The 55,921-nt window shown below is 70.4% G+C and carries 59 protein-coding genes and 3 pseudogenes (1 of these 62 only partly in view); 21 read left to right on the top strand and 41 right to left on the bottom strand.

Annotated elements, in window-relative coordinates:
- Positions 1 to 451: 451 nt before the first annotated feature.
- Positions 452 to 913 carry a TerD family protein gene (locus BGP03_RS16550; protein WP_298800500.1) on the bottom strand — a complete coding sequence of 154 codons (462 nt, stop codon included), beginning with the start codon at positions 911 to 913 and terminating at the stop codon, positions 452 to 454.
- Between the two features lie 96 nt (positions 914 to 1,009).
- Here BGP03_RS16550 and BGP03_RS16545 point away from each other — a divergent pair, with 96 nt between their 5' ends.
- Positions 1,010 to 2,314, top strand: coding sequence for an RNA-binding domain-containing protein (locus BGP03_RS16545; RefSeq protein WP_299736663.1), 1,305 nt, complete (start codon positions 1,010 to 1,012; stop codon positions 2,312 to 2,314).
- A 22-nt stretch (positions 2,315 to 2,336) separates the two neighbouring features.
- Here BGP03_RS16545 and BGP03_RS16540 read toward each other — a convergent pair whose 3' ends face one another.
- Positions 2,337 to 2,669, bottom strand: coding sequence for a hypothetical protein (locus tag BGP03_RS16540; RefSeq protein WP_298800962.1), 333 nt, complete (start codon positions 2,667 to 2,669; stop codon positions 2,337 to 2,339).
- A gap of 1,302 nt (positions 2,670 to 3,971) precedes the next feature.
- Between BGP03_RS16540 and BGP03_RS16535 the strand changes: the two genes are divergently transcribed.
- From BGP03_RS16535 to BGP03_RS16525, 3 genes are all read left to right on the top strand, one after another.
- A complete protein-coding gene (locus BGP03_RS16535) occupies positions 3,972 to 5,333 on the top strand; it encodes a CBS domain-containing protein (protein WP_298800961.1) in 1,362 nt (453 codons plus the stop codon).
- Positions 5,330 to 6,694, top strand: a complete 1,365-nt coding sequence (locus BGP03_RS16530; RefSeq protein WP_298800960.1) for a divalent metal cation transporter — start codon at positions 5,330 to 5,332, stop codon at positions 6,692 to 6,694. Before BGP03_RS16535 ends, BGP03_RS16530 begins: the two co-directional genes overlap by 4 nt.
- A gap of 620 nt (positions 6,695 to 7,314) precedes the next feature.
- Positions 7,315 to 7,668, top strand: coding sequence for a hypothetical protein (locus BGP03_RS16525; RefSeq protein ID WP_298800959.1), 354 nt, complete (start codon positions 7,315 to 7,317; stop codon positions 7,666 to 7,668).
- A 404-nt stretch (positions 7,669 to 8,072) separates the two neighbouring features.
- On the opposite strand, the gene BGP03_RS16520 is transcribed toward BGP03_RS16525, so the two are convergent.
- A complete protein-coding gene (locus tag BGP03_RS16520) occupies positions 8,073 to 8,447 on the bottom strand; it encodes a hypothetical protein (RefSeq protein ID WP_298800958.1) in 375 nt (124 codons plus the stop codon).
- 101 nt (positions 8,448 to 8,548) lie between these two features.
- Positions 8,549 to 8,947: a metalloregulator ArsR/SmtB family transcription factor gene (locus BGP03_RS16515; protein ID WP_298800957.1), complete on the bottom strand. Its 399-nt coding sequence runs from the start codon at positions 8,945 to 8,947 to the stop codon at positions 8,549 to 8,551.
- Between the two features lie 195 nt (positions 8,948 to 9,142).
- Between BGP03_RS16515 and merA the strand changes: the two genes are divergently transcribed.
- Entirely contained in the window at positions 9,143 to 10,531 is a 1,389-nt protein-coding gene (gene merA / locus BGP03_RS16510; RefSeq protein ID WP_298800956.1) for a mercury(II) reductase, read from the top strand.
- Positions 10,532 to 10,558: 27 nt separating this feature from the next.
- Here the strand turns inward: merA and BGP03_RS16505 are convergent, their stop codons facing one another.
- The gene (locus BGP03_RS16505; protein WP_299736671.1) at positions 10,559 to 11,251 is read right to left on the bottom strand and encodes a haloacid dehalogenase type II; all 693 of its coding nucleotides are present in this window, start codon (positions 11,249 to 11,251) and stop codon (positions 10,559 to 10,561) included.
- A gap of 445 nt (positions 11,252 to 11,696) precedes the next feature.
- Here BGP03_RS16505 and BGP03_RS16500 point away from each other — a divergent pair, with 445 nt between their 5' ends.
- On the top strand, positions 11,697 to 12,932 hold the full coding sequence (locus BGP03_RS16500; RefSeq protein ID WP_298800952.1) for an MFS transporter: 1,236 nt from the start codon (positions 11,697 to 11,699) through the stop codon (positions 12,930 to 12,932).
- A gap of 161 nt (positions 12,933 to 13,093) precedes the next feature.
- Here BGP03_RS16500 and BGP03_RS16495 read toward each other — a convergent pair whose 3' ends face one another.
- The 6 genes from BGP03_RS16495 to BGP03_RS16470 form a co-directional block, all read right to left on the bottom strand.
- The gene (locus BGP03_RS16495) at positions 13,094 to 13,555 is read right to left on the bottom strand and encodes a CBS domain-containing protein (protein ID WP_298800951.1); all 462 of its coding nucleotides are present in this window, start codon (positions 13,553 to 13,555) and stop codon (positions 13,094 to 13,096) included.
- 3 nt (positions 13,556 to 13,558) lie between these two features.
- Positions 13,559 to 13,759, bottom strand: coding sequence for a rhodanese-like domain-containing protein (locus BGP03_RS16490; protein ID WP_298800950.1), 201 nt, complete (start codon positions 13,757 to 13,759; stop codon positions 13,559 to 13,561).
- Positions 13,760 to 13,819: 60 nt separating this feature from the next.
- Positions 13,820 to 14,215 (bottom strand): SRPBCC family protein, encoded by a 396-nt coding sequence (locus tag BGP03_RS16485; RefSeq protein WP_298800949.1) that lies wholly within the window; start codon positions 14,213 to 14,215, stop codon positions 13,820 to 13,822.
- Positions 14,216 to 14,385: 170 nt separating this feature from the next.
- Positions 14,386 to 14,769, bottom strand: coding sequence for a zf-HC2 domain-containing protein (locus BGP03_RS16480; protein ID WP_298800948.1), 384 nt, complete (start codon positions 14,767 to 14,769; stop codon positions 14,386 to 14,388).
- Positions 14,766 to 15,341: an RNA polymerase sigma factor gene (locus BGP03_RS16475; RefSeq protein WP_298800947.1), complete on the bottom strand. Its 576-nt coding sequence runs from the start codon at positions 15,339 to 15,341 to the stop codon at positions 14,766 to 14,768. Before BGP03_RS16475 ends, BGP03_RS16480 begins: the two co-directional genes overlap by 4 nt.
- Before the next feature lie 183 nt (positions 15,342 to 15,524).
- Complete coding sequence (locus BGP03_RS16470) at positions 15,525 to 15,932, bottom strand: hypothetical protein (protein ID WP_298800946.1); 408 nt, start codon at positions 15,930 to 15,932, stop codon at positions 15,525 to 15,527.
- A 487-nt stretch (positions 15,933 to 16,419) separates the two neighbouring features.
- On the opposite strand from BGP03_RS16470, the gene BGP03_RS16465 reads away from it, so the two are divergent.
- Both BGP03_RS16465 and BGP03_RS16460 read left to right on the top strand, forming a co-directional pair.
- A complete protein-coding gene (locus BGP03_RS16465) occupies positions 16,420 to 16,680 on the top strand; it encodes a metal-sensitive transcriptional regulator (RefSeq protein ID WP_299736657.1) in 261 nt (86 codons plus the stop codon).
- Between the two features lie 230 nt (positions 16,681 to 16,910).
- Positions 16,911 to 18,350, top strand: a complete 1,440-nt coding sequence (locus BGP03_RS16460; RefSeq protein ID WP_298800944.1) for a permease — start codon at positions 16,911 to 16,913, stop codon at positions 18,348 to 18,350.
- 112 nt (positions 18,351 to 18,462) lie between these two features.
- Here BGP03_RS16460 and BGP03_RS16455 read toward each other — a convergent pair whose 3' ends face one another.
- From BGP03_RS16455 to BGP03_RS16430, 6 genes are all read right to left on the bottom strand, one after another.
- The gene (locus BGP03_RS16455; RefSeq protein WP_298800943.1) at positions 18,463 to 18,843 is read right to left on the bottom strand and encodes a peroxiredoxin-like family protein; all 381 of its coding nucleotides are present in this window, start codon (positions 18,841 to 18,843) and stop codon (positions 18,463 to 18,465) included.
- Positions 18,844 to 18,870: 27 nt separating this feature from the next.
- Positions 18,871 to 18,999, bottom strand: coding sequence for a hypothetical protein (locus BGP03_RS16450; RefSeq protein ID WP_298800942.1), 129 nt, complete (start codon positions 18,997 to 18,999; stop codon positions 18,871 to 18,873).
- A gap of 49 nt (positions 19,000 to 19,048) precedes the next feature.
- Positions 19,049 to 20,182 (bottom strand): methyltransferase domain-containing protein, encoded by a 1,134-nt coding sequence (locus tag BGP03_RS16445; protein WP_298800941.1) that lies wholly within the window; start codon positions 20,180 to 20,182, stop codon positions 19,049 to 19,051.
- Between the two features lie 89 nt (positions 20,183 to 20,271).
- A complete protein-coding gene (locus tag BGP03_RS16440; protein WP_298800940.1) occupies positions 20,272 to 21,483 on the bottom strand; it encodes a hypothetical protein in 1,212 nt (403 codons plus the stop codon).
- 11 nt (positions 21,484 to 21,494) lie between these two features.
- Positions 21,495 to 22,220, bottom strand: coding sequence for a TVP38/TMEM64 family protein (locus BGP03_RS16435; RefSeq protein WP_298800939.1), 726 nt, complete (start codon positions 22,218 to 22,220; stop codon positions 21,495 to 21,497).
- The gene (locus BGP03_RS16430; RefSeq protein ID WP_298800938.1) at positions 22,210 to 23,913 is read right to left on the bottom strand and encodes a radical SAM protein; all 1,704 of its coding nucleotides are present in this window, start codon (positions 23,911 to 23,913) and stop codon (positions 22,210 to 22,212) included. The genes BGP03_RS16435 and BGP03_RS16430 overlap by 11 nt, the downstream gene beginning before the upstream one ends.
- A 151-nt stretch (positions 23,914 to 24,064) precedes the next feature.
- Here BGP03_RS16430 and BGP03_RS16425 point away from each other — a divergent pair, with 151 nt between their 5' ends.
- The 4 genes and pseudogenes from BGP03_RS16425 to BGP03_RS16410 form a co-directional block, all read left to right on the top strand.
- The gene (locus BGP03_RS16425; RefSeq protein ID WP_298800937.1) at positions 24,065 to 24,958 is read left to right on the top strand and encodes a TIGR04283 family arsenosugar biosynthesis glycosyltransferase; all 894 of its coding nucleotides are present in this window, start codon (positions 24,065 to 24,067) and stop codon (positions 24,956 to 24,958) included.
- A complete protein-coding gene (locus tag BGP03_RS16420; protein ID WP_298800936.1) occupies positions 24,955 to 26,364 on the top strand; it encodes an MFS transporter in 1,410 nt (469 codons plus the stop codon). Before BGP03_RS16425 ends, BGP03_RS16420 begins: the two co-directional genes overlap by 4 nt.
- A 98-nt stretch (positions 26,365 to 26,462) precedes the next feature.
- The gene (locus BGP03_RS16415; RefSeq protein WP_298800935.1) at positions 26,463 to 27,104 is read left to right on the top strand and encodes a TIGR04282 family arsenosugar biosynthesis glycosyltransferase; all 642 of its coding nucleotides are present in this window, start codon (positions 26,463 to 26,465) and stop codon (positions 27,102 to 27,104) included.
- A gap of 70 nt (positions 27,105 to 27,174) precedes the next feature.
- Positions 27,175 to 27,532: pseudogene (locus tag BGP03_RS16410) on the top strand (transposase); the annotation flags it as partial.
- Between the two features lie 1,226 nt (positions 27,533 to 28,758).
- Here the strand turns inward: BGP03_RS16410 and BGP03_RS16405 are convergent.
- Positions 28,759 to 29,232 carry a BlaI/MecI/CopY family transcriptional regulator gene (locus tag BGP03_RS16405; RefSeq protein ID WP_296366591.1) on the bottom strand — a complete coding sequence of 158 codons (474 nt, stop codon included), beginning with the start codon at positions 29,230 to 29,232 and terminating at the stop codon, positions 28,759 to 28,761.
- A 436-nt stretch (positions 29,233 to 29,668) separates the two neighbouring features.
- Here BGP03_RS16405 and BGP03_RS16400 point away from each other — a divergent pair, with 436 nt between their 5' ends.
- From BGP03_RS16400 to BGP03_RS16390, 4 genes are all read left to right on the top strand, one after another.
- Complete coding sequence (locus BGP03_RS16400) at positions 29,669 to 29,824, top strand: DUF308 domain-containing protein (RefSeq protein ID WP_296366583.1); 156 nt, start codon at positions 29,669 to 29,671, stop codon at positions 29,822 to 29,824.
- Positions 29,825 to 29,895: 71 nt separating this feature from the next.
- Positions 29,896 to 30,078 carry a DUF1206 domain-containing protein gene (locus tag BGP03_RS35955; protein WP_363093922.1) on the top strand — a complete coding sequence of 61 codons (183 nt, stop codon included), beginning with the start codon at positions 29,896 to 29,898 and terminating at the stop codon, positions 30,076 to 30,078.
- A 220-nt stretch (positions 30,079 to 30,298) separates the two neighbouring features.
- Complete coding sequence (locus tag BGP03_RS16395) at positions 30,299 to 31,408, top strand: AI-2E family transporter (RefSeq protein WP_298800934.1); 1,110 nt, start codon at positions 30,299 to 30,301, stop codon at positions 31,406 to 31,408.
- A 73-nt stretch (positions 31,409 to 31,481) separates the two neighbouring features.
- Positions 31,482 to 31,766: a hypothetical protein gene (locus BGP03_RS16390; RefSeq protein WP_298800933.1), complete on the top strand. Its 285-nt coding sequence runs from the start codon at positions 31,482 to 31,484 to the stop codon at positions 31,764 to 31,766.
- Here BGP03_RS16390 and BGP03_RS16385 read toward each other — a convergent pair.
- The 3 genes from BGP03_RS16385 to BGP03_RS16375 form a co-directional block, all read right to left on the bottom strand.
- Entirely contained in the window at positions 31,727 to 32,020 is a 294-nt protein-coding gene (locus BGP03_RS16385; protein WP_296366580.1) for a YggT family protein, read from the bottom strand. The genes BGP03_RS16390 and BGP03_RS16385 overlap by 40 nt on opposite strands.
- A gap of 215 nt (positions 32,021 to 32,235) precedes the next feature.
- Positions 32,236 to 32,487: a hypothetical protein gene (locus BGP03_RS16380; RefSeq protein ID WP_296366577.1), complete on the bottom strand. Its 252-nt coding sequence runs from the start codon at positions 32,485 to 32,487 to the stop codon at positions 32,236 to 32,238.
- A gap of 3 nt (positions 32,488 to 32,490) precedes the next feature.
- On the bottom strand, positions 32,491 to 32,826 hold the full coding sequence (locus tag BGP03_RS16375; protein WP_296366575.1) for a DUF6247 family protein: 336 nt from the start codon (positions 32,824 to 32,826) through the stop codon (positions 32,491 to 32,493).
- Between the two features lie 726 nt (positions 32,827 to 33,552).
- On the opposite strand from BGP03_RS16375, the gene BGP03_RS16370 reads away from it, so the two are divergent.
- Both BGP03_RS16370 and BGP03_RS16365 read left to right on the top strand, forming a co-directional pair.
- Entirely contained in the window at positions 33,553 to 35,283 is a 1,731-nt protein-coding gene (locus BGP03_RS16370; protein ID WP_298800931.1) for an IS1634 family transposase, read from the top strand.
- A gap of 131 nt (positions 35,284 to 35,414) precedes the next feature.
- Positions 35,415 to 35,696 carry an adhesin gene (locus BGP03_RS16365; RefSeq protein ID WP_296366562.1) on the top strand — a complete coding sequence of 94 codons (282 nt, stop codon included), beginning with the start codon at positions 35,415 to 35,417 and terminating at the stop codon, positions 35,694 to 35,696.
- 91 nt (positions 35,697 to 35,787) lie between these two features.
- Here BGP03_RS16365 and BGP03_RS35950 read toward each other — a convergent pair whose 3' ends face one another.
- The 4 genes from BGP03_RS35950 to BGP03_RS16355 are packed head-to-tail and all read right to left on the bottom strand — an operon-like array spanning position 35,788 to position 36,747.
- The gene (locus BGP03_RS35950; protein ID WP_363093904.1) at positions 35,788 to 35,949 is read right to left on the bottom strand and encodes a hypothetical protein; all 162 of its coding nucleotides are present in this window, start codon (positions 35,947 to 35,949) and stop codon (positions 35,788 to 35,790) included.
- Positions 35,892 to 36,272: a GAF domain-containing protein gene (locus tag BGP03_RS35945; RefSeq protein WP_363093902.1), complete on the bottom strand. Its 381-nt coding sequence runs from the start codon at positions 36,270 to 36,272 to the stop codon at positions 35,892 to 35,894. The genes BGP03_RS35950 and BGP03_RS35945 overlap by 58 nt, the downstream gene beginning before the upstream one ends.
- Positions 36,273 to 36,277: 5 nt before the next feature.
- Entirely contained in the window at positions 36,278 to 36,424 is a 147-nt protein-coding gene (locus tag BGP03_RS35940) for a hypothetical protein (protein WP_363093899.1), read from the bottom strand.
- 20 nt (positions 36,425 to 36,444) lie between these two features.
- Positions 36,445 to 36,747, bottom strand: a complete 303-nt coding sequence (locus BGP03_RS16355) for a hypothetical protein (RefSeq protein ID WP_296366559.1) — start codon at positions 36,745 to 36,747, stop codon at positions 36,445 to 36,447.
- A 437-nt stretch (positions 36,748 to 37,184) separates the two neighbouring features.
- Between BGP03_RS16355 and BGP03_RS16350 the strand changes: the two genes are divergently transcribed.
- Positions 37,185 to 37,751, top strand: coding sequence for an STAS domain-containing protein (locus tag BGP03_RS16350; protein WP_296366556.1), 567 nt, complete (start codon positions 37,185 to 37,187; stop codon positions 37,749 to 37,751).
- 859 nt (positions 37,752 to 38,610) lie between these two features.
- Here BGP03_RS16350 and BGP03_RS16345 read toward each other — a convergent pair.
- The 12 genes and pseudogenes from BGP03_RS16345 to BGP03_RS16290 form a co-directional block, all read right to left on the bottom strand.
- Positions 38,611 to 38,880 (bottom strand): annotated as a pseudogene (locus BGP03_RS16345) (IS21 family transposase); the annotation flags it as partial.
- Between the two features lie 432 nt (positions 38,881 to 39,312).
- On the bottom strand, positions 39,313 to 40,014 hold the full coding sequence (locus tag BGP03_RS16340; protein ID WP_363093897.1) for an SDR family NAD(P)-dependent oxidoreductase: 702 nt from the start codon (positions 40,012 to 40,014) through the stop codon (positions 39,313 to 39,315).
- A gap of 209 nt (positions 40,015 to 40,223) precedes the next feature.
- On the bottom strand, positions 40,224 to 40,868 hold the full coding sequence (locus BGP03_RS16335) for a TetR/AcrR family transcriptional regulator (RefSeq protein WP_296368571.1): 645 nt from the start codon (positions 40,866 to 40,868) through the stop codon (positions 40,224 to 40,226).
- Positions 40,869 to 40,987: 119 nt separating this feature from the next.
- Positions 40,988 to 41,755: an FCD domain-containing protein gene (locus BGP03_RS16330; protein ID WP_296368573.1), complete on the bottom strand. Its 768-nt coding sequence runs from the start codon at positions 41,753 to 41,755 to the stop codon at positions 40,988 to 40,990.
- Between the two features lie 117 nt (positions 41,756 to 41,872).
- Positions 41,873 to 43,291, bottom strand: a complete 1,419-nt coding sequence (locus BGP03_RS16325) for a helix-turn-helix domain-containing protein (protein ID WP_363093894.1) — start codon at positions 43,289 to 43,291, stop codon at positions 41,873 to 41,875.
- A 435-nt stretch (positions 43,292 to 43,726) separates the two neighbouring features.
- Positions 43,727 to 44,515, bottom strand: a complete 789-nt coding sequence (locus BGP03_RS16320; RefSeq protein ID WP_296368576.1) for an N-acyl homoserine lactonase family protein — start codon at positions 44,513 to 44,515, stop codon at positions 43,727 to 43,729.
- 18 nt (positions 44,516 to 44,533) lie between these two features.
- The gene (locus tag BGP03_RS16315; protein WP_296368578.1) at positions 44,534 to 45,931 is read right to left on the bottom strand and encodes an LLM class flavin-dependent oxidoreductase; all 1,398 of its coding nucleotides are present in this window, start codon (positions 45,929 to 45,931) and stop codon (positions 44,534 to 44,536) included.
- A gap of 66 nt (positions 45,932 to 45,997) precedes the next feature.
- Entirely contained in the window at positions 45,998 to 46,750 is a 753-nt protein-coding gene (locus BGP03_RS16310) for a glucose 1-dehydrogenase (protein ID WP_298800930.1), read from the bottom strand.
- A 42-nt stretch (positions 46,751 to 46,792) separates the two neighbouring features.
- The gene (locus BGP03_RS16305; RefSeq protein WP_296368582.1) at positions 46,793 to 47,221 is read right to left on the bottom strand and encodes an FmdB family zinc ribbon protein; all 429 of its coding nucleotides are present in this window, start codon (positions 47,219 to 47,221) and stop codon (positions 46,793 to 46,795) included.
- A complete protein-coding gene (locus BGP03_RS16300; RefSeq protein WP_296368584.1) occupies positions 47,218 to 48,864 on the bottom strand; it encodes a long-chain fatty acid--CoA ligase in 1,647 nt (548 codons plus the stop codon). The genes BGP03_RS16305 and BGP03_RS16300 overlap by 4 nt, the downstream gene beginning before the upstream one ends.
- A gap of 477 nt (positions 48,865 to 49,341) precedes the next feature.
- Complete coding sequence (locus BGP03_RS16295) at positions 49,342 to 49,845, bottom strand: flavin reductase family protein (RefSeq protein ID WP_296368586.1); 504 nt, start codon at positions 49,843 to 49,845, stop codon at positions 49,342 to 49,344.
- Positions 49,842 to 51,095, bottom strand: coding sequence for a bifunctional 3,4-dihydroxy-2-butanone-4-phosphate synthase/GTP cyclohydrolase II (locus tag BGP03_RS16290; protein WP_296368587.1), 1,254 nt, complete (start codon positions 51,093 to 51,095; stop codon positions 49,842 to 49,844). The genes BGP03_RS16295 and BGP03_RS16290 overlap by 4 nt, the downstream gene beginning before the upstream one ends.
- 111 nt (positions 51,096 to 51,206) lie before the next feature.
- On the opposite strand from BGP03_RS16290, the gene bioB reads away from it, so the two are divergent.
- Positions 51,207 to 52,232, top strand: coding sequence for a biotin synthase BioB (gene bioB / locus BGP03_RS16285; protein WP_296368589.1), 1,026 nt, complete (start codon positions 51,207 to 51,209; stop codon positions 52,230 to 52,232).
- 10 nt (positions 52,233 to 52,242) lie between these two features.
- Here the strand turns inward: bioB and BGP03_RS16280 are convergent, their stop codons facing one another.
- Positions 52,243 to 53,070, bottom strand: a complete 828-nt coding sequence (locus tag BGP03_RS16280; protein WP_296368591.1) for a citrate/2-methylcitrate synthase — start codon at positions 53,068 to 53,070, stop codon at positions 52,243 to 52,245.
- A gap of 42 nt (positions 53,071 to 53,112) precedes the next feature.
- Entirely contained in the window at positions 53,113 to 53,943 is an 831-nt protein-coding gene (locus BGP03_RS16275; RefSeq protein WP_296368593.1) for an alpha/beta hydrolase, read from the bottom strand.
- A gap of 187 nt (positions 53,944 to 54,130) precedes the next feature.
- Here BGP03_RS16275 and BGP03_RS35935 point away from each other — a divergent pair.
- A pseudogene (locus BGP03_RS35935) lies at positions 54,131 to 54,514 on the top strand (LLM class flavin-dependent oxidoreductase); the annotation flags it as partial.
- Between the two features lie 124 nt (positions 54,515 to 54,638).
- Here BGP03_RS35935 and BGP03_RS16265 read toward each other — a convergent pair.
- Together BGP03_RS16265 and BGP03_RS16260 are read right to left on the bottom strand one after the other, a co-directional pair.
- Positions 54,639 to 55,280, bottom strand: a complete 642-nt coding sequence (locus BGP03_RS16265; protein ID WP_296368597.1) for a TetR/AcrR family transcriptional regulator — start codon at positions 55,278 to 55,280, stop codon at positions 54,639 to 54,641.
- Between the two features lie 108 nt (positions 55,281 to 55,388).
- A protein-coding gene (locus tag BGP03_RS16260; protein WP_296368599.1) for an enoyl-CoA hydratase-related protein crosses the window boundary here: on the bottom strand, positions 55,389 to 55,921 show its 3' portion. It continues 271 nt past the right edge of the window; 533 of the gene's 804 nt are visible here — the last part of the coding sequence; the start codon falls outside the window, past its right edge; it ends in the stop codon at positions 55,389 to 55,391.

Genomic DNA, 55,921 nt, shown 5'->3' with positions numbered 1-55,921 from the left:
CCGCCTATCGACATCCCATGACGGCCCCCGCTGACGCACAGATCGGGGGTGGCCGCGACGGGAGCCCTTGTCGCCGTGAGGCCGGCAGCGCGCAAGACGCGCGCGGGTCGGCCTGGGCCGGAGCGCGGCCGACAGCCGTCTTGGCTACAGATCCGGCTACCACTGGCGACTTCGATCATGGGATGAAGCCCGCTGAGAACGACGAAGGCCCCTGACCTTGCAGGTCAGGGGCCTATCGGCTTGGTGGGCGATACTGGGATCGAACCAGTGACCTCTTCGGTGTGAACGCTGAAATGAAGCACGAACGCGTGCCCTCGATACACATTGATGCCGGTCAGCAAAGTTAGTGGTCCCGGCCAGAACCGGTCGTACCGGTCGAGCGCTGAGGGTCCTGCTGACTCTTTGCTGACGACGATCACGCAGCGGCCTGCTGCATGGCGCCTGGCAGCGTTCAGCTCACGTTGACGCCGTAGTCCCGGGCGAGTCCGGCGAGGCCGTCGCCGTATCCCTGGCCGACAGCTCTCAACCGCCAGGAACCCTGCCGGCGGTAGATCTCCGCGTAAATGAGCGCGGGCAACACCGGCGAGTCGACCGGTCGGATCGTCAGCTGACTGTTCTCGGCAGCGGGGTCCAGGATCAGCAGAGCTGTCCGAGCGACGTCACCGGTTGAGTCTGTGCCGCTCGCCACGAGAACCAGGCGTTTGCAGTGCTCGGGCAACAGCGACAGCTCGATCGTGGCCCCGTCGGGGTTGTCCCCTCCGCGAAGGCTGATAGCGCCGTCGGCTGCGGTCGGGTCGGTGAAGAAGATCCCTTCGCCGGATCCGGACCAGGTCAGCCCCGGCCACGGGCAAACGCCGGAGCTGGCGACGGCTCCGGTCTGCCGCGTGTGCGGCGCAGCCGACGCACACCCCACAACCGGCCGGCCCCGCCACTACTGCACACGGGCCTGCCAGTTGCCTGCGTGCCGATCCCGCCGGCGCGGCGGCCCCAAGGCCTACGCTTTCCCGTCATGATGACTGCCGCCGAGCTCGAAGCAGTACTGCGGCGCGACTACGAACGCCGCGACGTGGAACTCAAAGGCGCCGGCCCCCGCGGCACCAAGCACCTGTTTGCGAAGATCGCCAAAGCGGCGCTCAGCATGGGCAACCTCCGCGACGGCGGATACGTGGTCATCGGCATCAATGACGACCAGCAAGCGCAGATGCTGCCGGGACTCAACGACGCCGAGCTCGCCTCGTGGATGAGTTACGACGAGGTGGCCGCCGCGTTGGCCGAGTATTGCGACCCGCCGCTACGCATGGAGATCAGCAAGCTGGCTCTGTCATCCGGTGCGACCGTGGCGATCCTGCGTGTTGAGGAATTCGAGGACGTTCCGCACCTGTGCATTCGTGACTTCGGTGACATGAAGAACGCGGTGACGAAAAAGGGTGCGCTCTACGTGCGGAGTCGGAAGTCTCCCGCGACAACCGAGATCGCCTTGTCGAGCGAGCTTCGCGACATCATCACCCTCGCGACGGAGAAGGCCCTGCGAGCCTATGTCCGCACAGCGGAACGGGCCGGATTCTCACTGGCTGACCTCCAGGCTGACGCCGACCGCTACAAAGAGCGCCTCGCATCGGCATGGAGCCGAAGCACCCTCGCGGACATGATCCAGACCAAGGGCCACTGGTCGATCCACATTCGCCCGGAGCTCTTCGCCCTCGACCGCGTCCCCTACCGCCAGCTCGAGCCGATCTTGCAGAACGCGACCGTCCGACTCCTCGGCTGGCCGATGCCCTTCATCGAGACCGGCACCAAACTCCTGCGCGGCAACGATTGGATCGGCACCGATATCAACGACGAGCCGGTCAACTGTTATGAGACCTGGCGATTCCTCACCACTGGCGAGTTCGCCCAACTCGAATCCATCACGACAGACTGGGGACGCACGTTCGTCGGCAGTGAAATACCCGATGGGTTCACCTCGATCATCACCGTGTGGCAAGTCGTTGCCCTAATGACGGAGACGCACGAACTCGCCGCTCGCCTGGCGCTGAGCGCGGCCGGCGCAGACCCCATGCGGGTTGAGATCCGACTTAACGCTCTCGACGGGCGAGCACTGGTACCGGGCCTGCCCGGCCGAGCGTTCATGCTTCCGTTCCGGGCCCCCGAGGGGGAGTCGGTCAACTACGTCGCTACGTATTCACGCGACGATCTGGTGGCGGCTCCTCAGGTGTTGGCGGTGTCGGCATGCGAGGAGTTCTTCGCCCGATTTGGTTGGCAACCGCAGCGCTGGGAAATCGAAGCACAACAGAATCAAATTCAGCGCGGCTGACCGCGGACGAACCGCACCGGGCTCATCGGTGGCCCCGCTCCGTGCGCGGGTCGCGCTTGCGGCCGGTGAGCAGCCGCGCCATGACGGTGTCGATCCCCAGCCGGTGCCACAGCGCGTCGAGGACCAGCGTGCCCCCGACCGGGCGCGAGGAGGTGAACGCCAGCTCCGCCGGGCCGCCACCGGGCGAGGTGCGCAGGGCGGTGGCTGGGTCCAGCAGCCGGGTCAGCGACGCGACCAGCCGGGCGATGGCGTCGCGGTCGAGCTGGTCCTCCCGGCCGAAGCTGTGCAGCACCTTCGGTCGCGAGGTCTTCGTGGCCGGGTCCCACTCGTTGTGCGTCAACTGCAGGTATCGCACGGCCGAGCCGTCCTTGTTTCGCCGTGTCGACACCCGTACGTGCACGTGTCCAGACGTTACACGAGTTCGACCAGCTCAACGATTCGAACATCGATCGAACGTGTGTCCAGTACTTTCACCGGTTTCGGGCCTACCCCAACATCCTGACCTGGGACGATACCGCGGCGTGTGTCCAGATCAGTCCATCAGCTGCGGAACGCGGGGCAGACCCTCGCCGCCGGCAACCACTACTGGTCACCGGGGAGATACCTGGCCGCCAGCGGGGAGAACACTGGCCGTCACCGGGGCGGTAAATGGCCGCCTACGGGGAGTCTGGACTGGCCGCTGTCACTTGTTGATCCTGGGGGTGACATGCAGCCGCTGCTCCAACCGCCCCACTGCTGCCCTTCACCACCCTGGCCGCGGTTGGCACCGGGCCCAGCGGGCGTTCACGATCCTGGGCCCGACAACCCCGCCACCCCCGCCCCGCTGCGCGAAACGGGCCGGCTGGAACCCGCGGACGCTCCCGGTGAACAGCCCGAAGATCAGCCCGCGACGACCGATCCGACGATTCCGAGCCCCCGGCCCATCTTCATCGGTCAGCACTGCTGGCCCCGGTCGTAACAACCCCGCTGCTGGTCGTAGCCGCCCTGCTGCTGGCCCTGGTCGTACTCGCGAACCGTACCTTCCAGGTCGGTCGGGTTGGCCGGCGGCGACGGAGCTCGAGGCAGGATCGCGATGGAGGAGCAGGTCGTGCGGTCGCGTTTCTGGCACACGCAGCGACGGGGCGACGACGGTGTGACCCAGTGGGGAGATCCGCACGGTGACGCCGAGGCGGACCTCCTCGCGAGGGTGCCGACCGGGTTGGCCGCGGCGCTTCCGGCGGTGTCGCCGGCGGTGTTGTTCGTCGCGGTCGTGCAGGTCCGAGCGGGCCGCTCCAATGGGACCTGATGCGCCAGTTCGGGCTCAGCGTCCATGATGCGAAGGCGATCTTGGCCTTCTGCCCAGAGCGAGATCCGTCCGGCAGGTGAACGCGTGCTGACACCCACCGGCGACGAGCGCCGCGCACCGCGTGGGCATCGTACGTATGGGTACAGTCGCTCCGGTTCTAAGGGAACGGATGGGACCTGCGTGAGGGTCACGAGGGGATGGGAGGTGAGGCATCGTGGACGATGAACCTCCCGGTCAACGGGGTGAGGGGCGTGACCGTCATGCGCCGCACGCCCACACCCGCCCTGTCGCCTTGATGTCCATCCCCCGCCCTGCCATGGATCCCTGCCGGTTGTAGCGGCTCGGGTGCGGGGCGCACTCGAGGAGGTCCTCGTGCCCGCTCGCCCCTCGCTTCGCACCACCCAGGTGCTGCGCGCCCGCACCCAGGTCCGCGTCGAGCGGGCCACCACGACCCGCGCGGTCCGGCACGCGATCGTGTCGCTGGCCGGGCTGATCGGCACCCCGGTCCGTAACCAGACCGGCCAGGAGGTCGGGCGGCTGGTCGATGTGGTGGCCCGCCTCTACGGCGAGGAGCGCTACCCGCCCGTCACCGGGCTGGTGATCCGGATCGGACGCCGCCGGGCGTTCATGGACGCCACCGCCATCCACGCCGTCGAGCGGCGCAGCGTCGCGCTGCGCACCGCCCGGTTCGACCTGCGCGACTATCAGCGCCGCCCCGGCGAGGTGCTGCTGGCCCGTGATGTGCTGGATCACCAGCTGGTCGACGTCGACGGCGTGCAGGTCATTCGGGCCGCCGACCTGTACCTGGCCCCGGTCGGGGAGTACACGGTGCTGGTCGGGGTCGATGTCAGCGTGCAGTCGTTGCTGCGGCGGCTGGGCCCCAAGCGGCTGCGCTGGCACCCCACCCCCGACCGAGTCATCGACTGGGACGCCGTCGCCCCGTTCGGGGAGGAGTCCACCGACGGCCCGGCCACGGTCCGGCTGCGACGCAGCCAGGAAGCGTTGCACCGGCTGCGCCCTGGGGAGCTCGCCGACCTGTTGGAGGACCTCGGCCGCCCCGCCCGCCAAGAGCTGCTGGCGTCGTTGCGGCCGGGCGCGGCGGCGGACGCCCTGGAGGAGATGGACCCCGATGAGCTGGAAAGTCTGCTGCGCGAATCCACCCCCGATCAGGCCGCCGCGCTGGTCGCGACGATGGAGTCCGACGAGGCCGTCGACGCCCTGCGCGACCTAAGCGGACAGGAACGCCACGAGTTGCTCGACCGGATGCCAGCCGCCTCCCGCGAGCACCTATTGCGACAGCTGGGTTATCCGGAGCACGAGGCCGGCGGGTTCATGACCACAAGACTCTTGACCGCCAGAGAACACGACACCATCGCCGAGCTGCGGGCGCGACTGGCTGAGTGGACCGAACACCGCAACGAGATCGACGCTGTCGTGATCTGCGATGCCGAGGACCGCGTGGTGGCCGACGTGCCGCTGTTCGACCTGGTCATCGCCCCGCCCGGGCAGACTCTGATCGAGCTGCTGCGCGGCAGCAACCACGTCGACCCGGTCACGGTGGGCCCGCACGCCGACGTCGGTGAGGTCGCCGCCGCGCTGGTGGAGTCCCGGCGGTCCTCGCTGCTGGTCCTCGACGCCGACCGCCGACCGCTGGGACGGATCCTCGCCGACGACGTCGTCGACGCGCTGACCCCCGAGACCGGACGTCGACACTTCCCGAGGCTGCTGCGATGACCACCCGCGACGACAACGCCGGCGACCGAGCCCCGGTCACCGCCGGCACATCCACAACGGAGACACCTTCCCTGGCGCCCCACGATCCGTCGCCTGCGCCGCGACCAGGCGCGACGCTGTGGCAGCGGCTGCGCCGCGGCCGGATCTTCGCCTACCTCGCGATCGCCGGTCCGGGCTTGATCGCCGCGAACGCCGGCAACGACGCCGCCGGCATCGCTACCTACTCCTCGGCCGGATCCCAGTTCGTGTACCGCACCCTGTTCTTCATGGTGCTGGTCACCGTCGCCCTGGTCCTCGTGCAGGAGATGTCGGTCCGGCTGGGCACCTACACCGGTAAAGGACTGGCCGCGCTGATCCGCGAACAGTTCAGCCTGCGCTGGACCGCGCTGGCCCTGTTCTGCGTGCTGCTGGCCAACACCGGGCTGGTGGTCAGCGAGTTCGCCGGTATCGGTGCCGCGTTCGAACTCATCGGCCTCAGCCGGTACGTGGTGGTGCCGATCTTCGCCGTGCTGATCTGGGCTTTGGTGCTGTTCGGGTCCTACCGCTACGCCGAGCGGATCTTCCTGGTGTTCTCGCTGGCATTCCTGGCCTACCCGATCGCCGCGATCCTCGGACACCCCGACTGGTCGGCAGTCGGCGCGAACCTGGTGCTGCCGCACTTCGTCGCCGATAAGGCGTTCGTGCTGCTGGGTGTCGCCCTGATCGGCACCACCGTCAGCCCTTACATGCAGCTTTACGCCGCCGCCGGCGTCGTTGACCGCGGAGCCGGGCCCGGCGACTATCCTTTGGTGCGCGCCGACGCGATCAGTGGCGCCCTGTTCGCCTGCATCATCTCCATCACCATCATCATCGCCACCGGAGCCACCATCGGAGGCCAAGGCCCCCTCGACTCCGCCGACCAAGCCGCCCAAGCACTGCGCCCGGTTGCCGGATCCGGAGCCGAGCTGCTTTTCGCGTTCGGGCTGCTCGGGGCGAGCGCGCTCGCCGGCGCGGTCGTCCCGTTGTCGAGCTCGTACGCGATCAGCGAGGCCATCGGTGTCGAGCGCTCCGTCTCGCGGCGGTTCCGGGAGGCCCCGCTGTTCCTGGGCTTGTTCACCTTTCAGGTGTTCCTCGGCGCCGCGGTCGCGCTCACCCCGGTCAACCTGATCAGCCTGCTGATCGGCACCCAGGTCCTGCAAGGTGTGGTCGCGCCGATCGTGCTCAGTTACATCCTGATCCTGGCCAACCGACGCAGCGTCCTGGGCGACGCGGTCAACGGGCGAGTGTTCCGGGTCGCTGCCACCGTCGCGGTCACCGCGGTTGCGGTCATGTCCCTGCTCCTGGTCGGCCAAACCCTCCTCGGGCTGGTCGGCCTGGCCTGACGGCTGTCCGCGGACGGACAGCTGTCGCGCGCTCACCCCGGGCGCCGTCGTAGACGGCCGAGATCCGCGCACGTCCTGGCGGCCGCATCGATGGCGGCCGGCGGCGGGTTGGAGCAGCGCCACCTCAGCTACGCCATCGTCACCGGCCCGGAAGGGCGGCGGTTGGGTACCGTCCACCCAGCGACCCGCCCTGACGCCACGAGGCCGCATCCAGCGCGGAGGTGTCCGATGAGCACCCAAGCCCAACACGAACCGGCCGCCGTCCCGACCTGATGGTGCTGCGGACGGCCCTACCCCGAGACCGAGCTGACCCGCCTCGGGCAACACCCCGAGGTCGGGTCTGCCTGGGCTGCGCGGTGTTCCTCAAACGGCGCGCCACCGCCCGCCGCGACACTGGAAACCGAAGCCCGGCGACCCGGGCGCGCGGCGCCATCAACACGGCCCGCGATGCCGTAATCAGCCGCGGCTGGCACGAACATGGGCCGTTGGGACGGTTGCTGCGTCGTATCGACCGCTACTTCCCATAGTGGCCTCGATATGCCCCCACATGGCAGCACACCGCGGACACCTTCTCCGGAGCTCCCCGGCCCCGGTCGCCGCCAGCTCGGTACGCTCGGTCCGTGTCCAACCCTTCCGACGTCGAGGCCCGGCTGTCCGCGCTGGAGGCCCGCATAGAGGAGGTCGCCGCCGACGCCGCGGCCGCGCGGCACCTCGCGGCCGCCCGGGATCGTGACCTGGCCGACCTCGGGGTCAAGGTCGACGCCAACCGCTCCGCGATCAACGCCCTCGGCGTGCAGACCGCCGCCGGGGTCGCCGAGACCCGGGCCGCGCTGACCGAGCTACGCACCGAGATGCGCGCAAAGTTCGACCAGGTCGACAACGGCTTCACCGAGATGCGCGGCCGGTTCGACCAGACCGCCGCCGGCATGGCCCAGATCGTCGAGCTGCTCACCGCCCGCGACGACAACCAGTAGTAGTAGTAGCAGCAGCAGGCGGACTCGGGCCTGCGTTCCGCAGTTAACGGTGGGTTCTGGGGCACGTCTTGGCTTTGTGTGCAGGTCAGCGGCTCGCAACGTGTCCGAGATGGCGGCGCTGCTACCGCTGCGACCAGGGCAGAGTGTCCTGGAGATCGGCTTCGGACCCTGCTGATTAACCCGGCTGGCGCCGGGCTGGCCGTCGGCGGTCTGGTCGGTCGAGACCCGCGCGTTCCGGATCCTCATGCTGGGGATCGACTCGGAAACGTCCGACAGTCGTCCGCGACCCGCCCAGTTCCAGACACGGGTTTCGGACGATGCTGGCCGGGCGTGTCGCCCTTCGCCGTGAGACGCCCACATGCGACCGTTATCCGACGGATCGGCGCTCGTCTACGAGCTACGAGCTACGAGAGCGGTTCTGCTTCCAGGAGTGCGGGGTGGCCGTCCGCGCCGGCGGGCAGCGGATAGAAGCTGTGGTGGGTGAGCTCGTCGACGGCGACCACGTGCGCGCCGTCGGCCAGATGATCCGAGCCGACCACGCTCAGGCGGCGATCATGCAGCTCGAGCAGGCTGACCCAGCCGCTCTCGGCGGCGACGTAGAGCCGACGCCAGAACAGGTAACCGCCTCGCCGCCACTCGGCGGCCGCCTCCCACTCAACCGCCTGGCCACCGCGCCGAGGGCGAGCAGGATCGCGGTACCGATCAGTCAGGGGTTGAGCAGCCCGGACCCGAGTACGCCCAGCGCGCCGGCGGCGAGCAAAGCGGGCCAGACGCAGCACAGCACCGGCACCGCGACCAGCGCGGCCATACCGAGCCCGTCGCACAGCAGGTGGCGGGAGGGATCAGCAGACAGGACGGGTGGGTGTTCAATCTCGCTCGTTTAGGTGCGGGGTTTCTCAGGTAACGGGGCGATGCGCTCGCAGGCGTTGAGTGCGGTGCAGTTGTCCGCGGCCAGCGACCGGGCCAGTACGACCAGATCGGCCACCCGCGGGTCGACGACCCGGTAGTGACTGAATCGGCCCTTACGCCGGGCGGCGACGTAGCCGCACTCGGCCAGATACGCCAGGTGCACCGACACCCGTCCCTGGGACAGCCCGGCGTGGGTGACGCACTCGCTGACGGTGTGTTCGCCGGCGAGCAGCAACTCCAGCAGCCGTAGCCGGGTCGGGTCGCCCAACGCGCGGAAGAACTTCGCCACCACTCCCGCCTGCTCACCACCGCCGAGCAGCGGAATCGTCGCCGGTGCGGCCGGTGCGGTGGTGCCCGGGTTGTCGGCCATCCGTGTCCAGTTCCTTCCACGATCGACGCTCCGCCTGCACGAGTGCCAGGAAGCTAGCATACATTCGGCAAAGCAGATTGAACGATTCGGTGACGGGTACCCCGCGATCAGCATCCCGGGGAACCTCCGCCGGGGACCGGGGGTTCCACCGCCCGGCCTGACCGCCTGACCGCACGACTTCCTGGAGGTTGCTCAGTGAATGACACCGATGTGTTCGACCTGGCCGTGATCGGTTCCGGGGGCGCGGCGATGGCGGCGGCGATCGCGGCGCGGCAGGCCGGGAAGACCGTGGGGCTCATCGAGCAGGCCACCCTGGGCGGGACGTGTGTCAACGTCGGCTGTGTGCCGTCCAAGACGTTGCTGGCCGCGGCCGGGGCCCGGCATTCGGCGGTGGGCAACCCGTTCCCGGGCGCACCGACCTCGGCCGGACCGGTGGATCTGGGCGCATTGGTCGGGCAGAAGGACGAGCTGGTCGGGCGGCTGCGCCAGGCCAAGTACGCCGACGTGGCCACCGCCCACGGGTTCGAGATCCGCCCCGGGCATGCCCGGTTCACCAGCGAGGACACCCTGGTCGTGAACGGGCAACCGGTGGCGGCGCGGGCGTATCTGATCGCGACCGGCGCCGACCCCGCGGATCCCGGGCTGCCGGGCCTCGAGGAGGTCGACTGGCTCAGCTCGACCACCGCGATGGAGCTCACGGCGCTGCCGGAGTCGCTGGTCGTCATCGGCGGCGGCTACGTGGGGATGGAGCAGGCGCAGCTGTTCGCCCACCTCGGCGCCCGGGTCACCCTGGTCGGCCGGCTGGCCCCGGCCGCCGAACCGGAGGTCGCTGACGCGCTACGCGGGGTGTTCGCCGATGACGGGATCACGGTCGTCGAGGATCGGGCGGTCGCGGTCGAGACTGTCGACGGGCAGGTCGTGGTGGTGACCCGGTCCGGGCAGCGCGTGAGCGGCGCCAGGCTGCTGGTGGCGACCGGGCGCAGCCCGCGTACCGCGACCCTGGGCCTGGATGTGGCCGGGGTGAAGACCGACGGGCGGGGTTTCGTCGTGGTCGACGAGCGGCAGGCCAGCTCCAACCCGCGGATCTTCGCCGCCGGGGATGTGGCCGGGGGCCCGCAGTACGTCTACGTGGCCGCCGCCACCGGGCGCGCGGCCGCGCTGAACGCCACCGCCGCCGCCGGGGCGCGGCCGGCGGTTGTGGACTACACCGGGATGCCCGGGGTGGTGTTCACCCGCCCGCAGCTTGGCTCGGCCGGGCTCACCGAAGCCCAGGCGCTCGAGGCCGGGTACCGGTGCGTGTGCCGGGTGCTGCACCTGGTCGACGTGCCCCGTGCGCTGGCCAACGGCGACACCCGCGGGGTGGTGAAGCTGGTCGCCGACGCTGAGACCGGGCGGGTCCTGGGTGTGCACGCCGCCGCGGACGCGGCCGGGGAACTGATGCTGGCCGCGACCTACGCGATAAAGGCAGCGATGACCGTGGACGAGGTCGCCGACACCTGGGCGCCGTATCTGACCATGGCCGAGAGCCTGCGCATCGCGGCCGGGTTGTTCCGCACCGACATGCCCACCTCCTGCTGCGCCTGACCCGCGAGGGGCCGCCCCCGGACGGTGTCACGCCGTCTTTAGCTCGGCCACCAGCAGGTCCAGGCCGGTGACGGTGTAGTCGGGTCGGCTGAAGTGGTCGGGGTAGGGCGCGGCGGCCCGGTTGATCCACGCAGTGCGCAGGCCGGCGCGCGCGGCACCGTCGATATCCCAGGGATGGACAGCAACCAGCAGCATCTCCTCGGCCGCGACGCCACAGGTGGATGCGGCGTACCGGTAGCTGCCGGGTGCCGGCTTCCAGGTGCCGGCCTGTTCCACCGACAGCAACCGGTCGAACTCCGCTGCCAGCCCGGCGCGGTCGAGCAGCTTCTGCGCGACGTCGGCAGAACCGTTGCTCAACGTCACCAGGTGGTAGCCATCAGCGCGCAGCGCCCGGACACCATCGGGAACGTCAGGATGGACTGGCAGGTGCGCGAACCCGTCCAGGACGTGGTCGATCGCGGAATCGAGGTCACGATCGAGATCGACCCCGTGTAGGACCGTGCGCAGCGACGCGGCGGCGAGCACGCTGAACCGCTCCGACGCACCGGCCGCGGTGCGCGCGAATCCGTCGCGCAGCAGTCCGGCGAACCAGAGCTTGGCCAGCTGGGCCGGGGCACCGACATCAGTGAACCGCCCAGCCAGCGGCGTCATGTCCGAGAGTGTCTCGTTGACGTCGAACACGATCAGTGGCAGGACCGTTGCGGGTCGGCTGGCAGTCATGGGGTCGTAGTTCCCCGCGGCGACACCGATCAACCGTGACGTCGCCGCCGCATCCCGATCGGGGCCCAGACCGTCGGGCGCCCACGACCAGTGACCCTCGGTGAGCGGCCGGTCTCCTCCAGCAGCACCGTGGCGAGCTGCCCGAAGGTTGCCAACGCGTCGCCGAGGCGGGAGGTCTCGGACCCCGGCGGCCCGGCGCAGCGCGGGTCCCGCTCCGTTGCCCGCATCCGGTCCGCGCCCTGCCCCGGACCTGCTGCGCTGTCGTGTCCTGGTCTCTGTCACGTTCATCGCTTCCGGGTAACAAGCGTTGCTGTTCAGCGCGGTTGCCGCGGCCGTGGAACCTTGACCTCGGGTACGGTCAATCGATGGGGCGCGACGGACGCGAGGCTGTGCTCGGCCACATCATCGTGCACGCACCCGCCGCCCCGGCCGACCCGGTCCGCACGTGACCCGCATCCCGCCCTCGCGGGTCGGGCTGCGCGCGGTGTTCGCCCACCCCGGCTATCGCCGGCTGTGGACCGCGCGCACGGTGTCCCAGGCCGGGGACGTGTTCGCCACCGTGGCCCTGGCGTTGTTGGTGTTCGACCTGACCGGGACGGCGCTGGGGGTCAGCGCGGTGGTGTTCGCCGAGATCATCCCGGTGTTGCTGCTGGCCCCGCTGGCCGGCACGCTGGTCGACCGGCTGCCCCGGGTGGCGGTGATGGTCGCCGCCGATGTGTGGCGCGCCGTTCTGGCCGCCGCACTGATCTTTGTCGGGCCCAACGTGGTCGCGGTGTACGCGATCGCGTTCGGGCTCTCGGTCGGCGCGGTGCTGTTCAACCCGGCCGCGGGCAGTGCCCTCCCCACGCTGGTGGGAGACACCGAGCTGGTCGCGGCGAACTCCGGTATCTGGACCGCGGCGGTGCTGTCGCAGATCGCGCTGGCCCCGCTGGCCGGGATCTTCTACACCGCGCTGGGCTCCGGGCCGGCGTTCGGGATCAACGCCGCCAGCTTCGCGCTGAGCGCGATCGTGCTGCTCGGGCTGCGACTGCCCGCCCCGCCGGCACGCACCGAGCGGCGCGGGTTCTTCGCCGACGCCGCCGCCGGGATCCGGTTGCTGGCCACCGACCGGCTGCTGCGGGCGCTGGGCGCCGGGCAACTGCTGGCCGCGCTGTCGGCGGGCGCGACCAGCGCGCTGCTCGTGGTGCTGGCCCGCGACCACCTGGCGCTCCCACCGGGCGGGTATGGGCTGCTACTCGGTGCGATCGGGATCGGCGCCGCGCTCGGCCCGTTCCTGCTGACCCGGCTGGTCGCCGACCCGCGCCGGCCGGTGTTCGTGTTCGGGCCCTACGTGTTGCGCGGCCTGGTGGATGTCGCCCTCGCCACGTTCACCGCGCTCCCGCTCGCGCTGGTCGCGCTCGCGGTCTACGGGATGGGCACCTCCAGCGGCGCGGTCACCTTCACCTCGCTTCTGCAAACCCACACCCCCGAACGCGCCCGCGGCCGGATCTTCGCTGCCTTCGACGTGTTCTGGCAGCTCGGCCGCCTGGTCTCCCTGCTCGCCGGCGGGCTGCTCGCCGCCGCGCTCGGCATCGCGGCCGTCTACTACCTCGGCGGCGCGCTGCTGCTGCTCGCCGCCGCCATCGGATGGCGCGCCACACCGAGCGCGGCCGGTCACGGGCAGCAGCGCTCCCACCGGTAGCGCCTCTGCCGTGCCGAACGGCAGGCCACACGTAACCCCTGCGGTCCCGGGTCCGTCACGTGCAGGACGTGTTCACCGAGTGCAGCGAGTCGACGACGGCCGTTCGCCATTTCACTGAGGACCGCGGGCGACCGGAGGCCCCCGCTGGGCGCGCCCGCCGGTCACAGGTCCGCGGGATGGACGGTGCCCAGCAGGCGCCCGTCGGGATCGGCGACGATCGCGTAGGTCAAGCCTTTCTCGACCAGCCGAGCCTTGATCGCGGCGGCCGGTTCGTGCGGGCGCAGCGTGGACGGCCCGGGCTCCATCACCTCGCTCACCGCCCGGTCGGGATCGCCATCGTCGAGGGCGGCGGCGCGCAACCGCCCGAGCAGGGTGCCCTCGGCGGTGGTGACCAGCGCGAAGCGGTGCGCGGACGTGGCGACCCGGGCCCGCAGCACCGCGACCGGTTCGTCGGGGCGCGCGGTGCTCACCTCGTGACGCAGGTGCTGCCCGATCGTCGGGGTGTCGGCGTCGGTCCCCGCGACCGGCTGGTTGCGGGCGAGCCAGTCCACCTTCCCCAGCACGTAGTCATGGACCTGGGTGAAGCCGAGCGTGGCGAGCCGGCACGCGGCTCGTGGGCTCATATCTCAAAGGGCGTCCCAGCAGTACACGATGACCGGCCGGGTCCGTTCCAGACCGGCGGTCGTGGCGGCGTCGAGGGTCTTGAGCGGAATGTTGACCGCGCCGGGCAGGTGCATCTCGCCGTACTCGCCCGCCGGGAGCACCTCGACGAGCTGTGCGCCGTCGTCGAGCAGCCGACGCAGCTGGGGGTAGTCGATGGCCGTCATCTGTCTCTCCTCGGGTGGGGGCCTGGCGGCACTGTGCCGGTGCCTGAGCTACCGCACCGGTCAGGCGTGCGACTCGCAGTAGGTCTTCAGGCCGCGGAGCCCGTCCTCGATCGCCGGGCCGAGCGTGTCGGCGACCTCGTCGGGGGTGACCTCGGTGCTGTAGACGACCAGGCTGGACCCGGCCTGGTCGAGCACGTCCACGGTGCCCAGGTGCGAGGTGACCGGGACCCCGCCGCCGACGATGCGGTATTGGAACCGGCGCAGCTGCGGGTCGTTGGTGACGATCTCCTCGTCCAGCGGGACATCGCCGTCGAGCGTGCAGTGCCGCTGCTCGCCGCTCGCCTCGGAGGTCTTCACCGTCGGGAACCAGGCCGAGATGTTCCCGGCGTCACTGACGACCGACCAGACCTCGGCGGGAGGCCGGTCGATGGTGAGATGGGTACGCAGGGTGGCCATCAAGAACTCCTCCTCGTGGGTGCACTGGCCGCTCGGCCGGCTGAGGTCGGGATGCCCTCGGTGAGGGGCCGCGAACCTGGACTGTCAGGGAGATGACACGATCGCGGTGGTCGAGCCCAGCGGCGGACGACGAGCCGGACGCGCGGATCAGCGCCGCCGCCGTGGCGGTGTCAGGCCCGTGGGTGGCGGCGCGTGGGATCGGCTCCGCGATCGTGAGCATCCGGGTCCGGGCCATCGTCGGGGCGTCTGTCCCGGTTCGCCGGATGGCTGGGCCTGTTGTGGTCGAGGAGGCGGTCCGCGAATTCCTCCAGCCGCCGCACGGCCGCGGGCGGCGCAGGGTGCCCCTGGGCCAGGGCGTCACGAAGCCGGAGGTAGGCCTCGGCCTCGAGCCCGCAGGGCCGGCAGCAGGCGAGGTGCGTGCGCAGCAGGTCGGTGGCGGCGCTGTCGAGGTGCCCGTCGAGGTAGTCCTGCAACAGCGCGTTGGCCTGTCGGCAGCGGGTGCGCAGCAGCGGGGAGCAGCGCAGCGTGTAGCGCAGCCGGGAGAACGCGCTCATCGGGCGGCTCGTCTCGGCACGTCGCCGGGTCTGGGTGCGACGCCGACGGCGCCGAGTCGGTGGCGCATCCGGGTCCGTGCGGCGTGCAGCCGGCTCATGACGGTGCCTTCCGGGAGGTCGAGTCGGTGGGCGGCCTGGGCGACCGACAGTCCTTGTACGTCGACGAGGATGACGACGGCGCGCTGGCGGTCGGTGAGATCATCGACCGCCTGTTTCACCGCGGTGTCGAACTCGCGGCCCAGCGCGATCCGTTCGGCCGAATCGTGGGGTGGGGCCAGGGGTAGCTCGTCCAGGTCGATGCCGGGGTCGCGCAGCAGGTTCGGGCTCTGCCTTCGGCGGTTGTTGGATGCGGTGTGGCGCAGGATGGTCAGCAGCCAGGCCCGGGGGTGGGTTCCGTCGAACTGGTGCAGGGCCCGGTAGGCGCGGATCAGTGTGTCCTGAACGAGGTCCTCGGCGTCGCTGAGCTGCCCGGTCAGCGCGCGCGCCGCCCGCAGCAGGGTCGGGATGTGCGGGACGACGTGGCGTCTGAACAGCTCGTCGCGTCCAAGCGGGGACCACACTTCGGTGTCCATACCGGCGATAGCCCTCGCAAAGTGTGGAAGGGAAGCTGACCGTGCGGTGAGGCTGTTGTGGGCGGCGGTCCGGGGCCCGGGCACGGGGAGGTCGACACCCGTGCCCGGCCCCGGGCCTGGTCGGGCCCCAGCGGGATGGCCCGTCCCGCGTCGTGCCCGTCCCTCGCGTGCCCGGGCGCGAACTCAGCCCAGCAGCCCACCCAGCCCGTAGCTGCCGTAGCCGTAGCTGCTGTAGCCGTAGCCGTCGGTGTTGTCGCCGTTGTCGGTGTTGTAGCCGTTGTCGTAGTAGCCGCCGCCGAACAGGCCGTCGACCAGGTCACCCACGACGCCATCGCCGTAGCCGTTGTTGCCGTAGCCGTTGTTGTCGTAGCCGTTGTTGTCGTAGCCGTTGTTGTCGTGACGGTGGCGGTCGTTGGTGGTGCTGTTGTCGGTGGCGGTCCAGTCCTGGGTGTAGGCGGTGTTGACCACTGCGGCGCTGGTCGTGGCGGCGGGGCTGGTGGTGGCGGTCGAGGCGAATGCGGCGCCGGCGCCGGCGACCATCAGCGGGACGGCGAGGGCGCCGACGACCAGGGAGCGCTTGAACTGACGCATGGGAATGATGTCCCTTCATGGGGGTGGTGGGCGTGGTGTCTCGCCGACGGTTCTCGGCGGGAGCGTCACGTCGCGGGATCTCGTGTGGCCCGCATCAGGAGGAACCCCTGTTCGGTGCGTCGGCCTTCGGTGTCGGCCGCGGCTGTACACGATCGGCGGGACAGCACGGCCGGAGCGAATGCCGACGACCCGAAATGGGGTTGCGCAGCGAGCGAGGTCGGTGACGCGGCGCGGCGGAGTCGCTCTACCGGCGGCACGCACGTCCGTGGCCATCCGTGACACTGCCCGCCGATGCCGCAGCTTCTCGCGGGGGCCGGCTGCCCCAGACCCGCGGAATAGGGCAGCCCGCGCTCGGGTTCCCCAGGCGTGATACCCCCCAGGGGCACATCACAGAGAGTGAACAGTGGGTGGGGATCGGGGAGGTCGGAGCGTGGAGCAGGAACCGGGACCGGTCGCGGCATGCGCGGTGCCGAGCAGGGGCGCCTACATGGATGAGGAGCTGAAGGCGGATCTGCGCCGGCGGTTGTCGAAGGCCTCGGGGCAGGTGCTGGGGGTCAACCGCATGATCGACGAGGACCGCTACTGCGTCGATGTCCTCGATCAGATCGCGGCCGCGCAGAAGGCCCTCGACGGGGTCGCGAAGAAGGTCATGCGCAACTACCTGCAGAGCTGCGTCACCGACGCGATCTCCGGCGGCGACCCGTTGATCTACGACGAGCTGATGGGCGTGATCTTCCGCCATCGCTGACCGCACGACGAAGAAGGGACTCCGCGGATGCCGCAGACGCCACGACCCACCAATGACGAGCCGCGCCTGCCGGCGTGCCCGGTCGACGGACAGACCGGTGAGACGGTGCCCGACTGCTCGACCTCGCCGGCGCGGCGGCTGGGCTTCGTGGCCGGGGAACTGCGCGGGATCTGGCGCGGGATCTGGCGCGGACACCGCGCCCGGAAGCGGAATCGGAAGGAGTGACCCGAATGGACACCGCATGGCACATCGTCAGTGACGGCGTCGCGATGGCGTTCTACATGTTGTGGGACACCTTGTGGGCGCTGGTGGTGGGGTTCGCACTGTCCGGGATGGTGCAGGCCTTCGCCTCGCGTCGGGCGATGCACCGGGTGCTGGGCCGGCTCACGGCCGGCTCTGTGACCCGGGCGTCGCTGCTGGGGGCGGCGAGTTCGTCGTGTTCGTATGCGGCGAGCGCGCTGGCGCGGTCGTTGTTCGCCCGCTCGGCGAACTTCACCGCGGCGATGATCTTCATGTTGGCCTCCACCAACCTCAACATCGCGATCGGGCTGGTGATCTGGCTGCTGATCGGCTGGCAGTTCGCGCTCGCCCAGTTCGTCGGCGGCGCCATCATGATCGCGTTGCTGGCGGTGGTGCTGCCCCGGGTGTTGCCCGCCGACCTGCTGGCGCGGGTGCAGCAGCGGCTCGCCGCGACCAGCGGAACCGACGAGGACACCGAGGTTGTGGCGCTGCGCGAGCGGCTGCGCAGCCCCGGGGCGTGGGCCGACGCCGCCGGCTACACGGTGTCGGACCTGACGATGCTGCGCAAGGAACTCCTCGGTGGCTTGCTGATCGCAGGCTTCCTCGCCGGTGTCCCGAGCGCGGTGTGGCAGGTGCTGTTCGTGCCCGGGCACGGGGCGTGGTCGAGCATCGAGAACGCGGTGCTGGGCCCGTTCATCGCGCTGGTCAGCTTCGTGTGCTCGGTGGGCAACGTGCCGTTGGCGGCGGCGCTGTGGCACGGCGGGATCAGCTTCGGCGGCACGATCGCGTTCATCTTCGCCGACCTGATCGCGCTGCCGCTGGTACTGATCTACCGCAAGTTCTACGGCACGAAGGTCGCGTTGCGGCTGTTGGGGGCGTTCTGGCTGGTGATGAGCGTGGCCGGGCTGGCCACGGAGTACCTGTTCACCGCCGTGCATCTGGTGCCGGCCACGCGTCCGGTCACCGTGGTGCCGACCGGGGTGCACTGGGACTACACCACGATCCTCAACATCATCGCGCTGGTGGTGTTCGCGGGGATCTACTGGCTGTACCGCAGCCGGGACCGATTCGGCGGTGGTGGCGGGTACGCGACCGATGTGGTGTGCGGGATGCAGGTGGAGAAGGCCAACGCTCCGGCCACGGCCGAGCACCAGGGGCAGCTGTTGTACTTCTGCTCCGACCGGTGCCGGGAGCGGTTCACCACCGATCCCGCCAAGTTCGCTACCGGCGCGCAGCGCAACCCGGCGGGCGGCGCAGGCTCCGCCGACGCCGCGGTCGATCCGGTATGCGGGATGGACGTGGACCCGCAGCACGCGGCCGGGACCGCCGAACACGCCGGGCACAGCTACCACTTCTGCTCGACCGGGTGCCGCGACAGCTTCCGCTCCGACCCGGTGCGCTACGCGCCCGCCGACACCGGAGCCCGGTAGCAGACGGTCAACCCGGCGCCGCCCGGGACTCCACCCGGCATGTCAGCGCCCGCCGTTCCGATACCCGGCATGGCCGGCGCTGGACCCGCCGGGTGAGGCGGACCGGGCCGTCTCAGCAGCCGGCGGCCGAGCGTGCGGCGCAGACCAGACGCTCGGGGGCGACCCGGTCGTCGGGGCTGCGGGGCCGCCACCGGCGGGTGATGACGCCGTCGGTGACGATCGCGTCCCCGCCGAGCTGACGGGTGTCCTCGACGGGGCGCTGCAACTGCCGGCCGCGCAGGCGGGCCCGCGCGTAGAAGGCGAGGGTGCCCGGCGAGTAGACCCGCCACACCGGGGCCCGGCGCAGCCCGAGCAGCCGGTAGACGGTGCGCTGCTCGTCAGCGAGCATCGGGCCGCTCAAGTGCAGGTGTTCGGCCAGCTCGCGCAGGGGTTGCGGCGGGCTGAACCCGATGGTGACCAGGCCGATGCCGGTTCCGTGGAGAAGGTGCTGCACCTGGACCAGGTGCTCCTGGCAGGGCAGTCAATAGCGGTGCCGGATCAGGGTCAGCACCCACACCCCGGCCAGAGCGCCCAGATGCACCGGGTCGCCGGTGTCGACGTCGGGAAGCTCGATACCGGCCAGCGACAGCTGGACGGGCTGATCACGCATGGCGTACTCACTCTCGATCTCGGGTTGGACGCGGTGCTCCGACGGCCGGTCAGCAGCACCCGGCGGCCGGGTCGCCGCCGGGGCGGGTGAGCCCGGCGACGTCGCGCCGGGTCGGCGGCTGCGGGTCGGCGGTGGTGAGGGCGGCGGGGGTGGTGCACGCGAACGCAGGCGCCGTGTGCGGGTCGATGGGCTCGACCGGTTCGAGCAGCTCGAACAACCCGGTGTAGGGGGCCCGGGTGTAGAGCTGGAAGGTCTTCGCGCAGACCGCGCTCGGCACGCCCCGGTGCAGGACGTGCCCGTCGTCGTCGAGGACCGCCTTGAACGGGCCCGGGTAGATCACAGCCTGGCCATGATCGCGGCACTCGCCGTGCTTGCCCTTGTAGGCCACAACGGTGACGGCGCGGAACTCGATGCCCTCCACCACCCGCCAAGGCTGCACATCCCGCTTGACGAGGTGGATGCCGTGGAACCCGGCCTGCTCGAACGCCGCGAGGAACGCTCTCTCCTGCAGCGCCCCGGAGATGCAGCCGCTCCACAGCTCCGCGTCCGCGCGCAGCCGCGCGGGTACCTCGGTGGAGGCGACGATGTCGGAGATCACCGCCCGCCCGCCCCGGCGCAGGACCCGGAAGATCTCGGCGAACAGTGCGGTCTTCTGTTCGGTGGCGACCAGGTTGAGCACGCAGTTGCTCATCACCACATCAACCGCGTCGTCGGCGATCAGCGGCTCCTCGACGCGCAACCGTCGCTGCTCGGTCTCCAGCGCGGCCAGCGCGTCGAGGTCGGTGACGGGACGAACACTGAGCCAGTGCTGCAGCGCGTCGAGGTCCAGGGCCAGGTCCTGGATGCGGGCTTTGCGGAACTCCACGCCGCCGTGCCCGACCCGCTCGGCGACCACCGGCGCCGCGGCGCGCGCCACGGAGAGCATGTCGTCGTTGACATCGACACCGATCACCCGCCCGCCCGGGCCGACGACCTGGGAGGCGATGAAACAGATCTTCCCGGTGCCCGAGCCCAGATCCAACACCGTCTCACCGGCGGAGAGGTAGCGGCTGGGGTCCCCGCATCCGTAGTCACGCTCCAGCACGGCCGCGGGGATCGCGGCCAGGAAGCGCGGGTCGTAGTCGACCGGGCAGCACAGCGCCGCCTCGACCTGCTGCGCGCTCGCGCTGTAGCGTCGTGCCACCGCCTGCTCCTGATCGGCGACTGGTGGGTGTGGGGCGGCAGCGGTGGTACCCGCTGTGGTGGATATCTGGCTCATCGAACCTCCGGGATTCATCGGGGTGGCACCGGTTGCGCGGTGGACACGTTCTGCGGGGTGTAGCTGCCGATGATCTGGTCGACCTGCTCGTAGCCCACACGCAGCAAGAACGTGCTCAGCCGGCCGTAGGACTTCGCGCCCAGAACGAAGAACCCGGGCTCGGGGGTGCGCAGCGCGTCGACGCCGACGGCGGGTTGGGCCAGGCAGTCCGAGACTGCGGTGTCGAGCAGGGTCGCGGAGAGGTTCATCGGTGCGGCGGTGGCGTAGCACTCGTGGACCTGCAGCTGCCGGTAGAGCCCGGCGTCCCCGACGTACCCGGTGAGGCTCAGCAGGTGGTCGACGAGCAGTTCCCGCGGGCCGTGCGGTGACCCCAGCAGCGCCCGGACCCGTCCGTGGTCGGCATGAAGCGATTGGATCGTGGCACCGGTGTGCACGGTGACGCGGGCGTTGTCACCGGCGGCGAGGCGGCGGGCGGTGTCGACGAGGTCCTGGCGGCCGGGCAGGGCGTCGCCGCGGATCTCGCCCCAGCCCGGGTCCGGATCGCGGATCACCCAGTGCAGGCGGGTGCCGGGGAGCGCGGCGAGGCTGCGCGCGGCGGTCTGCGCGGACTTCCCGGCGCCGACGAGCAGGACCGTGCCCCGCCAGCGGGCCCGGTCCCGGTCGGTGTCTAGCGGGGGCAGGGTGCGCACGATCCGCTCGCCCAGCCCGGTCTCGCCCGGCGCGGCGATACCGCCCTCGCCCGTCGGGTTGGGCTGGCCGTAGGTGCCGGTGCAGTCCAGAACCAGGTCGGCGGAGTGCACCTGCTCGCCGCCGGGCCCGTCGATCAGCAGCCGCAACGGTGCCGCAGCGCGGGCTGCGGTGGAGATCTCCTCGTGTTTGAGCAGACCGGTGCGTCCCACCGCCATGACGCGGTGCGCCAGCCGGATCCGCCCGGCAAGCGCCGGGCCGGCTGCGAGCGGGCGCAGCACCGAGTCCCAGAGCTCGGTCCCGGTCGGGCAGATCGCGCCCTCGGGCGGGTCGGGCAGGTGGGTGCGCATCCGCGGGGACAGGTTCATGCTCCACGGGGTGAACAGCCGCACGTGGCCCCAGGCCGCGACGTGTGCTCCCACGGTGGCCCCGGCTTCGTAGACGGTGAACGGCAGCTCGGCGTCCGCGCAGGCCAGGGCGGCGTCGAGCCCGACGGGCCCGGCGCCGAGGATCGCGACCTGCCGTGGTGGTGTCGTCATCGGGTGTCTCCTCACCGGCCGGGCGCCGGCTCGGCGGGCGGGGCGGTCACGTCACGGCCGAGCTGGTGACGGCGGCGGGCGGTCACGATCCCGGTGACGGCCAGGACGGCCAGGCCGCCGAGCGCGAGCAGGACCGGGGCGGAGCCCGGGGTGGCCCCGAAGGCGCCGATCGTGACGTAGGCGAGCGTGCCGGGCACGATCCCGAGCGCGGTGCCGAGCAGGTAGTCGCGGGCCCGGACCGCGGTGAGACCGCAGGCGTAGTTGAGCGTCGTGAACGGCAGCAGCGGGACCAGCCGTACCGCGATAACCGCGAGCACACCGCGGCGGCGCAGCAGCCCGTCCAGCCGCGCCAGCCGGTCGCCGCCGAGCTGCCTGACCGTGGCCCGGCCCAGCCCCCGGGCGAGCCCGAACCCGATCGCCGCCCCGCCCAGGGCCCCCACCAGCACCGATCCGGCTGCGACGGGCAGTCCGAACAGCACCCCGGCGCCGATGCTGAGCACGACCACCGGCGCGGGGGTCAGGCTCAGCCCGGCATACAGCGCCGCGAACAGCACCGGCCCCGCCCACCCGGCCTGCCGCGCCCAGCTGCGGATCTCCTCGACCGGTGGCACACCCGCCGCCGCGACGAGCGCCGCGCCCCCGGCGAGGAGCAGCACCAGTACGAGCGCACGGCGCCACGGGACGCCGGGCGGCCGGCTCGTGCCGCTCCCGCCCGCCACGCTGTTGTCAGACCGCACAGTTGTAGACCAGTGGCAGCGATCCGTCGGCCTGACGCATCCGCAGAAACGTCTCCACGATCCGGCGTTTGGCCTCGCTCATCGAGACGTCCGCTCCGGCGAGGAGCATGTCGGGAGAGGTGTCGACGTCGGCGCCGGCGGGGTGCCAGTGCCAGCCCTGGGCGGTGACGGTCAGCTCGGGCACCGTGCTGTCGGCCCCGATCGGGATCCCGTCGTCGGAGTGGCCGCGTTTGACCAGCGGGCGGACGGCGAAGTCGCGGCCGCGGACACCCTTGGCGGCGAGCAGGTCCCGCAGCGGCTCGACGTGGTCGGCGTTCTGCAGGGTCTCGGTCATCCCGACCCGCACCGGCAACCCCAACCCCAGCGCGATGTCGAGCCCTTCCATCGCCGCGGCCCAGGACCCGCGGCCGCGGTGCACGTCGTGCAGGTGCGGCTGCGCACCGTCGAGGGAGGTCTGCAATGTCAGCCGCGTCCGCCCGGCCAGGCGCCGCAACTGCTCGCGGCGATACCCCTGATACAGCATCCCGTTGGTCAAGCACACCACATCGAGGTGATCGGTGGCGTACAACAGCTTGTCGACGATGTCGGGCTGCAGGAACGGCTCGCCGCCGGTGACATACAGCTCGGTGAACCCCTCCTCGACGGCCTCGTCGACTAGGGCGCGGAACCGTTCCATGCCGATCTCGCGGCGCGGCGCCTGCGGCGAGGAGGCGACCGAGCAGTAGTCGCAGGCGAGGTTGCAGTGGAAGTTGGTGTAGAGCCACAGCCGCGGCGGGAACATTGCCGAGCCGAACAGCGGCAGCACCGGCAGCCCGTCCTCGGGAACCTCCGACAGGTCGGCCCAGGACACGGCCGCGCCGGAGAAGTCCGGCAGCGCCGACTTGTAGAGCTGGTAGCGCCCGCGGGATCGCTCGGCCGGGGGCACGATCTCCAGACACGTGGTCCAGTACCCGGTCTCGACGGACTGCGCGAACGCCTCGGGCAGTCCGGCGGCGCGGATCGAGGCCGCCTGCGCGGCCCAGTCGTAGTCCAGCGCCACCAGCTCCACCGACGCCACCCCGTCCGCGGCGTCGCAGCCCAGGTCGAGCAGCGCGAACCAGACGTGGGTGGCGCCGTCGTTGGCCGGGCGCCCGAGCACCCCGACGTTCACCACGAGGGTCTCCCCGCCGCCGCGGCGCGGGACCCGCCGGGTCCAGGGCAGCCCGGTGTGGGTGCAGCAGATGACGTCGGCGTTCGACTCGGCGACCCGCAGCTCGTGCTGGTCCGGCGACAGCGACTCCCACCAGAAGTCGTTGACCGCCAACGTCGAGCCGTGCACCAGGTGCACATCGACCCCGTCGATGGTTTCCCGGTGCTCGGTGTCGAGCGTGCGCATCCATGCCGCGAAGCCGGTTGAGGTGTGGGCGAAGGTGTAGTCGTAGGCGATCGCGGCGAACGCGTTGTCCGCGTCGTCGCTGTAGCCGCAGCCGCAATCGGTCTGCCCGCCGCCGATCGCGACCTCGTAGTTCCCAGCGATGCACTCGATCCCGTTGTCGACCAGCAACGCCCAGATCGCCTCCGGTTCCGCGCCGTAGGCACCGAAGTCGCCCAGGCACACCAGCCGGTCCGCTCCACGCGAGCGCGCCTGCGCCACGAACGCGCGCAACGCGTAGGGATTGGAGTAGGGGCCCCCACAGATCGCCAGCCTCGTCACGCAGCCGTCCTCTTCCACCGTCGTCGGTTCCGTGTCGGGCTGGGAACCCGCCGCAGCCCTCCGTGCTTCCCTCGGATCGAAAGATCGCGGAAGCGTTCCCGCCCCCGCCGGGTTCCCCTGCCGATCACCCCCGGACGAGGAAGGGCGGCCTGTGGCACGCGACACCGGAGTGCACCACGGACACGATCCCGACGGGCACGACCCCGACCCCACCCCGACCCGTGCCCCGGACCCGGCCCGCCAGGCCGGCGCAGCCCCCGCCGATCTCACGGTGTCGATCATCGTGCCGGTGCTGGACGAGGAAACCCGGGTCGGGGCGATGCTGGCGCGGCTGGCGCGCGATTTCCCCGGCTGCGAGGTCCTGGTGGTCGACGGCGGATCGGTCGACACCACCGCGGACCTGGTGCGCCCGCCCGCGCGGCTGGTGCGCAGCCCCCGCGGCCGCGGCCCCCAGCTCAACGCAGGTGTCGCGCACAGCAGCGGTGAGGTGCTGTGGGTCCAGCACGTCGACACCAGCGTCGACCCGGCCGCGCTTGGGCAGCTGCGCGCGGCCCTGGCCGATCCCGCGGTCGTGGGCGGGGGCCTGACCCTGCGCTTCGACCGGAGCTCCCCAGGCCTGGACTTCGTCGCGGCCACCTCCAACGCCCGGGCGCGGCGGCTGCACTGGATCTTCGGCGACCAGGCGATGTTCGTGCGCCGCTGCAGTGTCGACGCCCTGGGCGGGTTCCCCGACCTGCCGGTCATGGAGGACCTCGAGTTCTCCCGCCGGCTGGCCCGGACCGGGCGCACGGTCGTGTTGCCCGCGACCTGTACCGCCTCGGCTCGGCGGTTCACCGAACACGGCACGCTGCGGATGCTGGTGTTCATGCAGTGGCTCAAGCTGCGCTACTTCGCCGGCGCCGACCCCGCCGCGCTGGCGCGGCGCTACGCCGCCGGCCCCCGCCCGCGCCGCCGCCAAACCCCACCCGTCGCCCCACAGGTGCCCACGGCGTCTGCCTCGCTGATCCCCGTTTGTCCCGACCCGCGCACCGGAGGCGATCGATGAATCCCGCAGGTGAGACCAGGCCCGTCACGATCGGTGCGCGGCTCGACCGGCTGCCGTGGAGCGCCCGGCACACCACCATCCTGCTCGCGCTCGGCGCGGGATGGCTGTTCGACTCGTTCGAGGTCCAGCTGTTCTCCAGCGCCGTCGGTCCGCTCGGTGACCACTTCGACGCCTCGGTGCTGGCCCGCACCGCCGTGCTCGCGGTGTGGCTCTCGGGCATCCTGCTCGGCGCGCTGGCCGGGGGGCGGCTCACCGACCGCTTCGGACGCCGCCGGCTGTTCGTGGCGACACTGCTCTGGTACGCCGCGTTCACCGTCCTCACCGGGCTCGCGCCGACGCTCGGGGTCGTCTACGTGCTGCGGTTCCTCGCCGCGCTCGGGGTCGGCGCCGAGTACGCGATCATCAACTCCGCGATCGCGGAGTTCATGCCGGCCCGGGTCCGCGGACGGGCCAACGCGATCGTGATGAACTTCTGGCCCGCCGGTGCTGTCCTCGCCGCGCTGCTGGCCTACCTGCTGCTCGGCACCCTCGCGCTCGACGCGGGCACCTCGTGGCGCTACATGTTCATCCTCGGAGGGCTGCTGGCGCTGATCGTGCTGGTCTTCCGCCGCCGCATTCCCGAATCGCCGCGCTGGCTGGCGGCCCGCGGCCGCCACACCGAGGCCGACCAGATCGTGTCCGCCCTCGAGTCCAGCACCGGCGCCGCCTCCGGGGTGACGGCTGCGGACGGAGCCGGGCCCGCGCCGCTGAGGCTGCGGGCCGCGCTGCGCGAACTGGTCCGCGACCATCCCGCCCGGCTCGCGCTGGGCGCGATGCTGGACCTGGCCGAGGCGTTCGGCTACTACGGGCTGTTCGCGCTGCTCTCGGTGGTCGTGCTGCCGCTGGTGCACATCTCCCAGGCCCAGATCCCGTTCTTCTACATCATCGGCAACCTCGGCGCGCTGGCCGGTGGGCTGGCCATGAGCGTCGTGTTCGACCGGATCGGTCACCGCGTCACCGTCATCACCACCTACACCGCCGCCGCGATCGGCGTCGGGCTCCTCGCCGCCGCGACCGCCACCGGCAGCGCCGCATGGGTGACCGTGGCGTTCGTCATCGCCAACGCGTTCGGCACCGCCGCCTGGACCTCGGCCTACCCGACGTTCACCGAGCTGTTCCCCACCCACCTGCGCGCCACCGGGGTCGGTATCTCGGTCGCGATCGGCCGGGTCGGGGCCATCGTCGGCACCCTGGCCCTGCCCAGCCTCGCCGCCACCCTCGGACCGGGCGTGTCCTACCTGCTCGTCGCCGGGTTCTGGCTCATCGGCGCCGCCGCCATGGCCCTCTACGCCTCGACCGGGGGCCTCGAGGCCGCCCGCCGCCCGCTGGAGACCCTCACCATCAGCGCCCGGCCGGCGACCGCGTGACCGGCGCGGAGCAGGGCGAGCGGATACGCCGTTGGCGACCGGTAGCCACCACGGCCCGTCACCGGAGAGCGCCGCGGCGGCGACCCACGCTGGTGATCATGGCGCGGGCCCCGGTCGCGGGAATGGTGAAGACCCGACTCCACCCGCTACTGGGCGCCGAGGGATGCGCCCGGCTACAGGAAGCCCTGATCCGCCACACCGCCACCCTCGACGGCGGCCGCGGTTTCCTCGCCCACACCCCGCCCGACGCCGCCGCGCTGATTCGGCCACTCGTCGGGCGACGACTCACGCTGTTCCCCCAACGCGGCGCCGACCTCGGTGAACGCATGGCCGACGCGGTCGCGGTCGCCGCCACCCGACGGCCCGGCCCGGTGATCCTCATCGGCACCGACTGCCCCGTCCTGCGCCGCGCGCACCTGAGCACGGCCGCCACCCAACTGACCCAGGGCTGCGACGTCGTCCTGGGCCCGGCCTACGACGGCGGCTACTACCTCATCGCCCTCGCCCGCCCCGACCCCCGGATATTCGCCCTCCCGACCAGCGCGTGGGGTGGCCCGCACGTCGCCAACCACACCGCCGAGCGGGCCGCCGCGGCCGGGCTCCAACTCGGGTTCATCGACCCCGAACACGATCTCGACACCCCCACCGACGCCACCACCATGCTGTCCGACCCCCGACTACCACCGGAGATCGCCGCGATACTGCGATCCGCGAGACCCCCACTCCCCCGGCGCGGGTAGCCGCGGGACTGTCCGACAGACGGTGTACCCGGTCCAACACGCCGAGCGCAGCTCGGGGGAAGAACCAGCCATGACCGAGACGATCGGGGCTGTGCCAGGTCGGATTGATCAGCTCCAACTCGCCCAGCAACTCCTAGAAGCAGCGCGCGCCAAGGGAGTCGAGCTCATCGGCCCGGGCGGACTGCTCACCGCGTTGACCAAGACGGTGCTCGAGACCACGCTGGACGCGGAGATGTCCGAGCACCTGGGCTACGACCGCCATGACCCGGCCGGGCGCGATGGCGGGAACTCCCGCAACGGGACCCGCACCAAGACGGTGCTCACCGAGAATCGGGCCGGCCGAGATCGAGGCTCCCCGCGACCGGGACGCCAGTTTCAATCCGGTGATCGTGCGCAAACGCCAACGACGGCTGGAAGGGATCGATGAAAACCGTGCTGTCACTACCCGGCCGCTGCGACGACCAGGCGGTGAAGTAGGGGTCGGACCGGCGCGCGGTACTGGCCTTGTGACCAGCCCGTTTCCCCGGCCCGCCCTCCGCGCCGGACATGCGACTCTCCCCCGCATCCGGCGCTCCACGAACTCCCTTGGCCCGCGCGGCTCAGGCCGTCGCGGATCTCGTCCACGGTGTTGGGATGCTGTAGCCCGCCAGCGATATCGGGTGACCTTCGCTAGGGGACGTGACCGACAGCGTCGGCTGGTTTGAGTTCTCGCGCCTGATCGCACGGCGCTATGAAGAATCAGGGCCGCCGACGCAGCCGGCGCCGCACAACGGTGCTCCGGCCGCTGACCAGCAGCGCCGCATGTGCAGATGCTGTACGAGCCGTGCCAGGGATTCAAACCTGCGACACGATCCCTTAGATCAGTCAGATCGACGGCCGGTGCAGTAGCCGTCGCGCCGCGTCTTGGCAAGGACAGCACGCACAGCGAATGGCAAGCCGTCTACCTGCAGGTTCAGGTTCGCAAAATGCCTTGTTGGGTGCACACGTTCGAGTCCTGCCGGGGCGGCGGCCCGACCTGGTGCGAACTCACGGCCATGCCTACCGGCCGCCGCCACCGACCCAAGGACCGCCGCAGGACGCGACCCGGGGCCCCTGAGCGGCCCACAGAACGACGACCAGCCCACGGCGGACCCCCTGACCAGGCCCGGACAACACCTCGCCAGCAGAAACGACGCACGAGGCCAGCTACAGCGAACTACACCCAACTGCACCGAACCGATGTGAACCTGCTCATAAGTCTGGAGCAAACCGTGACCACATTTCACCGCTGCGGACGCCGTGCTCCAGATTTGCTCCAGAACCGTGCACATCGCCGGTCAGGCAAGATCCACTATAGATCAACTTCAGTGATCAAGCGCCAGCAAATAGCCGCAGGTCAGAACGCAGAACGGGCGGTTCCCCCGTCGAAGGGAACCGCCCGTTCCGGCCGTCGGGACGACAGGATTTGAACCTGCGACCCCTTGACCCCCAGCCCGGCCCGGCAATGGTCCTGACCTGCGAAAACAGACTCTGTGCATGTCATAGTGGTGCAGTTCGACGCGGTTGAGCGCAGTTCTCGCCGGTTTACGTCAGGTCTGTGCTCCAGTTTTGCTCCAGACCTACAGTCAATGAGTTCGAGCGGTGACCGTTTGACTCAGCGTCAAACAGTCGCAGATCAGGCCCCTCGCACCCGTACCCGGGACGATGGGCTCGCCGTGACGAAGCTCTGACAACGGATGGAGCAACTGCTCCTCGAGGATCCCCGCTGCTGGGAGAGAAGCGCGGTTATGTCATCACCGTCGCGATGGCCGTCGAGCGCGAAGCGGAGGGCTCTTGACGGCAGATACCCCAGAGCAGTTGCAACGTCGCGGCGCGCTCGCGGCCCAGTAGTCATGCTGGGGTTGTAGCCGGTACGACTCGGTGTCCATGGCCATGGGAAAGTACCCACCGCCTGATAGAGATAGCCGCGGCCGTGTCGTTCCCGACCGACCAGGCCCTTGCCACCGAGCCGGTGCAACACTGTCAGCACCGTGGTCGTCGCCAGATCGGGGGTGGGCAACGCATCGCGCACCTGCCGCGCGGTCAACGGCCGCCCGGCACACCACAGCGTCTCCATCACCGCACGCTCGAGGCTACCCAGCCGACTCATCCCGCCAGTGTCACCGCCGGACAGGTCAAGGTCCACAAGCCCCCCATCGGCCCAGTGCCCCGGCAGTCCTGTCGAGTTGTCCCACCGGGGGCCAGGTGCGGGTCGTAGTGGGTCGCTCGCGGCCGGCCCAGGCAAGGCGACCCGAGGGTCCGTGGTCCCGGCGGTGTGCGCGGGTTGGCGAATCGACCCTCCGGCGCGTCGCGGCCAGCACGACCGCCGACGAAGCCACCGTGCCTCGAACACAGGTTCGACAGCTGGGAGGCTCGTCCAGCAGCACGCGCACCACGACCACACCACGGGCCGCCGTGGCCCCGCCCGGTCTCCCCGCCCTCCCGGGCGGCACCTCGGGCCGTCCCAGCCACCGCTGCTATCTCGCACGGCGAGATAGCCGTGTGGGACCTACCCTTCGCGGATATTCCTCGTCCGAAGGACAAACATGATCATTCTCGGTTTGATCCTGCTCGTAGTCGGCTATCTCACCAGCATCAGCCTCTTGTACTACCTCGGCGGCCTGTTGCTGATCGTCGGCATCGTGCTGCTGGTGCTCGGCCGTACCGGCCGCGCCGTGGGCGGGCGCAATCACTGGTACTGACCGCCGCGCCCGCCGCCGCGCCGTCGGTCTCGGCCTGATCGGATCGATGGCCAAGGGTTGCCGCGCTCGGCCTGATCGGGCTGCTGGTCGTCGCCGCCGCGATCCCGTTCCGCCCGGACACGTCCTTCGGGCTCGACCGCGCTCAGGCCCTCGCCGCCCAGCCTTACGGGACGCTGCTGTTGATCGTGGTCGCGGTCGGGTTTGGGGCGCCTACGGCGTGTTCTGATGTTCGACGCCGCAACCACCGCGTCTGACCCGGTCTGTGCGCGCAGGCCCAGGCCGACGACCTTACCGAGAGGCTCAATGATGGCCCGATCACCGGCCACTGCGAACGACGGGCCGCACGGCGACCACGAGAAGAGTGATACCGGGCACGGGGTCGGGACCCTCGCCGGCGCGGGCGACACGAGCAGCGCTGATCCTCAGGCCGAGTGGGGACATCACGACGATGTCGCGCAGCCGCACAACGGCGACGTGGAAGGACCGGTCGCCGACGCGGAGGCCGAGGCGGCCCGGATCAGTACCGACAGCGATCTGATGGGCCGGCCGGGCCAGCCGTGGGATCGGCGGGCCCCGTTCTGGGTCGGGATGGCCGGCGCGGCCGGGGTCGCGGTCACCGTCGGATTGGTCGAGGCGCTGGTGACGGTCAGCAGCGTGCTGGTGTTGATCGGGCTGGCGCTGTTCATCGCGGTCGGGCTGGAACCGGCGGTGTCCTGGCTGGCGCGCCACCGGTTCCCGCGCTGGGCCGCGGTGACCACCGTCGTGGTGGCCGGCTTCGCTCTGGTCGGCGGGTTCCTCGCCCTCGCGATCCCGGTCCTGGTCGACCAAGCCGGTCAGCTCGTGGCACAACTTCCCGGCTACCTGCAATCCGCCGAGGACCACAACTCGCTGCTCGGGCAGCTCAACGACCGGTTCCACCTCCAGCAGAACCTCGACCAGGTCCTCAGCGGCGGATCGCTGCCCAACGTGGCCGGCGGGGTCCTCGGCGCCGGGGCAGCGGTGTTCAGCGCCCTAGGCTCCACCCTGATCGTGGTGGTGCTGACCATCTACCTACTTGCCGACCTACCCCGGGTCCGGGCCGGGCTCTACCGGCTCGCGCCCGACAGCCGCCGCCCCCGAGTCATCCTGATCGGCGACGAGATCATCGCCAAGGTCGGCGCCTACGTGCTGGGCAACCTGGCCATCTCGATCATCTCCGGCGCGGTCACGGTGATCTGGCTGCTGACCTTCGGGGTGCCCTACGCGCTGCTGTTAGGGCTGTTCGTCGCGATCCTGGACCTGGTCCCGGTCGTCGGGTCCACCATCGGCGGGATCGTGGCCAGCCTGGTCGCGTTGACCGTGTCCCCGCTGACCGCGCTGCTCACTGCCGGGTTCTACGTGCTCTACCGCCTGGTCGAGGACTACCTGCTGGTGCCGCGCATCATCGGCCGGGTCATGAAGGTCCCCGCCCTGCTCACCGTGATCGCCGTGCTGCTCGGCGCCGGCCTGCTCGGCATCATCGGCGCCCTGGTCGCGATCCCCCTGGCCGCCGCCCTGCTGCTGGTCCTCCGCGAGGTCATCACCCCCCGCCTGGACCGCGCCTGATACCAGCGCGCGGCACAGGTGTGCCGGCGGCTCGCCGATCTCGACGTCGACCTCGATACCGGGCGGGGCCGGGATGCGCCGGGCCGCCCGCCAAGAAGGGATGCGGATCCGCACCTTCGTCGTCGAGCCCGCACCGGCCGACGGTACCGAGGACGTCCTCCATAGCCAGGACGACGAAGTACCAGTCGATCAGCCGGATGCCACCGGTTCAGGGCCGCTCGTGTACGCGGTCCGCACCGACCACACGCCCGACCTCGACACGATGATGGCGGCCACGACGGACCAGCTCGCCGCCGGTCGCCTCGGACCGGGCCTCGCTCACACGGTCGAAGGGTGGGCGATGCTCATCGCGATGTAGACCACGACAAACACGATCATGATCGACAAGTCCAGTCCGACACCGGCGATGCGGACGGTCGGGATCAGTCGGCGCAAGAGTTTCACGGGCGGGCCGGTGGCCAAGTAGATCACTTCGAGGGCCACTGCGCGGGAGCGGGTGGGTGTCCAGCTCCGAGCGAAGGAACGCACAATCTCGATCACGAGCCGGGCGGTGAGCAGCAGCCAGAACACGACCAGCAGGTAGCAGAGGACGAACTGCAGTATCAGGGCCACATTGTCATCCTGGACCGACACGAGCATCGGCGGCGGGCGTATCCCTCCCCTGCCTCGACGATGCCGATGATGGAGGTTGCGGCAACGCCCCGGCCGCCACCCCCTCGACCGACCATCACCCGGCTCTGCCCGACGTCACGAAGTATGACGATCTTCTGCCCTCGCGCCGCCGGCCCAGTGTCGGCCGATGACGCGCGTCCCCGGGTCGGGAGGGTTCAGCCGGGCCAGACGACGTTGAGCACGTCAACGCGCCGCTGGCCGTCCAGGATCAGGTACGTGATCAAGCCGAACCGGCCGAAGGGCAGGGTGCGCACGGCCCCGTCGGGGTTGTCCCGGTTCAACGGCGCACCGTTCCACGGGGTCAGCTCCAACATCGCCATCACCTCGGCCATCGGGAGCAACGCCTCCCCGGGCAGCGCCGTGATCTGGTCCCGGGCGTCGGGATAGAGCTCGATCGCGTAGCTCACGTCCTACAGACCGAGCTCCACTCGCAACTGCGACCACGCCACCGTGCCCACAGGGCGCTCACCGGTGCGCAACGTGTGCTCGGCCTGAGCCAGCATCCGGCGGTAGGCATCGGGACCGTTGGCCGTAGTCACCCAGGCCACCCGCCGCCACGATTCCAGGATGGCGGTCACCTCGGTGAGATCGAGATCCTCGGTAGCGCGGGCCATCACCTCGCGCCATTGCCGATCGAACCGCTCGGCGTCCTCGGCGACGAGTGCGGCCCGCACCTGCGCCGGCGACGCGTCGGCAAACGGCACCCCAGCGCGAGCGGGCGGGTCGAAAGCGGCGGCAGCGCTCATGGGCACACCTTAGCCAGCGAAACCCGCTCAGGCCCCGCACCCAGCCGGGACCAGCCGGCCCACGGTGACGGGCGGAACGCCGGCACAGTCGTCCGCGACCCGCTCGATTTCGAACACGGGTTTCGGACGATGCTGGCCGGGCGTGTCGCTGTTCGCGGTCAGACGCCCGTATAGGACCCCGATCGGAACTCGCCAAGCGAGGCGAGCGAAGCAGGGCCGAGCAGCCGGTCGGGTCGCTCGTACGGCGGGCATCGCAGCGGCTACCGGCTCACGGCGCAAGTCATCCCGGCCACTCATCGTCGGCGGGCGTGTGGTGCACCGGCCTGCATCGTGCCGAGCGGGCCGGCGATGTGCGTGCCCGGGTGCGCGTCGACGAACGCGAACGTCGTTCTCGACGGGATCCCGCATGGGGCGCGCACCGGGGGATGGCGGCATTGTCCGCTTCGCGGCGCCGTCCGGGGCTACGGTGCGAGCGTGGAATTTTCGCTCACCACCGAACGGTTGCGGGTCAGGCACTGGACGGCCTGGGTTCCGCAGCTAACGTGTGATCTGGTGCATGATCACGAGTGTTGATGCAGGTCAGCGCGATGCGACTTGGTCCAGCACGGTGAAAGCCCTAGTAACACGACTTGGCCGCGTCTGGAGCTGTGAGCTGCTTTGGGTCGTGTAAGGTCTGGTGGCGTGTTCGTGCGTACCTCGACCCGGCGGAACCGGGACGGTTCGAAGGTGTCCTACCTGCAGTTGGCCCACAACGAGTGGGACCCGACCGCGAAGACCGCCCGGACGAAGGTTCTGTACTCCTTCGGCCGCGCCGATCAGCTCGACCGGCCGGCGATCGAGCGCCTGATCGGCGCGTTGACCCGGGTGGTGGGTGTCGACGCCGTCTCGGCGGGCCCGGACCGGGCTCGCGTGGTCGGGGTCCCGGGGCTGGAGTTCGTGGAGTCCCGGCCGCTGGGCGGGGCGTGGCTACTCGACGGGCTGTGGCACCGCCTCGGGATCGACACCCTGCTGCGCGGTCTCGCGGCCAAGACGCGGCGGGATCCGGTAGTGGAACGGGTCCTGTTCGCGCTCGTGGCGAACCGGGCGTTGGCGCCGTCCTCGAAGCTGGCCGCCACCGGCTGGGTCGCCCACGACGTGCACATCCCCGGCCTCGACACGGTGTCTGACGACGCCTGCTACCGGGCGATGGACTGGCTCATCGCGGTCGAGGACCAGCTCGCGCGCGGGGTGTTCGACGCCGTCGCGCACCTGCTCAACCTCGAAGTCGATCTGATCTTCTTCGACACCACCTCGACCTACTTCGAGACCGAGGACCCCGACGAGCCGCTCTGGCGTGATGAGCACGGCCGGGTCGTCGAGCCCGAGGACGACAGCACCGACGACGGGGCGGATGAGCCGCCGGCGGGTGCGACCGGCCGGGCCGGGTTCCGCAGCCGCGGGAAGTCCAAGGACTCCCGCGACGACCTCCCGCAGGTGGTGGTCGGGATGGCCGTGACCCGCGACGGGATCCCGGTGCGGGTGTGGTGCTGGCCGGGCAACACCAGCGACTCCCCGCTCATCCGCCAGGTCCGTGACGAGCTGCGGGACTGGACCCTGGGGAAGGTCATCTGGGTGGCTGATCGCGGGTTCACCTCCGCGCAGAACCGCCGCCACCTGACCGCCGGCGGTGGCGGCTACATCCTGGGCGAGAAGATGCGCTCCGGGTCCGCCGAGGCGGCCGCGGCGATGGCACGACAGGGCCGCTACCAGGACGTGACTGCGAACCTACGGGTCAAGGAAGTCAAGATCAGCGAGTCGGAGCGGTTCGTGGTCTGCCACAACCCCGACGCCGCCACCCGCGACGCCGCGGTCCGCGTGAACCTGCTCGAACGACTCGAAGCCATGATCGCCGGCTCCGACCGGTTGTCGGCGACGAAGCGGGCCGAGCCGCGCGGGGTCATCTCCACCAAGCCCGGGCTGAACCGGTTCCTGCGCGTCACCCCGAGCGGGTTGCTCCGTGTCGATGCCGCGAAGATCGCCGCGGACGCGAAGCTGGACGGGAAGTATCTGCTGCGCACCTCGGATCCGAACCTGTCGACCGAGGACATCGCGCTGGGCTACAAGCAGCTGTTGGAGGTCGAGCGTGGCTGGCGCGACATGAAGCAGGTCCTGGACCTGCGCCCGGTCTATCACCGGCTCGAGGACCGCATCCGCGCCCACGTCCTGCTCTGCTGGCTCGCGCTGCTCCTGGCCCGGATCGTCGAGACCCGCGCCGCCACTGCTGACACCGCCACGACCTGGCCGCGGGCCCGCGACCAGCTCCAACGCCTGCACGTCGGCACGTTCACCGGCCCGGCCGGGCTGTTCCGCCAGACCACCCCGCCCAGCGCCGAGGCCCGAAGGCTGCACCAGGCCCTCGACATCGCCTTGCCCCCACGGATCCTCGACCTCGACCCCGAGCAGCCCACAACGCGCTGACCAGGCACAACACGCGCGCCTAGTGACACGACATGTCACCAGGCCGGCACCCGTTTGCCCAGCTCAGACCCCGTATCTGGGCACTTTCATCGCACGACAGCTGCGGAACCCAGGGGACAGGAGGGTTCACATTGTTCGGATTCACCGACGACGCCGCGGTCCTGATCCGGTCGCTGATCACCGACGCCCGGCTGGGGCCGGGATCGGGGCTGCGGATGAGCATCACCCGCGGCCACCCGGGCCGGGCGTCGCTGGCGATGAGCCTGGCCGCCCGGCCCGGCGCCACCGATCGCGTCATCACCCGCCACGACGTGCGGGTGTTCCTCGACCCCGCCGCGGCCGGGCGGCTGCACACACGGACCCTCGACGCGCAGGTCACCGACCGGCCCGCGTTCTTCCTGCGCGACCGCTGAACACCCCGCCGGGCGGCGCCGGGCCGGGCGACCGACCCCGGGTCACCGCCTCCCATCCGGGCCGGACCGCCGGCGCGCCACGACCACCGGGTCACCATCCCGGGCGCCGCCAGCTCGGGCCGGGCGGCACCGCCGCGGATCCCAGCATCGCGGTGAGGTCGGCCCGGCCGGTGACCACGTCACGGGCCAGGTCGGTCAGCCGCAATTGCTGGGCGCGGGCATGGCCGCGCAGCCGGGTGAACGCCTCGTCCACGTCGACGTGCGCGTGGGTGGCGAGCACCCCTTGGCCTGCTCGATCACGACCCGGTCATTGAGCGCGCCCTGCAGCTGCTCGACCAGGATCTCCCCGCGGCGCAGCGCCCGCTCGTGCAGGATCGAAATGGTCGCCACATCGGCCAACGCCTGACCCAACCGCAGATCCGCCTCGGGCAGCGAACCCGCCGCGGTGGCGAACAGGTTCAACGCGCCGATGGTCTCGGCGCGCAGCCGCAGCGGCAGCGCATGCACCGAGACGACCCCCTCCCGCCGCGCCGCCGCGGTGAACGCCGGCCACCGGGCGCCCTCGGTCGCGGCCAACGGGGTCAGGTTCCCGCGCTGATCGGCCAGCAACAACCCGGCCGCCTGACCCCGAGCAGCTCCACACACGACTCCGCCGACCGGTACAGCACGTCGATCACGTCGTAATCGGCGACCAGGGTGTCGACCAGCTCGACGAACGCCTCGGACACCGCCCGCTCCCGCGCACCATTCACGACCCGAGGACCACCCCGGTGGCCTGGTAGACCACGGCATGATCGCGATGCAGCACCCGCAGCCACCCCTCCCCGCCCCCGGCCCCGGCCCCGTCCCGGTGGTCGCCCGTGTCGCCGGTGTGGTCGGGCCCGGTGTCGGGTCGCGGGGTGCGCAGGTCCAGCAGCGCCCACAGCGCGGCGTCGGCGACCAGCAACGCCGCGCTCAACTCCGCCGCGGTGAGCAGCCCGGGCGTCACCCGGTACAGGTCCAGGCTCCCGACCGCGATCGCCCCGATCTGCAACGGGAACGCGAACGTCAACCCGCGCCGGGGTCCGGGCCACCGCCGCGGCGGCGAACATCGGACACCGCGGATCCGGGGATCCCACAGATCGGCGACCAGCACCGGTCGCCCGGAACCGAACGCCGCCAGGCACGGGCCCTCCCCCAGCCCGAACTGGAGGTCCTCGAGCTCGGTGGCGTGCCCGTCGCTGGATTAGAGGATGTCGCGGCGATTCGCATCACCCATCAGCGAGATCGCCGCTCCGGCCACCGGCACCCCGGCGACGCCCACCGCACAGATCCGCCGGGCCCGCTCCCCACCGGGAGCCCGGCAGCCGCGGCCAGCTCCGCCCGCAACCGGGACAGGTCAACCATCGGCGGAGCCCCGCACCCCGGTCGGCCGCGGCCGGCAGCGCTGCACCATGGTTTGGGCTCCGTCCCGTCGCGGGCGTGGCACCGCTGATGCGGGACGGCCCGATGGCACCCGATCACGCCCTGATCGTGGCCTGCGGGGTGCTCGACCACACCACCGTCACCCAACTCGACACCTGCGGCGCCGCGGTGCCCGACACCGGCGCCCGCTACCTGGTACTCGACCTCGCCCAGGTCAGCCGGCGCGACCCGGCCGCGCTGGCGGCGCTCGCCGCGGCCGCGCGGCGGTTGTCGCTGCGCCAGGGCTGGCTGCGGCTGGTCGCCACCAGCCCCGCCGTCATCGCCGCCCTGGGCAGCACCGACATCTGCGACCTGGCCGATCTCAATCACGCCCACCACGGGACCGGGATGCGTCCTGATCCCCACTGCGCCGGCCACCACCGGGCCGCCCAGGCGTCGCGCACCGACCGACCGGGCACCCGAGGCGCCCGGCCGGAGAAGACCCGCAACTCGGCACCGAGCGGGCATCACCGCGCGCCACCGCCGATCTCGCGGCGCCGCGCGCCAGCGCCGCGGGGTGCGACTGGAACGATCTGGCTGGGATGCCGGAGGGAGTCCATCCATGGATGCCCCCGAGGACCCCGTTCATCTTCCTGCCGTCCACGCAGATGATCAACTCATCGAGGCGATCATCGACGGCGCATCCCCCGCCTCGACCGACCCCACCGAGTCGCGGCTGATCGAACTCCTCGTGCACTGGCACCGCGGGATTGCCCGGGGCCGTGTCGAGGATTGACCCTGAGACCATCCCGGGCGTGGCGGGTGGGCCCACTGATCCCTGTCATTCGATCTTCAGACGGCCGGAGGTGGGACCTCGAGCCAGCCAACGCAGTGTCCTCGCCACGGCCGCGGTGACCGAGGCGGCGCCACGGCCGCACCCACCCCAGCCCCACAATCAGGCTTCAGAATCGGACAACCAGCTTCAGGACGCCGGTGTGCGCCGACGATCGGCGCACACCGCACCGCAACGTCTCGGAAGATCCGCACGACAAACCAGCCGGGGGTGCACCGAATGACCCGATGCTGGTGGAGGACACCGACCGAGCCCGAACGTCGCGCAGCGACGCGCACCGCCCCATCGCCACCCGCCGCACCCAGCGGTCGTGCCGCGGTCCGCGAAGACGCTCCGCCCGATCCCCGCGACACCGCTGCGACCACCGGCGGACCGGCCTGCCCCGCAGGATCGGCCAGAAGGCCGGAGCGGCATGACCCCCACACGATCAACAGCCCCACGCCCACCCCGCTGTGAGCGTGATTGACCCACACCGGGACCGGCAGGCTGAGCAGCTCAACCTCGGTGCCCTCGGATATCGGGCCTGCCGGCCCGGGTGATGACCAGCTCATCGATGAACGCGTTCATTGTCAAGGGCCAGTTGAATCTCCCCGCTGGCGGCATCGTCCGGTCTGGAAGTCCGACGAAGCGCTGCTCAACTGGCTGTCATCGCTCTGACCATTATGTGGCCGGCGCCGGCACCCACGGCCGGAACACCCGCCGCTGCCCGGCGTGCAGCCGCGCCTTGACCTCCGCGACCGTGCGCCGGGTGGTGCGCTCACCACCGGTGAACCCCATCGCGGAGATCCGCTCGTGCACCACGTCGGCGCGCACGCGCCCGTCCGAGCGCACGACCAGTTCCTCGATCTTGTCCAGGTACTCATCGATCGGCCGGACCCGGTGCTCCCGGGCGACCGGCGGCCGCCCGGCCTCCCGCAGCTCCACATACCGGGCCACGGTGTGGTGATCCGGCAGACCCTCGCCGCCGGCACCATGTGGTTGATCACCGGGGAGATATCTGGCCGCCAGCGGGGAGAACGCTGGCCGTCACCGGGGCGGTAAATGGCCGCCTACGGGGAGTTTGGACTGGCCGCCGTCAGTTCATCAACAACACGATGCCCCGAACCCGGTTCCCGGGATCGTCGGGCACCGCCCGCCACCGGCCGTGGTCGCACACACACCCGGACCCGGCGCGAACCGTCGGTCAACACCTCACCACGCCCGTGACCTCAACCTGCGTGGCTGTCCATCGCCCAGATCATCGGCGGCAGGACGTCGAGATGCGCAGGCCAATCGGAGTGGCATGCGAGGTCTTGGTCGGGGCACGACCTGGCCGCGGTCCGTGCCATCGACCTCGCCCGGCCGGCACTGGCAATCCGATTGTCGACACCTCCAGCAGCTTCATGCCGGACAGGTGGCCCGCAGCCTCACTGCCCCCGTTCGGTCGGGCGGATGAGCACCTCGTTGATCGCGACCCGACGCGGGCGGGTGTCGTTGACAGCGGGTGCCGACAGGCCAGACCGTCCCCGCGATGTCGACTGCGTCCGTCCGCTCCATCGTCCTGGAACCGCGTTCGCATCCTTCCTGCACCTCGGGGCGGTTGTGCCCGGCGAGCTCGGTGGTGACAGCACTCGGCTCGATCAGCGAGACTCGGATGACCGCTTGGCCACCTCCTCGCGCAATGACTCGCCGAACACGCCGACTCCGTGCTTGGTGAGGTCGAAGACGCCGCTCCCATTGCGGGGGCACGCGCCCCGCGGCGCTGCTGATCAACACGAGATCAGCGACCCGGCGCTTCTCGGCGGACGCAGCCTCAAGCAGGTGCGGGAGCACAGGATTCGCGATGAACAGCAGCCCCAATACTTTGATGTCAACCATCCGCTGCCACTCCATGAACTGGCGCGTTCTCGAGCGGGCCAACAAGATCACGCTTGCGTTCGCCACGACGATGTCAAGCCACCCGAACCGCGCGACCGCCTGCCCGAATGCCCCTCGTGCGGCCGCCTCATCGGTGATGTCCGCCTCGATCACATCTACCTCGGCGCAATCGGCTTTCAGCCGCTTCGCCAGCTCGGTCAAAACCGGTCCGCCAGCGCGCGACAATTGCGACCCGAGGGCCGCGACCTGCCAGTTCGGACGCGCCCCAACAGTCCGCCCACCGTCCCGCGTTCGGCGTAATTCGGATCATCTAGTGCCGCGATGTTAGGCTTGACCTGGGGAAACACGTTGGAACGTCGCGCAGAGCTGAACTCGTAGTTGCACTCCGGGACCAACCCAACCGCCACCCAGACTGCCCTTAGAAGCCCTGCCCGTCACCCATGCCCAGACAAGCCTATTTCAGGAGCATCCTTAGGGGCTGTGGCTCCGATGTCGATGTGGACGCCTGCGAGTGCTCCCGCCGCAAGCTGATGCAGCAGATCGACAAGTCTCGCGCGAGGGATGCTGTCCTTGATATACGCTGTGCCGTTCAGCATCGAGAGAATGACTTTGACGACGGCCCGAATATCAATCTCGGTCAGGTCGTGACGCTGCGCCGCGACAACGCCGCACCAGATGTTCTCATAGTCACGTTGGCGCCGCTTCAGCGTCCGGAGCTCACGTATCGGTAATTCCTGTTGCTCCCGCAGGTACACAGCGAGCACGATGCGTTCCCGCGCAGCGAAGTCGACGTGCAGCGCGACCAGCTGCCCGATGGTGGAGAGCTGTGCCGTCTCATCTGCGAGGATCGTCTGAGCGCCGTCCAGTAGATGGTCCATCGTGACGTTGCACAACGTGGCCAGCACTTCGGCCTTACTGGAGAAGTGGCGGTAGACCGCCGGACCGGAGATCCCGACAGATCGCCCAAGATCATCGATGCTCACCGCATGATAGCCCCGCGCGGCGAAAAGATCGGCTGCAGCGTGGAGTAGCGCTGATTTTCGCAGGGACCGCGCACCGTGTCCACCCACGACAGCCATCCACTCCCCCATCGCCCGCCTTGGCCACGCCCAGACTAGGTTAGCCGCCCCTAACCGGTCCCGCCTAGCCGGGGGCCCGCCGTCACCGAGATCGACGACCGGGCCGACAACGTCGGCAGTCAGGCTCCAAGCCATCGCTCCTTCGGGAGCACCGGCTGGTCGAGTCGGCCCTTTCCGGCGAGCACCCGCTCGAACTGCTGGAGGTGGCGCAGCATCGCTTTCGACGCCCGGTCGGCGTCCCCCGCCGCGACAGCCCGAGCGATGCTCCGGTGAGCTCTCCGGGTGTCGGCCATGTCCTGCTCGGACAGGTCCTCACCCGGGACGTGCCACGTCAGTTCCTGCCCGAACGCTGCGATGACGACGCGCAGGATCTCGTTGTTGCTGCACACGCCGAGTGCCTCGTGGAACTCGACCGACGGCGCCCATGACACGCTTCGCGACGTACCGGCCTCGGCCAGTGCCAGCAGCCAGCCGCGCTGCTCCTCGGTCGCCGAACGAGCCGCCGCCGCAGCAGCAGCGGGCTCGACGAGCTGCCGGAACTCGGAGAACGCACGCATCGACGTCTCGGCGAGCGTCAGCAGGAGCGCCAGCGATCGCGTCACCTGACTGAGATCAGGGTGGGCCACGCGAATTCCGCCGTGCGGCCCACGCCTGATCTCGATCAGGCCGTCCGACTCCAGCAGCCTCAATGCCTCCCGAACAGTCCCGCGGCTGAAACCGTGCTCAGCGATCAGGCCGGCCTCCGACGGCAGGTGCTCGCCGACTTGCATCCCGCGCCCGAGGATCTCACTGCGCAACCGGTCGGCAAGCACATCCGACGCCTTGGGCACCCTGGTTTGGCGCCGCGCCGCGGACCCGTTGACATCCGCAGAGTTCAGCCCACCCACGTCGTGCTCCCGCCACAGTTACGTCGACCGGTCCCCGTAACGGCAAGGCATATCAGCGCACGGGACTCGGCTTACGTCATGAAGCATAAGGAACTACAGGCATCAACGCGCGCGGGGCTACTGGATCTCAAGTCCGGCAGCCTCCAGCTTGCGGTAGAGCGTCGACCGGGAAATGCCCAGCAGCGCTGCTGCCGCCTTCTTGTTGCCACGGGCCTCGCTCATCGCATCCATGATCGCGCTCAGCTCAGCCTGCTCGAACCTGCTCATCCTCCGCCGGCACGCGTTGGCGCGGAGGTCTGCAGGCAGATCGCCGACGTGCACCTCCGTCCCCTGCGCCGTGGCGACAGCGCGCTCTATCGCAGCGCACAGTGCTCCCGTGTTCGCCGGCCATGCCACACGGAGCAACAGCGCCATGACATCCGGTGCCAGCCTGCGGGAACCGGCGAAATGTCGGGCCAGTGGCGGGACGTCGTCGATGCGGTTGCGCAGCGGCGGGAGCACGACGACGACGACTCGCTGCTGCTCGTTGCCTGCCGGCAGATGCATGATCTTGAGACCGGCTGTCGCCAGGCAGCGCCATCCACCCGCTCGCGCCGCGTCGAGAAGCGCCGTCACTCCGCTGATCGCGGCCGGCGACAGCCCGTCGACGTGGCGGATGATCACGCTGCCCGGCTCGCCGTCGAGCTCCGCCCGCAGCCTCTCCATCCACCAGGACGGGCCGTCGACCGACATGGTCGACGCATCATGGATGACCAGGCGCCCGCCGCCGTGGTGCTCGTGTGCGGCCACGGCCACGGCCGTCTTCCCCACTCCGGGCTCGCCGCAGATCACGACGACCTGGTGAGCTACGGCGGCCGCCACCTCGCCACAGGCCCGCAGCCATGCCGGGTCGGAGCCGACGAGACCCGGAAGTGGCTGCGGCTGTGCACGGCGACGGGAACAACCGGGTTCCCGCATCCCGGGTGCCTCTCTGATCTCGACGATGGCGCCGATCGACGCGCCGCCGTCGTGCAACTCCTCGCTGCGCACCACCAGCTGGCGGCCACCCGGAAGGTCGAGGTCGGAGGCGACGGACGCGGAGGACGACAGCAGCCGCGAGATGTGTTCCCACAGAAGTGCCTGCTCGGTTCCGTCGAGCATCTGCGCGGCGCGCGGTGACGTGATGAGCATCTGATCGCTGATCACGAAGAAGTCGCCGCGCCCGCGGCGGGACACAGCCAGGAACCGGTCGAGCAGTGCGCGCTCGCCGGCCGACTGCTGTGCGAGCAGCCGTTGTCCGATCTTCTCGGCGGTCTGCTCGGCGATGAAGTCGATCACCTTGTTGTCGTGGTCGGCCGCGCAGGTGACGTCCAGCAGACCCCGCAGTCGCTGATCGACCCCGAAGATGGGCACGCCGACGCAGGTGAACTGACGCAGCTCCTCCGAGTAGTGCTCGTGTCCATCGACCCGCACACGACGGCCGAGCTCGATCGCCGTACCCACTCCGTTCGTACCGACCTCGCGCTCGGCGAAGATGAACCCGGTCGCGGCCGACACCGAGTCGAGGCGGGAGAGCAACTGCGTGGTGGACGACCTGCGATCGATGATGCGGGCCGAGGGATCGGTCAGCAGGAAGGAGAGCCCGACGTCCCCGAGGCGCTCGTTGACGTGGTCCAGAACCGGCTTCGCCGCTCGGATGAGCGGAGCGTCGGGATCGACGTCGGGGGCGTAGCGGGGCGAGATGTGGTCGGCCGGGACGTCGAGGTACGAGCAACGACGCCAGGACACCGCGATATCGGGCCGGGCCGACCGGGGTACGTTGCCGGTGAGGAACCGTTCGCGGTCGCGTTCGACGGTGCGCTCACGGATCGTCATCCATCACCCCGCGATCTCCGGCCGGCGTGCGGCGTTCGGCTTCGGTGCCGCGGATAAGATTATACCGATTGAGCCGGGATCCGTGCCCCGTTCTGGGACACGGATCCCGGGCATCGGTCACTCGAAGCAGTTCGGTGCGTGCTTGAACTCGGCCCAGTCCTCCGGGTCGTGGCTGATCCAGATGGTGGCGTCGGCCGAGTCGCGGAGCAGGTTCAGCCTGCGGATTGACCGCAGCGACTCGACTGTGTCGGCGTCGTGGGGCATCGGGGCGATCGTCGTCAGGGCGTCCCGCAGGTGCACGGTGTCGCCGGTGAGGATGAAGTTCCTCCCCGGCAGCCGCACAAGCAGGCTCAGCTCACCCGGGGTGTGCCCGGGAGTGAACAGGATGACGAGGCTACCGTCGCCGAACACATCGTGGTCGACGCGCGGGACCTCCAGCACGTTGCGGCCGCGCAGCGGTTCGAGGTCGGCCTGCCGGAAGAACCCCGCACCGGCGGGGTCGGGCCAGAAGCCAAACCGCATGTCGCCCTCGCCCACGTAGAACTGGGCGTCCGGGAAGAGGTACAACCCGCCCGTGTGGTCGAAGTGCGTGTGCGACGCGATGACGTACTTGACGTCGGACGTCTTGTACCCGAGCGCCTTGAGCTGCGCGTCCACCGTCTGCTCCGGGGTGAACCTCAGCCCCAGGTGCTCGGCGAGCGGCCCGTACACGCCCTCCGGGTCGGTGGCCGCGGCCGGGACCAGCCCAGTGTCGAACAGCACCAGCCCCTTCGGGTGCTCGATGAGGTAGGCCGGCATCGGGATCGTGCACTCACCCGCCGCTCCGAGCAGGAGCAGCGACCTGTCGACGGTGAAGCTGGGCGAGTCGAGCGCCCACATCCGCTTGGCCGTTCCGGGGGAAGCCATGATCGTCTCCTTCCGCGATCAGTTGGCCGCCGGGACCCTGGCATGCACGTCCAGGTCGACGCTGCTCGGTTCGCGCTCGATGCGGCCGCACTCCTTGTGCAGCACCGGCATGATCTCCTCGGCGAAGTACTGCATCTGCGCCTCGATCTCCTCGCCCTGGAAGCCCCCGGCCTCGAACCAGGTGTGGAACATGAAGTCGTCGTAGCCGCACTGGTCCTTCACCTCCATGATCGAGTCGATCACGTACTGCTTGGAGCCGTGGATGGCGACCTTCTTGTCCCGCAGCATCTTCGCGGTCACCTTCGTGTTCAGGTCGTAGAACGGCTCATCGGCCTCGGCCAGCACGGCGGCGAAGCCGAACGGGCCGTAGTAGTCCCACTGCAGCTCCAGCGAGCGGGCGGCGCGGTCCATGTCGCCGAGCCCCTTGTCCACGCAGTGGATGTAGCGGCAGGTCACCACGCCGCGGCGGCGCTCGGCGTCCCAGCCGCGCTTGAACTCGCCGCGGTTCTGGCGGTCGGGCCAGCCCGCCTTCTCGGCCTCCGCGTGGTACAGGTCGATGTTCTGCTTCAGCCGGGAGTTGGGCTCGACGATGAAGTAGCCGTTGATGCCCCGCTCGGCGGCGAACCGGATGGAGCGGGGGCTGGTCAGCGGCTCCCACATCTGCGGGTAGGGCTTCTGCAGCGGCTGCGGGTAGACCGGGATCTCCAGCAGCTTGGTTGTGGTGGCCTGCACCGGGTTGCCGGCGGAGTACATGTCCGGGGCGCCGAGTTTGAGCACCTGCTCGAGCGTGCGGCCCATGCCCTCCTGGCTGAAGTAGGCGTGGGTCTGCTTGTGACCCCACTTGGTGTAGGACGGCGGGATCGACATGAACTCGCCGTGGTGCGACATCGAGTCCTGGGTCCAGGCCTTGATGATGATGTCGTAGGCCTCCTCGAAGTAGGACCGGTTGCGCTCCTGGTCCTGAATCGTGGAGCCGTAGGCCCAGCCGAACACCTCGTTCTCCCGCGGCTGGTAGCCGCGGCCGATACCGAACTCCACCCGGCCGCCGCTGATCACATCCAGCATCGCGGCCTGCTCGGCGATCCGGATCGGGTGGTGCCAGGTCACGATGTTGGCGGCCTGACCGAGCCGGATGTTCTTCGTCCGCGACGCGATCGCCGTCTCGGCGAGCAGCGGGTTCGGGCTGAGCTCGGCGCCCTCGGGCTGGAAGTGGTGCTCGGTCTGGAACCAGTAGTCGAAGCCGAGCTGGTCGGCAAGGATACCCTGGCGCACCTGGTTGACGATGGTCCGCTGGGCCGAGGTGTGCGTCGCTGCCAGGTCACCGTCGTTGACGGCCACCGTGTCCCCGTTGTACTGGACGTTCTTCACGGGCAGGTCCGAGGCCCCGTTGTGGAACACGCCGATTTCGATTGCCATTGCCGTTCTCCGTTCTCCGGCTGGTGCCGGTTGCTGTGCTGCGTTGTTCGGGACCGGACGCCCGGGTCACTGTGTCGAGTAGCCGCCGTCGATCACGAGCTCGGAACCGGTCACGTAGGAGGCCTCGTCGGAGGCCAGGTAGGGCACGCCGTAGGAGATCTCCTCGGGCCGTGCCATCCGCTGCAGCGGCGTGGCCCCGACGATGATCGGGATCACCTCCTCGGGCACCCCCTCGGACACCATCGGGGTGTCGACGATCCCGGGGTGCACCGAGTTGACCCGGATGCTGGCCCCGGCGAACTCGACGGCCGCGGTCTTGGTGAGCAGCCGGACCGCGCCCTTGGTGCCCTGGTAGGCGGTGGCGCCCCCACTGCCGATCAGGCCGTAGATCGACGAGGTGTTGACGATGGAACCGCCGCCGGCCCGTCGCATCGCCGCCGCGGCGGCCTTCATCCCGAGCCAGACGCCGGTCTGGTTGGTCGCGACGATCCGGTCCCACGACTCGCGGGTGGTGCCCTCGACGCCGGCCATGTCCAGCACCCCGGCGTTGTTGACCAGGATGTCGAGCCGGCCGAAGCGCTCCTCGGCGAGCGCGACCGCGGCGTTCCAGCCGTCCTCTTCGCGCACGTCGAAGGCGTGCGCGACGACCTCGTGACCCTTCGCGGTGAGGGTCGCGGCAACCGCACCCAGCTCGTCGGCGAGGATGTCGCCGATCACCAGACGGGCTCCCTCGGAGGCGAACAGGGCCGCGTGGGCGGCCCCCTGTCCCCGTGCTGCGCCACTGATCAGCGCGACCTTGCCAGCGAGTCTGTCACCCATTGTCGTCTCCTTCGGTTGGTCGTTCGGGTCGTGTAGCCGCACTCAGCTGGTGCCGGCGTCGGCCGCCACATGGGAGTGGGCGTGCCCGCTTCCCCCCGAGTGGCCGTGATCGTGCGACACGGGATCGGCCGCGGGTCCGGCGTTCTCCCGCAGGGAGCGCTCCTGACGCTCCAGCTCCCGGTCGAGGCTGCGGTTGTCCCCCCTGGCCCTGGCGACCCAGGTGCGCGCGGCATCCGGTGTCATGTGGCAGAGCCCGGGCACGTCGCGGTTGTCGAGGCAGAGCGCGCGTTCGGGCTTGCCCGGCTTGTGCTCGACCGGCGGCGCCGCTCGGCCGGAGAGCCCGACCGCCGCGAACCGGCGTTGGGCAGGGGCCCGGCAGGCCGGGCACTCCATCGTCGTGGGCGCCGGGTTGGACACGAAGTGCTCGCTGCGTCCGTCACACGCCTCGCACCGGTAGTCGACGATGATCATCGTGCCACCTCCGTGCGGTACCGCTCACGGGCGTCGGCGTCGCCGAAGCGGGCCCGCAGGACCTTCTTGTCGAACTTGCCGACCCCGGTCTTCGGGATGGCGTCGACGAACAGGAACTCCTCGGGGATCCACCAGCGGGCGAAGTGCTGCAGCAGGTACGCCGTGAGCTCCTCCGGGGTCACCGCGGAGCGCGTCACGACGCAGGCGAGCGGGCGTTCCAGCCACTTGTCGTGCGGCACCGCCACCACCGACGCCTCCACGACCGCCGGGTGCGCCATCAGCGAGTTCTCCAGCTCCACCGAGGAGATCCACTCCCCGCCGCTCTTGATCAGGTCCTTGGACCGGTCGGTCAGCTGCACATAGCCGTCCGGGTCGATCACGCCGACGTCGCCGGTCTTGAACCAGCCCTGCGCGTCATAGCTGGCCGGGCTGCGCGGGTCGTCGTAGTAGGCGCTGGCCATCCACGGCGAGCGCAGGTGGTACTCGCCGACGGCCTTGCCATCCCACGGCAGGTCGGTGCCGCCCTCGTCAACGAGCCTGACCTCGCACAGCGGCAACGGCAGACCCTGCTTGCCGCGGACGTCGTAGACCTCGTCCTCGGTGACGTGGTCGTGCTTGCTCTTCAACGCTGTGAACGTGACCAGCGGCGAGGCCTCGGTCATCCCCCAGCCCTGCGGCACCACGATGTCGTGGGTGTCGGCGAACCACTTCATCAGGCCGCGCGGCGGGGCCTGCCCGCCCAGCCAGAGCACATCGAGCGAGGAGACGTCGTAGTGCGGGTCATCACGCTCGAGCAGGTCTCGCATCATCACGCCGATCGTCACCGCGCCGACGGCGTGGGTGACCTTGTGCCGGTCGATCAGCTCGAGGTAGTGCTTCGGCTCGGGGTGCGGTCCGGGCAGCACCAGCGTCGCACCCTGCAGTGCGGCGGCGAAGGGGATGCCCCAGCTGTTGGCGTGGAACATCGGGCTGATGGCGAGGAAGATCGCCTCCTCGCGCACCCCGATCGAGCCGTGCAGGCACAGGGCCAGGGTGTGCAGCACCACGCTGCGGTGGCTGTAGAGCACGCCTTTGGGGTCACCCGTGGTGCCCGACGTGTAGCACATCGCCGACGCGGTGGTCTCGGGGAAGTCGGGGAACTCCAGCTTCCCGTCCTGCACGGCGAGCAGCTGCTCGTAGGAGTGGACGGGACTCAGCGTGGTCTCCGGCACCTCGTCGGCGAGCACCACGTAGGCCTGCACACCGGGCAGGTCGGGGGCGAGCCGCTCGAGCAGCGGGATCTGGTCGGGGTCAATCAGCAGCACCCGGTCGCCGCCGTGGTTGATGATGTAGCTGATCTGCTCGTCGAACAGCCGCAGGTTCACGGTGTGCAGCACGGCGCCCATGCACGGCACGCCGAAGTAGGCCTCGTAGTGCCGGTGGGTGTTCCAGGCCAGCGTCCCGACCCGGTCGCCCGGCTCCACGCCCAGCGCGGTCAGAGCCTGGGCGAGCTTGCGCGCTCGTACCGCGTACTCGGCGTATGTGTAGCTGATGTCCTCGCCATCACCGGTCCGGGAGATGATGCGCTTGTCCCCGAACACGCGTTCCGCGCGCCAGAGCAGCTGCTTCATCAGCAGCGGCCGATCCATGATCAGGCCGTCCATATCCACCTCCGAGCTCGATCCATCCGCTGAACGACGCTAGCCACCAGCGCAGGAAGTGGCGTGTGTCACTTCGTGACACGTGCCTGCGGCTCGACGCCCGGACCAGCGATCACGCGGTTCGACCGGCGCCGGATGACCCGTGCTGAGCATCGGAGTGTTGCGTTCTGCATCACACCCCTACCCAGCAGGACGGAGACGATGCCCGACGCGGCGCTTTCCCCACCGGGGACGGCGGCCCGACCGGACGAGCAGCAACGCGCGAGAGGGAGGTACCGCGGCCCGCTGCCCGACGCGAGCAGCCACGCTCAGAACGTGATCAGCAGTCAAGTCACTCGATGCGTGAGCTGGAACCAGGTAGCCAAAGCACCGGTCACACGCGGAGGCGGGCCGGACAGCTGAGCCGAGCCCCCGCGCCAGCGATCATGGCGGAGGGGTCGCCCCGGTCGGTAGGGCCGCGCACGCGGCCCCACCGGTCGTTCACGTCCGTGGCAGGAGGTGGAACGCGCGCCGGAAATACACCGCTGGAGTCTCCGGGCCGATCCGCACGGTCTGGACCTGACCGACCAGGATCGTATGGTCCCCGCCCGGATGGCGATCGTGCAGCGAACATTCGAGGATCACCGACGCGACATCAAGCACCGGGAGGCCATTGTCATCGGCAACGAATCCGGCGTCGGCGAACTTGTCCGCTCCGCGGGTCGCGAAACGCAACGCAAGCTGCGCATGGTCAGGATGGATCACGTGGACGATCCACCGCGTGGCGCGTTGGAAGACCTGTGCGCATTCGGCTGTTGTCGCCAGGCACACGAGCACGAGCGGTGGCTCCATCGAGACCGAGCAGAACGACGTCGCCGTGAAGCCCCACCAGCGGCCTGACGGATCAGCGGTCGTGACGATCGTGACCCCGCTGGGAAAGGACGCCATGGCGTCCCTGAACAGGTGCAGACCGTTCGAGTCGAGACGAGGACCGTCCTCGCTCACCGCAGTGCCGTCACATCCGGGTCGCCCACGTACCCCAGCTCGTGGTCCATGCGCACCCGCTTGGTCGTCAGGTAGGCGATGTTGTCCGCATTCGGGGCGATGATCAGCGGTTCGCGGGCGGCGATCCTCACCCCGTGCCCGGCGAGCCCGTGGTACTTCGCCGGGTTGTTGGTCATCACGCACACCTGTCGCACACCGAGGTCACGCAGGATCTGTGCGCCGATCCCGTACTCCCGGCTGTCGACGGGCAGCCCTTGGGCGAGGTTCGCCTCGACGGTGTCCATGCCAGCGTCCTGCAGGTTGTAGGCGCGGAGCTTGTGGCTGAGCCCGATCCCCCGGCCCTCGTGGCCTCGCAGGTAGACCACAGCACCGCGGCCGACCGCCCCGATGCGCTCCATTGCCGCCTGGAGCTGCTCACCGCAGTCGCAGCGGCGCGAACCGAACACGTCCCCGGTGAGACACTCGGAGTGGACCCGCACCAGCACGTTGTCGTCGGGGCCCGGGTCGTCCGGCTGGCTCACGTCGCCCATCACGAGCGCGACGTGCTCGCTGCCGTCGAGCTCCGAACGGTACGTCGTGACCGTGAACTCGCCGTACGGGCTGGGCACCCGGCCGGCCGCCTGGCGCACCACGAGGGTGTCCGTACGCCGGCGGTACCGCACCAGATCCGCAACCGTGATCGAGACCAGCTCGTGCTGCTGGGCGAACCGTGCCAGCTCGGGGCGTCGCGCCATGGTGCCGTCGGCGTTGGTGACCTCGGCCAGCAGGCCGGCAGGTGCGAGGCCCGCGAGCCGGCAGAGGTCCACGGCGCTCTCGGTGTGCCCGGCCCGCCGCAACACGCCGCCCTCGCGGGCCCGCAGCGGGAAGACGTGTCCGGGTCGGGACAGATCTCCCGGCCGCGTACCCGGATCGGCGAGCGCGCGGATCGTCGCCGCGCGGTCCGCGGCCGACACCCCGGTGCTGGTGACGTTCTTCAGGTCGACCGAGACGGTGAAAGCCGTCGCTCTCGGGTCGTCGTTCTCCGCGACCATCGGGGGCAGCTCGAGCCTGTCGACGAGCGCGGCGTCCATGCCGACGCAGACGAGCCCGCTGGTGTGGCGGATGACGAACGCGAGCATCTCCGGTGTCGCCAGTTCGGCGGCTGCGATGAGATCGCCCTCGTTCTCGCGGTCCTCGTCGTCCACGACGAGGACCATCCGACCGCGACGCAGCTCCGCCAACGCGGCGCCGACCCGGTGGTCCTGGTCCATAAGGATCACGATAGGAGGCCTTCGCACCGACGACGTGTACCACATCGCGACACGTCGTCCTGATTCACTCAGCCCGTCATGTCACAGTCCTAAATCAGCGGCGGGACGGGAATGGCACACTCGCTCATCGTGACGACGACGGAGACGGACATCCTGACCACTGCACGCACCCAGGTGCTCGAGAACGGCGCCGGTCTCGACGAGGCGCAGGTGCTGGAGGTGCTGCGGCTGCCCGACTCCGAGCTGGATGCGCTCCTGGAGCTGGCCCACGAGGTGCGGATGCGCTGGTGCGGGCCGGAGGTCGAGGTCGAGGGCATCATCTCCCTGAAGACCGGCGGCTGCCCCGAGGACTGCCACTTCTGCTCCCAGTCGGGGCTGTTCGAGAGCCCGGTGCGCTCGGCGTGGCTCGACGTGCCGTCGCTGGTGGAGGCGGCCAAGCAGACGGCCAAGACCGGGGCCACCGAGTTCTGCATCGTCGCGGCCGTGCGCGGGCCGGACAAGCGGCTGATGGCGCAGGTCGCGGCGGGCATCGCGGCGATCAAGGACGCCGTCGACATCAACATCGCCTGCTCGCTGGGCATGCTCACCCCCGAGCAGGTCACCGAGCTCGCCGCGATGGGCGTGCACCGCTACAACCACAACCTCGAGACGGCGCGCTCGTACTTCACCAACGTCGTCACCACCCACACGTGGGAGGAGCGCTCCGAGACGCTGCGGCTGGTCCGCGAGGCCGGCATGGAGGTCTGCTGCGGCGGGATCGTCGGCATGGGCGAGTCGCTGGAGCAGCGCGCCGAGTTCGCGGCCCAGCTGGCGGCCCTCACCCCCGACGAGGTGCCGCTGAACTTCCTCAACCCGCGCCCCGGCACCCCGTTCGGCGATCTCGAGCCGATGGGCGGCCCCGACGCCCTGCGCACGATCGCGGCGTTCCGACTGGCGATGCCGCGCACCGTGCTGCGCTTCGCCGGCGGCCGGGAGATCACCCTCGGCGACCTCGGCGCCCGCCGCGGCATGCTCGGCGGCATCAACGCCGTGATCGTCGGCAACTACCTGACCACGCTGGGCCGCCCCGCGGAGTCCGACATCGACCTGCTCGGCGAGCTCCAGATGCCGATCAAGGCACTGAACGATACCCTCTGAGGAGCGACGCTCACTCCGGTTCGGCCGGCGCCCGCTGTGGGAGCGGGCGCCGCGCCGGACCGACGTAGTCCTCGCGGTCGGGCGCCAGCATCCGGAACCGGGCCCCGCTCTCGATCTCCTCCAGCATGTGCGCCGCGATCCCCGGCAGGAACGAGATGAGGCTGACGACGTACATCTGCGGCGGCGCGAACCCCAGCTCGGTGAGCACGCGGGCCAGTGCGCCGTCGATGTTGAGCGGGAGCGGTCGCCGGCCGGGGCGCAGCGCGTTGTACTCGGCGACGATCGCGTCGTGCAACCGGCTGACGGTGCCCTCCACACCGTGCCTGCGCGCTACATCCAGTACCGCGACGGCCCGGGGGTCCTGTTCGGTGAACTCCGGGTGCCCCGCCCCGGGTAGCGGCTCCTGCGCCTCGCGGCGCTCCCTCGCGACGGCGGCGGCCACGGCCGACACCTCGGCGCCGGTCGGGTCGTCCCCGAGACGCCGCAGGGCGGCGGACAGCATCTCCCCCGTGTGCTCCGGCGAGATCGTCCGGCGCCCCGCGCAGGACAGCGCCGCGAGGATCCCGACGGAGGTATCGGGGTTCACCGAGACCGCGATGCGCCCGGCGAGGATGTTCGGTCCGCGCGCGGCCGGGTACGACATCAGCCCGCACAGCACGGCCTCGAACACCGCGGCCTGCGCGGCGGTGGGCAGTTCGCCGCGCAGGGTCAGCCAGGTGCACTCGGCGTAGCTGCGGCCGCGGATCAGGTCCGACAGCGGGTAGCCCCGGACGTAGATATCCTCGTCGTCCATCTCGGTGATCGCGGTACGGAACCGCAGGCCGTCGCCGCTCGCCATCGCGGAACGCCCCACTCCCACTGCCGGCCCGCTTGCCGCCGGTCAGATGTCGCTGTCGGCCAGGAACGCCAGCACCGTGGAGGTGAAGGCGTCGTTGTCGTCGCCCGCGACCATGTGACCAGTGGCGGACACGTCCACGTGCCGCGAACCGGGGATGAGCTCGAGGAACTCCGCGACACCCTCGTCGCTGACGATGTCGGACTGTTCCCCGCGCACCAGCAGGGTCGGCACGGTGACCCGCCGCGCCGCCGCAGCGGCCCGTTCGTGGGTGGTGGAGCGACGCGGCTCGGAGTCGATCTGCAGGAACGCCGGGTCCCAGTGCCAGTACCACCGGCCGTTCTCCCGCTGCCGTACGTTCTTGCGCAGACCCTCGGTGGTCGGCGCGCGCTTGCGGTGCGGGTTGTAGGCCCGTACGGCCTCCGCGACCTCGTCCAGCGAACCGAACCCGTCGGGGTTCGCGCTCATGAACGCCATGATCCGGGCCACGCCCGCGGGTTCCGCCCGCGGCACGATGTCGACGAGCACGAGCGCGCGGGCCACCTCCCCAAGCTCGCCCTGCGCGACGAGCGAGGTCATCCCGCCCATCGATGCGCCGATCAGCAGCGGGCGTTCCTCCATGGCCCCGACCACGGATGCCAGGTCGGCGACCAGCCCGTCGATGCCATAGTCACCGTCGGGCGACCAGTCGCTGTCGCCGTGCCCGCGGGCATCCAGCGCGACCGAGGTCCACCCGTTGTCGGCCAGGGCGGCAGCTGTGCGGAACCAGGAGTGCCGGGTCTGGCCGCCGCCGTGCAGCAGCAGCACGGCCCCACGGTGCTCGCCGACCCCGTCCCAGCGGTCGCCGACGATCTTGCCGGCAGTCCCGTCGAACACGACCCGTTCACCCGGGCGGACGGCGTTCACGAGCGGGAGCTGATCGTCGCCGTCGGTACCGGACCGGGAAGGGTTGCATCAACCATGTCCGCACCCTAGACGTCCGGTCGAGCTCGGGCGAGGGACGACGCCACCCTTTCTTCAACCATCAGTTCAAAGTTCGTCCGACACGTCGTTCTACGATCAGATGTTGGAGTCCACCCAATGCTGCACCGGCGGCGAGCAGCCCCGGCCGGGGAGCCGCCGGACACGGGATGAGCCACGCACCGGCCCGCGCACCGGCGCGATGCTGCGGACCTCGGACCCGCCAGGGCGGGGCACAGCCGACATCGCCGCGGCGGTGGTCCACCTGGAACGGATCGGCGCCGACACGATCTGGGCCGGCGACCACCTCGCCTTCCACACCCCGATGCTGGACAGCGCGATCGCGCTCGCGACGGCGGCCTCGGTCACCAGGACGCCGTCGATCGGCACCTGCGTGCGGCTGATCGCGCTGCGCAACCCGGCCTGGGTGGCGAAGCAGATCGCCACGGCGCAGGCCGTGTCCCGGGGACGGTTCGCCCTCGGGGTCGGCGTGGGCGGGGAGAACCCGGCCGAGTGGTCCGCCGCCGGCGTCCCGGTGCGGGAGCGAGGCCGCACTCCTGGACGTGCCCGCGCTCCAGCCCACCGCCGGCATCCCACCCGGGCGCCCCTGTTCAGCAGCCCGGCCCGGCCGAGGGGTGGAACAGGCGCAGGAGGTTGGACGCGACCGCGGCGGCGGCGGAATCGAGATCCTTCTTGCGACGGCCGCGGAACCACACCGGCACGTGGTTCATCGCGCCGTATAGGTTGTGCATCGCCACGTCCTCGTCCACGACGAACTCACCGAGGGCGATACCGCGGCGCACCACCGCGCGGAAGATCGCGTCGTGCTGCTCACGAAGGCGCCGGGTGCGTCGGCGGTAGGGCTCCGGCCAGTCCTGCGGCTGGATGAACAACCGGGCCATTTCCGGGCGAGTGCGGACGACCAGGTCCAGCTGGCTCCTGATCAGCAGGCCGAGCTGCTCGGTCGCGGTGCCCGGGTTGGCCTCGACGAGGCTGCGCAGCTGGTCGTTGAGCGAGCTGCCCAGCTGTTCGAGGCAGGAACTGACCAGTGCCTCCTTGCTCGGGAAGTAGTGGTAGAGAGAGGCCTTCGTCAGGTCCAGCCGATCGGCGATCTCATCCAGGCTCAGGCCGTGGTAGCCGCGCTCGGCGAGCACCTCGGCAGCCGCGGAGAGGATGTCCTGCACCTTGCGGTCGCGGCGCCGCGCGACCCGCCCCGGCGGCGGCTGCCACGGCACTCCGACCGCCCCGCTCATCCATCAGCTCCCCGGTTCGGTCTCCGAGGCTACCAGGCGGTCGACAACCGACGAGGGTCCGATATCCCACCCGATGGTCGGGGACTCGCCCGCGCCGAGCGCGACCCCTCAGTCCCGGCCCGTCCCCTGCCCGAAACGCGGCGGCCGCTTCTCGACGAACGCCGCGATCCCTTCCCTGGCGTCGGCGGTGCCGAAGAGCCGGTCGATTCCGGATGCCTCGGCGCGCATCCCCGCTCGCCGGCCGCCGTCGAGATGGGCCAGCACGCACGCCTTGAGCTCTTGCAGCGCCGGGCGGGCCCCCGCCGCAAGGCCGGCGGCGAACTCCACGGCCTCGGCCAGGAGCCGGTCGACCGGGTGCACACTGTTGACCAGGCCCAGCGACAGCGCCTCCGCGGCCCCGAGCTGGCGTCCGGTATAGAGCAGGTCCAGGGCCCTGCCCTTGCCCACGACCTCCACGAGCCGTTGCGTGCCCCCCGCCCCGGGGAGCAGGCCCAGCTTCACCTCGGGCAGTCCGATCCGTGCCCCCTCGGCGAGCATCCGCAGGTCGCAGGCCAGCGCCAGCTCCATGCCACCACCCATCGCGTGGCCGTTGACAGCGGCGATGGTCGGCAGCGGGATGGCCTCGAGGTCGTCCATCGCCC

The sequence above is a fragment of the Pseudonocardia sp. 73-21 genome (assembly GCF_001899645.1).
Taxonomy (GTDB): Bacteria; Actinomycetota; Actinomycetes; order Mycobacteriales; family Pseudonocardiaceae; genus Pseudonocardia.
The sequence above is the reverse complement of the archived record's forward strand: the minus strand, read 5'-3'. Positions and strand labels throughout refer to the sequence as shown.

Coding starts and splice junctions, on each gene's coding strand:
- BGP03_RS16545 (WP_299736663.1), top strand. CDS start 1,010: ATGATGACTGCCGCCGAGCTCGAAGCAGTACTGCGGCGCGACTACGAA.
- BGP03_RS16530 (WP_298800960.1), top strand. CDS start 5,330: ATGACCACCCGCGACGACAACGCCGGCGACCGAGCCCCGGTCACCGCC.
- BGP03_RS16515 (WP_298800957.1), bottom strand. CDS start 8,947: ATGGCCGACAACCCGGGCACCACCGCACCGGCCGCACCGGCGACGATT.
- BGP03_RS16505 (WP_299736671.1), bottom strand. CDS start 11,251: ATGACTGCCAGCCGACCCGCAACGGTCCTGCCACTGATCGTGTTCGAC.
- BGP03_RS16495 (WP_298800951.1), bottom strand. CDS start 13,555: ATGAGCCCACGAGCCGCGTGCCGGCTCGCCACGCTCGGCTTCACCCAG.
- BGP03_RS16490 (WP_298800950.1), bottom strand. CDS start 13,759: ATGACGGCCATCGACTACCCCCAGCTGCGTCGGCTGCTCGACGACGGC.
- BGP03_RS16485 (WP_298800949.1), bottom strand. CDS start 14,215: ATGGCCACCCTGCGTACCCATCTCACCATCGACCGGCCTCCCGCCGAG.
- BGP03_RS16480 (WP_298800948.1), bottom strand. CDS start 14,769: ATGAGCGCGTTCTCCCGGCTGCGCTACACGCTGCGCTGCTCCCCGCTG.
- BGP03_RS16475 (WP_298800947.1), bottom strand. CDS start 15,341: ATGGACACCGAAGTGTGGTCCCCGCTTGGACGCGACGAGCTGTTCAGA.
- BGP03_RS16470 (WP_298800946.1), bottom strand. CDS start 15,932: ATGCGTCAGTTCAAGCGCTCCCTGGTCGTCGGCGCCCTCGCCGTCCCG.
- BGP03_RS16465 (WP_299736657.1), top strand. CDS start 16,420: ATGGATGAGGAGCTGAAGGCGGATCTGCGCCGGCGGTTGTCGAAGGCC.
- BGP03_RS16460 (WP_298800944.1), top strand. CDS start 16,911: ATGGACACCGCATGGCACATCGTCAGTGACGGCGTCGCGATGGCGTTC.
- BGP03_RS16450 (WP_298800942.1), bottom strand. CDS start 18,999: ATGCGTGATCAGCCCGTCCAGCTGTCGCTGGCCGGTATCGAGCTTCCC.
- BGP03_RS16440 (WP_298800940.1), bottom strand. CDS start 21,483: ATGACGACACCACCACGGCAGGTCGCGATCCTCGGCGCCGGGCCCGTC.
- BGP03_RS16420 (WP_298800936.1), top strand. CDS start 24,955: ATGAATCCCGCAGGTGAGACCAGGCCCGTCACGATCGGTGCGCGGCTC.
- BGP03_RS16415 (WP_298800935.1), top strand. CDS start 26,463: ATGGCGCGGGCCCCGGTCGCGGGAATGGTGAAGACCCGACTCCACCCG.
- BGP03_RS16405 (WP_296366591.1), bottom strand. CDS start 29,232: ATGAGTCGGCTGGGTAGCCTCGAGCGTGCGGTGATGGAGACGCTGTGG.
- BGP03_RS16400 (WP_296366583.1), top strand. CDS start 29,669: ATGATCATTCTCGGTTTGATCCTGCTCGTAGTCGGCTATCTCACCAGC.
- BGP03_RS16390 (WP_298800933.1), top strand. CDS start 31,482: ATGCGCCGGGCCGCCCGCCAAGAAGGGATGCGGATCCGCACCTTCGTC.
- BGP03_RS16375 (WP_296366575.1), bottom strand. CDS start 32,826: ATGAGCGCTGCCGCCGCTTTCGACCCGCCCGCTCGCGCTGGGGTGCCG.
- BGP03_RS16350 (WP_296366556.1), top strand. CDS start 37,185: ATGGCACCCGATCACGCCCTGATCGTGGCCTGCGGGGTGCTCGACCAC.
- BGP03_RS16335 (WP_296368571.1), bottom strand. CDS start 40,868: ATGGCTGTCGTGGGTGGACACGGTGCGCGGTCCCTGCGAAAATCAGCG.
- BGP03_RS16320 (WP_296368576.1), bottom strand. CDS start 44,515: ATGGCTTCCCCCGGAACGGCCAAGCGGATGTGGGCGCTCGACTCGCCC.
- BGP03_RS16315 (WP_296368578.1), bottom strand. CDS start 45,931: ATGGCAATCGAAATCGGCGTGTTCCACAACGGGGCCTCGGACCTGCCC.
- BGP03_RS16310 (WP_298800930.1), bottom strand. CDS start 46,750: ATGGGTGACAGACTCGCTGGCAAGGTCGCGCTGATCAGTGGCGCAGCA.
- BGP03_RS16305 (WP_296368582.1), bottom strand. CDS start 47,221: ATGATCATCGTCGACTACCGGTGCGAGGCGTGTGACGGACGCAGCGAG.
- BGP03_RS16300 (WP_296368584.1), bottom strand. CDS start 48,864: ATGGACGGCCTGATCATGGATCGGCCGCTGCTGATGAAGCAGCTGCTC.
- BGP03_RS16290 (WP_296368587.1), bottom strand. CDS start 51,095: ATGGACCAGGACCACCGGGTCGGCGCCGCGTTGGCGGAGCTGCGTCGC.
- bioB (WP_296368589.1), top strand. CDS start 51,207: ATGGCACACTCGCTCATCGTGACGACGACGGAGACGGACATCCTGACC.
- BGP03_RS16280 (WP_296368591.1), bottom strand. CDS start 53,070: ATGGCGAGCGGCGACGGCCTGCGGTTCCGTACCGCGATCACCGAGATG.
- BGP03_RS16265 (WP_296368597.1), bottom strand. CDS start 55,280: ATGAGCGGGGCGGTCGGAGTGCCGTGGCAGCCGCCGCCGGGGCGGGTC.